Source organism: Streptomyces sp. NPDC060031, from assembly GCF_042736805.1.
Classification (GTDB): Bacteria; Actinomycetota; Actinomycetes; order Streptomycetales; family Streptomycetaceae; genus Streptomyces.
In genome coordinates this window covers 1-55,812 of sequence record NZ_JBHWVM010000022.1, presented here as the reverse complement: position 1 = coordinate 55,812, position 55,812 = coordinate 1, and the positions used below count along the sequence as shown (strand labels likewise).

Below are 55,812 nucleotides of genomic sequence, written 5' to 3'. Positions count from 1 at the left end.
GCCGAGTCCCGCCGAGTCGAGGTTGAAGGTGATGGCGCCGGGCGTGGTCGTGGCGTCGGCGAAGGAGACGGCGATGATGTCGTACTGCGCGGAGACGTCGGAGATCCTCTGGACCGTCGCGCCGTTGTTGAAGTTCTGCCAGTAGCCCGTCAGGGCGTGCGGGGGGACGGACGGGTTCGGATTGCCGCCGCCGCCCGTCGTGGTGCCGGTCACCGCCGCGGACTTCGGTCCCTCGCCCGCCGCGTTGTACGCGCTCACCTGGAAGGAGTACGAGGTCGAGGCGGCGAGTCCGGTGACCTGGGTGGAGGTCGCGGACACGGTCTGGACGCGGACGCCGTTCTGGTACACGTGATAGCCGGTGGCCCCGCTGACCGCGTTCCACGAAAGGGTGAGCGCATTGGCGCTCTGGCCGGAAACGGCGGTCCCGGCCGGCGCGCCGGGCACGGACGGGCCGGGGTCGGTGCCGCCGCCCCCGTCGGGGCCGAAGACGCTGAACTCGTCGATCACGTAGGCCGGTTGGCCGTACCAGCCGTGCGTCCAGACGGTCACCTGGGTGGTGTTCGGGCCGGTGCTGAATGTGGTGGACAGCTTCTGCCAGCCGCCGCCCGAGCCGGGGGTCCAGGTGGAGACGTCCTGGGTGCCGGTGCCGGTCGCGCCGAGGTAGACGTAGCTGCCCTGGACCTGCGTGCTCAGCGTGTACGCCGAGTTCGGCTTGACCGTGACGGTCTGGCTGCACTGCGCGTTGTCCTGGCCCGCCGGGGTGCCCTTGAGGGCGCCTGCGCCGGTGTGGACCGGCGAGGAGACGGCGGCGCCGCTGCCGCCGGTACAGGACCAGTTGGCGAGGCCGGACTCGAAGCCTCCGTTGCGGACGACGTTGACGTCCGCGGCCTGCGCGGCCGTGGCGGTGAGGGCGGCCAGGCCCCCGGCGGTGAGGGTGGCGGCGCCCAGCAGGGCGAGGGAGCGTATGCGGTTCACGAGGGCTCCGGTGGGGGGAGGAAAGGGGATGAGGAGGAGCGGGGGGTGGGCGGGGGCGAGTGGGGTCGCCCGGAAAACGTTGCAGCGCAGCCAAGTTGGTCCAGACCAATCTCCCTGTCAAGAGTGTTTGCAATGTGGCTTGAAATGATCGGACTGCCGATCCCGGTTGTCCGGGTTTCCCGCCACCTGTGACATGTGCTCGCGGCACGGGAATCCTCAAGCCCCTGCCCTGCCAGGGACGACGCGGATATGGTGCTGGAGCAAGGGGCTCCGGCGGGGGAAGAGCGTTGATCGTTTGCGGTCGCGCAGGGTCTGTGCGGGCGCGGGACGGGGCGACGCCGGTGCGAGCCGGGAGAGAACGTCCGCGGTGTACGGGGTGAACAGGGGGATTCGCGTGCCGACCGCCATTGCTGTCACCAGCGCCGATCTGGTGCTGCCGGCCCCGGACCGGCACACCCCGGCGGCCGCCGTGCTGCCCCCGCCCGACCAGATCGACCTGGAGGGCTCCCTGGCCCACACGGCCGGCCTGCTCGAACGCCACGGGCACCTCGTGGTCGTCGTACCGCCCTGGCTGCCCACCGCCGCCGTCCGCCGGCTGCACACCGTACGGGCCATCCTGGAGAGCGACCGGATCGCGTTCCTCGACATCGATCTGCCGCCGCTGGGAACCGCCCTGCTGGTACGTCAGCTGCGCCAGCTCAGTGTCTGCGACTTCAGCCCCGGCGTGCTCGCCTCCGCGGCCCGGCTGCTCTCCCACTACGTCTACGCGGGCGCGCTGCTCGGTTCCGTGGCCAAGCTCGACCGGGTCCCCGTCGGGCTGAAGGCGCACGCCAAGTCCTGGGCGCCGAGCGCGCAGTTCGGCGTACTGGCCAACCCGGCACCGCACCTGGTCAAGCTCGGCGCCCCCGGGGCGCACGGGGCGCACGGGGGCGGCGGGTTGCCGCCCGGCCCCGAGTTCGCCACCCACCTCACCTTCGCCCGCGGCCAGCTCGCCTCCGACTGGGTCGCGGCCGAACTGGCCCCCGCCTGGCGGGTCCAGGGCGTCATGGAGAACCCGCTGCCGGCCGACTCGCCCGCCTGGTGGGGCACGCCGAAGCTGGTCGAGTTCGCCGCCGCCATCCCGGACCCCGCCGTCCTCTACCAGCTCGTCGCCTCGGTCCGCCGCGAGGAGTGCCGCTGGTGCGGCTACGAGCTCATCGGCGACCGCTGCGGCTTCTGCGCCGCGCCGCTGACGGCCCCGCCGCCGGGCCGCCCCGGGGCGGCCACGGCCGACCCGTACGCCGGCCAGTACTCCAGATCCAGATCCTGACCGTCCCGAAGACACGAAGAACGGCGAGGTAGTCCGGCAAATGAACTCACGCCAGCGCCGCGGCGTCATCCTGCTGCTCCTGTCCGTCCTGTGCGCCCTCGCGGCGTTCGGCGGGGTGCTCGTGGTGATCGGCGACGTCAACTCCAAGGTCGGGGCCGAGGTGGTCGCGTACCGCGTGAAGGGCGACATAGCGCCGTACAGCCCGCTGACGGCGGGCCAGTTCGAGGAGGTCACGGTCCCCGAGCGCTGGCTGTCCGAGACCGCCGTCACCGACCTCGGCGGACTCAAGGACAAGATCGCGCTCACCACCCTGAAGAAGGGCTCGCTGCTCCAGTCGGACATGTTCGTCGACAAGCCGCAGCTCCAGCCCGGGGAGCAGGAGATCGCCATCATGATCGACGCGGCGACCGGCGTGGCCGGCAAGATCACCTCCGGCGCCAAGGTCAACATCATCGCCACCTTCAAGGGCGCCAAGGACACCGAACCGTCCCGCTCGGTGATCATCGTCGCCAACGCCCGGGTCCTGGGCGTCGGCAAGCTCACCGCCCTCGACAAGGACAGCGGCAAGGGCCCGGCCGAAGCCGTCCCGATCACCTTCGCCCTGAACACCAAGGACACCCAGCGCGTCGCCTACGCCGAGTCCTTCGCGGAACACGTACGCCTGGCCCTGGTGGCCCCCGGCACCGACTCCGCGCCCGGCCCGAGCGACCGCACGTACACCCTCGACGGGGACAAGTGAGGCCCGGATGACGACCCGAATCCTCCCCGCGGTCGGCGACCCGGACGCCGCCCGCGCCATCGTGACCCTCATCGGCCAGCTCCCGGCCGCCGAACCGGCCGTCCCCGTCCCCGACTCCACGGCGCTGCTCGACACCCTCGCCCGGCTGGCCTCCGAATCCATCGACGACCTGCCCGAGGTGGTCCTGGTCCACGAGCGGATCGGCCCGGTCCCCGCCCTGGAGGTCATCCGCGAGGTCGCCCTGCGCTTCCCGGCGGTGGGCGTGGTGCTGGTCTCCTCCGACGCCGGACCCGGGCTCTTCTCCGCCGCGATGGACTCGGGCGCGCGCGGCCTGGTCAGCCTCCCCCTCGTGTACGAGGAGCTCGCCTCCCGCGTCCAGGCCGCCGCCCAGTGGTCCGTGGGCGTACGCCGCCACCTGGGCCGGGGGCCGGACCCGCGCACCGGGCCGGGCGGCCGGGTGGTGACGGTGACCGGGGCCAAGGGGGGCGTGGGCACCACCTTCGCGGCGGTGCAGTTCGCGCTGGCCGCGGCCGCCGCCGGACGGCGTACGGCCCTGGTGGACATGGACCTCCAGGCGGGCGACGTGGGCTCGTACCTCGACGTGCAGTTCCGGCGCTCCATCGCCGACCTCGCCGGCATCCAGGACATCTCGCCGCGCGTGCTCCAGGACGCGGTGTACGACGACCGCACGGGCCTCGCGCTGCTGCTGGCACCGGCGGACGGGGAGCGGGGCGAGGAGGTCGACGACCGGGCCACCCGGCACATCGTCGGCGCCCTGCGCGGCCGCTACGAGCTGGTCGTCATCGACTGCGGAACCCAGGTGACCGGCGCGAACGCCGCCGCCGTGGAGATGGCCGACGTGGCGGTGCTGGTCACCACGCCGGACGTGGTCGCGGTGCGGGCCGCGAAGCGGATGGTCCGGATGTGGGAGCGGCTCCAGGTGCGCAAGGCCGAGGACACCTCGATGGTCGTCAACCGCTGGACCAAGCACACCGAGATCCAGCCCGCCCTGATCGAGAAGATCACCAAGACCCGGGCCACCCGCACCCCCGTCCCGGCCGCCTTCAAGGAACTCCAGGCGGTCGTGGACGCGGGCCGGGTGCAGGACCTGGACAACCGCTCGACGGTGAAACAGGCCCTGTGGGCCCTCGCGGGCGAACTGGGCCTGCTGGCCCCGCCGCAGGACCCGGCGGCCGCCGCCGCGCCCGAACCGCCCGGCGGCGGCTCCGCCCTGGCGGTCCGCCCCTCCGGGCCGGTGGCCCGCCTGCGCGGCGGCGACCGGGGCGCGCTGGGCCCCCTCGGCGCCTGGTCGCGCCGCGGCCGGGAGGGCTGACGGATGCCGGGGCCGAGACGGCTGCGCTCCGACCGGGGGCAGGTGGCGGTGGAGTTCGTCGGCACCGTGCCGCTGATCCTGCTGCTCGTGACGGCGGTGTGGGAGTGCGTCCTGATCGGCTACGCCTTCTCCCTGGCGGGCAACGCGGCCGACGAGGCCGCGCGGGCGGGGGCCGTGAAGGGACCCGGTGCGTGCGCGGCGGCGGCCGGGGAGCACATCTCGGCCGCGTGGGCCCTCACGGTGCGGTGCGAGGAGTCCGGCGACGTCTACCGGGCCACGGTCAGCCTCAACATCCCCGTCCTGTTCCCCGGGCTGGGCTTCGGCGCGATCGACGGCACGGCCGGCGCGGCGATGGAGAGGGAGCGGCCTTGAACCGGAACCCGATGCACCGTGGCCACGCCCCCGTGTGGCGCTCCGACCGCGGCCAGGTCGCCCTCGAATACATCGGCTTCGTGCCGATCCTGCTCTTCGTCGCGCTGTGCGGGATCCAGCTCGGCTGGGTGGCGTACGTCCACGAGCAGGCGGACACGGCCGCCCGTACCGCCGCGCGCGTGGAGGCCCGTAACGGCGACGGCGGTGAGGCGGCGGGCGCCGCCTCGGTGAAGGGCGGCCTGGACATCCGGGTCGTCGTGACCAAGAGCGCCGACGCGGTGACCGCCACCGCGACGATCCGCGTCAACTCCATCGTGCCCGGCCTCGACATCTCGGACGCCGTGGCCACCGCGGTCATGCCCAACGACGACCCGAAGGGACCCTGACGATGAGCCTGCGTTCCCGGGTCAACACCCCCGACGACCGCCACGGCCCCCGCGAGGACGGCCGCCTGGTCTCCTCGTACCGCGCCAAGCTGCTGGAGGAGATCGACCTCGCCGAGATGTCCGCGCTCGCGCCCGCCGAGCGCCGGGCGCGCCTGGAGCGCGTACTCGGCCACATCATCAGCCGCGAGGGGCCCGTCCTCTCCACCGCCGAGCGCGCGCAGCTGATCCGCCGGGTCGTCGACGAGGCCCTCGGGCTCGGCGTGCTCGAACCGCTCCTCGAAGACCCGTCCATCTCCGAGATCATGGTCAACGGCCCCGACCAGATCTTCGTCGAGCGCGGCGGCCGGGTCGAGCAGCTCCCCCTGCGCTTCGCCTCGCACGACCAGCTGATGCAGACCATCGAGCGCATCGTCTCCACCGTCAACCGCCGTGTCGACGAGGCGAATCCGATGGTCGACGCGCGGCTGCCGAGCGGCGAGCGCGTCAACGTCATCATCCCGCCGCTCTCCCTGACCGGCGCCACGCTCACCATCCGCCGCTTCCCGCGCGCCTTCACCCTGCACGAGATGATCGGCCTCGGCTCGCTCGACGAGCAGATGCTGCTCCTGCTGTCCGGCCTGGTCCAGGCGAAGATGAACGTGATCGTCTCCGGCGCCACCGGCACCGGCAAGACCACGCTGCTCAACGCCCTCTCCGGTCTGATCCCCGAGGGTGAGCGGATCATCACCATCGAGGACTCGGCCGAACTCCAGCTCCAGCAGGCCCACGTCATCCGCCTCGAATCCCGGCCGGCGAACGTCGAGGGCAAGGGGCGGATCACCATCCGCGACCTCGTACGCAACTCCCTGCGCATGCGCCCCGACCGCATCATCGTCGGCGAGGTCCGGGGCGGCGAGACGCTCGACATGCTCCAGGCGATGTCCACCGGCCACGACGGCTCCCTGGCCACCGTCCACGCCAACAGCTCGCAGGACGCCCTGATGCGCCTGCAGACGCTCGCCTCCATGTCGGAGGTGGAGATCCCCTTCGAGGCGCTCCAGGACCAGATCAACAGCGCCGTGAACATCGTCGTCCAGCTCACCCGCTTCGGCGACGGCTCGCGCCGCATCACGGAGATCTCCGTCCTCGACTCACACGGCCGCGAGCCCTTCCGCATCATCCCGATCTGCCGGTTCGTGGTCCAGCCGATCGGACCCGACAACCGCGTGCGGGGCTACTTCCAGTACTACCCGCTGCCGCGGCGCGTCGCCGACCGCCTGTACATGAACAACCAGCCGATCCCGCAGGGGTTCGGGGTCGCCGCCCCCCAGTCGGACGACCCCCTCGATCCCCACAACCCCCTTGATCCCCACAACCCCCTCGGCCCCCTGCCCGGCCCCCGCACCACCCGGACCGCCCTGTGAATCCACTGATCCTCCTCACCCTCGGCGCCACGCTGCTGACCTGCGTACTCGTGGTGCTGGGCGTGCACGCGTACGCCGCCGGCCACGCCCAGCGCGCCGCCCTCATCGAACGCCTCTCCGCGAGCGGCGCCCCCGAGCCGATCGGCCGCGGGCGCCGCTTCCGCGGGCTGGACCGGCGGCTGCGCCGCACCCGGCTGGGCCGCCGGATCGAGCTCAAGCTCGCCACGACCGGGCTGGACCTCACGCCGGGGGAGTTCTTCGTCTACATGCTGGGCTCGGTGGCGGGCATCTGGCTGATCGCGGCGTCCCTGCTGGCCCCGTTCTTCGGGCCGGTCGCGGGCCTGATCGGCCTCTGGGCGGCGAACGCGTTCCTCAACTGGCAGCGCACCCGCCGCACGGAACGGTTCATCAACCAGCTCCCCGAACTCGCCCGCATCCTGGCCAACGCCACCCAGGCCGGGCTGGCCCTGCGTACGGCCATCGGCATAGCGGCCGAGGAACTGGAGGCCCCCGCGGGCGAGGAGCTCTCCCGGGTGGCGGACCGCCTCGCGGTGGGCCACTCCATCGAGGAGTCCCTGGGGGAGCTGACGCAGCGCCTCCCGTCGCGCGAACTGGTCGTCCTGGTCTCCACCCTCGTCCTGTCGGCCCGCGCGGGAGGCGCGATCGTGGGCAGCCTGCGCAACCTCACGGTGACCCTGGAGCAGCGCAAGGAGACCCGGCGCGAGATCCGTACGCAGCTGTCCCAGGTGACGGTGACGGCGTACCTGGTCCCGGCGATCGGACTCGGGTCGCTGCTGCTGGTGAACCAGATGATGCCGGGCGCGCTGGACCGCATGACCGGGGCCTTCCTCGGTCAGACGGCGGTGCTGGTCTCCCTGGGCCTGTTCACGCTGGGGTTCGTGCTCATCCGCCGGCTGTCCAAGATCGACGTGTGAGGGGGACAGGGACACCGTGATCGCTCTTCTCCTCGCCCTGGCCGTGGCGGTGTCCGTCTTCGGCGCCTTCCACGGCCTGCGCCTCTACCGGGCGGACGTCAAACTCCCCACCGACCTCGCGCTCGCCCTCGAAGTCGGCGCCACGCGTACGACGGCGGTCGGCTCGGCCGTGGACCGGCTCGGCATCCGGTACGCCCCGCTGGTGCTGCGCCTGATGGGCCGCGGCCGAGTGGCCCGCAAGCGCCGCCAGATCGACATGGCCGGAAACCCGGCCGGTCTCACCATCGACCGGTACGCGGCGCGGCGCGCGGTGTACGGGTTCCTCGGCGCGCTCGGCGCGGTCTCGATGCTGCTCAACGACCAGCTGGTGCCGGCGCTGCTGATGGTCGCCTTCGGGTTCTTCTGGATCGAGGCCGGCCTGTGGTCGGCGATCCGCATGCGCCGCGACCACATCGAGCGGACACTGCCGGACTTCCTGGACGTGCTGGCCGTCGTGGTGAGCGCCGGTCTCGGCTTCCGGCAGGCGCTGGACCGGGTGGCGGCCAAGTACGAGGGCCCGTGGGCCGACGAGATCCGCATCACCCTGCAGCAGATGGACATGGGAGTCAGCCGTCGCCAGGCCTTCGACGACCTGCGGCGGCGCAACGACTCCGAGCAGGTCGCGCAGTTCGTCACCGCCCTGCAGCAGGGCGAGGAGCTGGGCTCCCCGATCGTGGACACCCTCATCGCCATCGCCGAGGACATGCGGCGTACGGACGCGCAGAACGCCCGGCGGCGCGCCGCCCGGGCCGTGCCCAAGGCCACCTTCGCCGTCACCGTGTTCATGCTGCCGGGGACCCTGATCCTGCTCGTCTGCGGCTTCGTCTACGGGGCGAACGTGGACTTCGGCGCGATGCTCGGGGGCGGGTGAGCCATGGCGGCCATCGACCTCTCGTCGGCGGGCCGGGCCGGGGTGCGCGCGGCCTCGGCGGCTCGTTCGCCTTCGCCTCCGCCTCCGCCTCCGCCCGCGTCTCCCTCCCCGGCACTCCAGGTGAACGCGCTCCAGGCCCTGTGCCGCCGGGTCTTCGCGTTCCGGCTGGTGATGATCGGCCTGGGGGCGCCGCTGGCCCTGGGGCGCACCGCGCGCGGGGGGCCGACGTACCTCGTGGCCGGCGCGATCCTCCTCACCTTCATGCTCTCGTACGCGCTCTTCCGCGACTGGGAGCGCTTCGGGCCGCTGCTGCTGCGCCACCGCTGGCTGCTGGCGGCGGACATGGCCTTCAGCGCCCTGCTCCTGGTCACCGCCACCCCCTCGTCGCCGCTCGCCTTCGTGTCGGTCTGCACTCCGCTGCTGGCCGGGCTGCTCTACGGCTGGCGCGGCTCGGCGCTGTACGCGGCCGTCCAGGCGGTCGTGGTGGCCGCGGTGGCGGGCGGGCCGGTGCTGGCCGCCCTGTGCGTACTGGCCGGCGCGGCGGGGGTGTGCCTGCGGGACCTGCTCTTCCGCTTCGGGGCGGCGGGGCGGGCCCTGACCGAGACCCGGGCCCGCCTGGCGGTGGCCGAGGCGGTCCGGGCCGAACGGGACCACCTCGCGCGCGAGATGCACGACTCGGTGTCGAAGACCCTGCACGGCCTGGCACTGGCCGCGGACGCCCTCGCCCGCACCACGGACCCGGCGGCGGTCCGCCGCCAGGCCGAATCGGTGGCGCACGCGGCCCGTCGCGCGGCGGCGGAGTCCCGCGAGCTCCTGACGGACCTGCGGCGGGATCTGGACGCGCCGGGGGTCTCGTTGCTGGGCGAACTGCGCGGGCTCGCGCAGGGAGCGGAGCTGCGGGCCGTGGGCGTCCTGCCGGTGGTCCCGGGCGCGGTGGCACGCCACTTGCTGTCGATGGCCGCGGAGGCCCTGGAGAACGCCCGCCGGCACGCGGGGGCTTCGCGCATCGACATCGAGGCGGCCGTCTGCGCCACGCACCTGACCCTGACGATCGAGGACGACGGCCGCGGCCTGCCGGACGGCGGAGCGGATCTGCCCTCCTTGCCGGGCCGGGGGCACTTCGGCCTGCTGGGCATGGCGGAACGCGCGGCGGCGATCGGGGCCCGCCTCGACATCGGCGCCCGCCCGTCCGGCCCGGGCACCCGGGTCCGCGTGGCCCTCCCGCTGGCGGCCCTGACCCGGGAAGGGGGCCGGTGATGATCCCGCTCAGCGTCCTGATCGCCGACGACAACCCGGTCGTACGGGCGGGCCTGGCTGCCCTGCTGGCCACGGTCGACGACCTGGAGGTCGTCGCCCAGGCGGTGGACGGCCGCGAGGCCCTGCACCTCACCCGGCTGCACGCCCCGGACGTGATCCTGCTCGACGTCCGCATGCCGGGCGTCGACGGCATCTCGGCACTCCCGCACCTGGTCCGCCTCGCCCCGGTGCTGATGCTGACGTACAGCCGGGAAGCGGAGATCGTCCGCGAGGCGCTCCTGCTGGGCGCGGGCGGGTACCTGGTCCACGGCGAGTTCACGCCGGACCACCTGGTCACGGCGGTCCGCGACGTCTGCGCGGGCCGCGCCCACTTCAGCCCGACGGCGGCGAGCGCGGTGCTCGCGGAACTCAGGACCTCTTCGCATCCGCAACGGACTGTGGCACAGTCTTCTGAGCGCCTGCACAACTCGCTTGCCTTCGGGCTGAGTTCCAGGGAGGTGGAGATCATGGACCTGATCGCGTCCGGGATGAGCAACCAGCAGATCGCCGCCACCTGCTTCATCAGCGAGAAGACGGTCAAGAACCACATCAACCGCATCTTCGCCAAACTCCACAGCACGACCCGCAGCGAGGCAATAGCCCGCTGGCTGGGAACAGCCCATCCGGGGGTGGCTGGACATGGGTAGACGCCATGCGCAGTGGGTCCGTATTTGGGCCCCGGGACCCTTGGTAACGACCCGTGACTCGCCGTACCGTCCGCAAATCGACGGCGGTACCGGACCGGGAGGGAACCCCCATGTCACAGCATGTGGTGCTGAAAGCAACGGTCGACGCGAAGATCCGTCTGACCGACTGGACGGACACGGCGGTCGCAAGGATCCGCAGGCGCTACGCGAATCAGGACCGGGGGCAGACCGCGTTCGAGTACCTGGGGATCATCCTGGTGGTCGTCGTGATCATCGGAGCGATCGTCGGTTCGGGCGTGGGCTCGGAGATCACCAAGCGCATCAAGGAAGCGGTGAAGAACATCAAGGCCGGCTAGTGGCCGCGTGGGTGAAGCGCGGGTGCGACCGGGGGCAGGCCTTTCCCGTCTACGTGGTGGTGGTGGCGGGCCTGCTCTTCGCCGCGCTCGCCTTCTTCGTCATCGGCCAGGCGGCGGTCACGCGCAGCGATGCGCAGGGGGCCGCCGACGCAGCGGCCCTGGCGGCGGCGCGCAGCGCCAGGGACCACCTGGTTCCCGGGGTGACTCTTGCCGATCTCCAGCCCAAGGACTGGGAGGACGTCGTCAACGGGAAGCTCTTCGACATGACCGGGGCCTGCGGGCAGGCGAAGGCGTTCGCGGGGAAGAACGAGGCCAAGGCGACCTGCAGCCGCGCGGCCCTGAGCTTCACGGTCAAGGTGGAGACGAACGGCACGGTGGGGGATTCGGTGATTCCGGGAACGGGCGCCATGCACGGAACGGCCGACGCCACCGCGGTGATCGAGCCTCGCTGTCATCTTGAGCGGCCGTCCGGCGATGCGGGTGGGCAGCCCTCGCCTGCCGATGGCGGGGAGCCGAAGCCCGGGCCCATCAAGATCGCGTGCAAGGGCGGAGAGGGAATCACCTTCGATCCTTCGAAGCCTGATCCTTGGCGCACGTTGGGGAGAAAGCTCTTCGAGGTGCGCCTGACCGCTTGACCCGCCTGACTGCCTCATCGACCGACCGGCAGCCGAACGAACGACAAGGAAGCAGTGCAGATGAGCATGCGGCACACGGTGAAAGCCCGCGGGGGAGCGGCCGTTGCGGTTGCGGCGGTCTTGGCCCTCACGTTGGCCGGATGCGGTGACGATGGCGGTGGTGACGACAAGTCGAAGGACCCGCAGAAGTCCGCGGCGCCTCAGCCCCAAGGGGCAGGATCGCAGGCGCCTGTTCCGAGCAAGGGCCAGAGCTCGGAACCGACCGAGGTCATCGCCACCCTGACCGGTGAGGCCGGTGTGACCCTGGCGGTCAACTCGGTACGGCGGGAGGCCGGTGGCTTCGTCACCATCAACGGACAGATCAAGAACACGGGCAGCCAGTCGTACCAGAACACCGCCGCCTGGCGCGGGGTTGAGCTGAACGGCACCGGGGAATCGGTGGCGGGGGCAACCCTGGTCGACAAGGCGGGCAAGAAGCGCTACTACGTACTTCGGGACACCGAGTCCCGCTGTCTCTGCACCACGGGGATCTCCAGCGTCGACCCGGGTCAGGTGGTCCCCTTCTTCGCTCAGTTCCCGGCGCCGCCGACCACCACCACCGAGGTCGAGTTCACGCTTCCCACCTTCGCCACGGCCACCGTCAAGATTTCAGGGTGACGCCATGACCGATCTGACCGGACGCCCTCGAGCAGCCGCCGCCACGGCCATCGTCGGGCTCGTCATCGCCGGGGGGCACCTCATCGGTGCGACCGGTGCGTACGCCGACGGCGTTCAGCCTTCCGTGCCGCCCGGGACGGAGCCTTCGGCGGCCGCGCCCGTGGCCATCGACTCCAATTCGCCCGGGTTGAAGATCCCCCAGGGCGGGACCCTCGCGCCGGTCAAGGTGCTCGACATCGCAGAGGTCGTCGAAGACCTCGGCGGGGAGCAGCGGCGGCAGGAGACCAATCAGACCGTCATGATGGCGCTGCAGTCCGAGGTGCTCTTCCCCGAGAACAGTGCAGTCTTCAACGCGCAGGCGGCCGCCCGGATACAGGCCATCGGCAACGAGATCAACCAGCAGAAGGCGACCCGCGTCCGGGTCTTCGGGTTCACCGACGACCAGGGGAGTTACGAGCACGGGCAGGAGCTCTCCAAGCAGCGCGCCGACGCCGTGCAGGCCGAGCTGGCCAAGACCGTCACCAATCCGGGCGTGGTCTTCGACGTGCGCGGCTACAGCGAGGACTACCCGATCGCCGACAACGGCACCGAGGAAGGCCGCAAGAAGAACCGCCGGGTCGAGATCACCTTCCCCCGCAGCGTCCCCTAGCGCGCGTCAGTGCGCCCGGCCGCCGATCAGGGCGGCGGCGGCCTCGCCCGCGCGTCTGGCCGGGGCGGGGCCGGGGTCGAGGGCGGCGACCGCCGTCGCGCCCTCGACCAGGATCAGCAGCTGGTCGGCCAGTTCGTCCCGCCCGGAGCCGGCCAGTTCGGCCAGCAGGGCCCGCAGTTCCGCCTTGTGGCGGCGTACGAGGTCCAGGATTCCGGAGGGGCCCGCGCCCAGTTCCCCGTACGCGTTCAGGAAGGCGCAGCCCCGGAAGTCCGGCTCCGAGAACCACTGGGCCAGCCAGTCGAAGACGGCCGCGACGGGGTCGGGGGCCCCGGCCGCCGCGTCGCGCAGGCTGGTCATCCAGCGGCGGTCGCGGCGTTCCAGGTATGCGGTGACCAGGGCTTCCTTCGCGGGGAAGACCCGGTAGAGCCGCTTGAGCGGTACTCCGGACTCGGCGCGGATGCGGTCCATGCCGACGGCCTGGATGCCGTCGGCGTAGAACAGCGCCTCCGCCGCGTCCAGCAGGCGGGTCCGGGCCTCTTCGTCGTCCATGAGGGCAGCGTAGTCCAGTTTCGCTTGCGGTGAGAACGTGCGTTCTCTACGGTGGGAACGCACGTTCTCGCCGCCGTGTCACGAGAGGTGACCACCATGACCGCTGCCGCCGTACGCCCGCCCCTGCCGCCCTTCACCGAAGAGAGCGCCCGCGCCAAGGTCCAGGCGGCCGAGGACGCCTGGAACAGCCGCGACCCCGAACGCGTCGCCCTCGCCTATAGCGAGGACTCGGTCTGGCGCAATCGCGACCGCTTCCTCACCGGCCGCGCCGAGATCCGGGCCTTCCTCGCCGACAAGTGGGAGCGCGAGCTCGACTACCGGCTGCGCAAGGAGCTGTGGGCGTACACCGGCAACCGCATCTCGGTCCGCTTCGAGTACGAGTGGCACGACGCCGCCGGCCAGTGGTGGCGCAGCCACGGCAACGAGCAGTGGGAGTTCGACGAGGCCGGCCTGATGCGCCGCCGCGAGGCCAGCATCAACGACATCCCGATCGCCGGGCAGGACCGCCGCATCGGGTGATGATGACCTTCCGAACCCCTTCGCGGACGAGCTGGCCGACCCGGCCCGGGCCTCCCTCGACCTCGCCGGACTCTCCCGCTACGCGGGCCCCGCCCTGCTGACCACGGGTAGCGGGAGCCCGGCGTGGTTCCCCGTGATCCTCGCCGAACTCGCCCCCGCGCTCGGCCGGGTACGGGTGCGGACGCTGGAGGGGGAAGGCCACGCCCCCACGTCGCCCACCCGGACCGCTACGCCGACACCCTCGCCGCCCTCATCGGCGCGACCGCCTGAGCACGTACACGGGTCATCTCCTGACCGCCCCCATCGCGGTCAGCGCCCGGGTGACGAGGTCGGCCTGGTGGGTGGCGCCGCGCAGGTTGGGGTGCAGGACGGTGCAGGCCTCGCCCCTGCCCGGGATGGAGCGACAGGTCTGCGAGGGCGGGTCGCTCTGGCCGCCAGGGCCGGTCAGGCTGTCCTTGATCCCGTACATCCAGCGCTGGCCGGCCGCCGCGCAGACCCCGTGCCCGGTACTGGAGGCGTACGTGTCGACGTACACCGCGCCGCCCCGCCGCGCCTGCTCGCGCAGGACGGTGTTGAGCCGCCGCTCCAGGGTGTCGAGCCAGGGCATGTCCCCCTTGGCGACCGTGCCCAGTTGGTGCCAGGCGCCGAAGTCGCAGCCGGCACGGTCGTCCACGACGGCCGGGTACCCCACGACCGCGACCTTGGCGTGCGGGGCGCGCGAGCGGATGTCCTTCAGCGCGGTCGCGAAATCGGCCTCCAGGGCGGTGAACCGTGCGTCGAGGCGGGAGGCGGCCTCGCCGCGCGTGTAGTGGCTGGCGCAGGGGCGGCCCATGCCGAAGGCGACCAGGCCCCGTTTCACGCAGGTCTCGACGATGTCGGCGAAGCCGATGGAATTGCCGCCGATCCCGAGCGTGACGAGGTCCGTGCCGGCGGAAAGCGCCGTGACCTGCGCCGGCTTGGCGGCCCACCCGCCCGGCGGTGGCACGGACGGCGGCCCCTTCAGCTCGGACTGGGGCGCCAGGACCCCGGCTCTGATCTCGGCGGCGGAACAGGTGGCATCGGTGAGCCGCAGCTTGAGCCGCCGGGCCGTCTGGCGCGGGTAGTTCTGCTCGGAGCGCCCGCACCCGTCGTCGGTCCACGGCCGTACGAAGGAGCCGGCGCTGTAGGAGTCGCCCAGGGCGACGTAGTCGAGATCGGCGACCGGGGCGGCGTGAGCAGGCGCCGAGGCCGTGGCCGGCGCGGTGGCGGTGGCGGTGGTGATGGCGGCGACGAGCGCGGCGGTGGCGAGGGCAGCGGCGGCGAGGGCGGAGCGGAGCATCATGGCGGGTCCTTCGGCTCAGGCGCCGGGCGGCCCGTCCGGCCAGCGCACCTCACCAAAAGTAGCCGACATGATTACGGAGAGTAGCGGTCCTTGCCTCAAACTCCCGGATCGAGTGAACCGACCCCCGACGGCTACACCTCCTGGTGCGCCTGCGTGATGAGGTCCGTCGCGACCTCCAGGGCCGCCTGCCGGGTCTCCTCCGGGTCGCCCTCCACGTGCTGGAGGAACATCATCCCCGCGTGCAGAGTGAACAGCGCGCTCACGCACCGCACTTGGTTCGTCAGCGGCCCGTCCTCCGTGCGGAGCAGCTCCACCAGGGCGAAGAGCCGCTTCTTGACCGTCTCCCCGATGCTCAGCTCCCGCATCGTCGCCTGGTTCTCCTGCATGAAGCGGTACAGCGACGCACCGCCCGCCATCGCCTCGCTGTAGCGGCGCAGGACCTCGCGCTTCATCTCCAGCGTGCGCGGCTGCTGCTCCGCCCACTCGATCAGCTCGTCGATCGGCCGCGTGACGTCGTCGAAGATGCTGATGATGATGTCTTCCTTGGTCTTGAAGTGGTAGTACAGCGCCGCCTTCGTGACCTCCAGCCGCTCCGCGATCTCGCGCAGCGACGTCTTCTCGTAACCCTGCTCGGCGAAGAGCTCCAGCGCGACGTCCTGGATGCGCTGGCCCGTGTTGCCACGGCGCTGCTGCGGACTGCTGCTGGACATGGCTCTCCCAAAGAATTACTTACTTGACGCCCGGCTAGTTACGGGTCTACCTTCCCCAGTGTAGTGAACTAGCCGGGCGGCAAGTAAGTGCCGGGTGCGGGTGCGTGCGGTACAGGGGAGTGGAACATGGTCGAGATGACGAAGACGGCGGAGACCTCGGAGGAGGTGAAGCCGCGCAGCGTACGGGTCGTCCTGATGGCGCTCATGATCGCAATGTTGCTGGCCATGCTGGACAACATGATCATCGGTACCGCGATGCCCACGATCGTCGGCGAGCTCGGCGGCCTGGAGCACCTGTCCTGGGTGGTCACCGCCTACACGCTGGCCACGGCCGCCTCGACCCCCATCTGGGGCAAGATCGGCGACATGTACGGGCGGAAGGGCTCCTTCCTCACCTCGATCGTGATCTTCCTGATCGGCTCCGCGCTCAGCGGCATGGCCCAGGACATGGGTCAGCTCATCGGCTTCCGCGCCATCCAGGGCCTCGGCGCCGGTGGCCTGATGGTCGGCGTGATGGCGATCATCGGCGACCTGATCCCGCCCCGTGAGCGCGGCAAGTACCAGGGCATGATGGCCGGCGTGATGGCCCTCGCGATGATCGGCGGACCGCTGGTCGGCGGCACGATCACCGACCACATGGGCTGGCGCTGGTCCTTCTACATCAACCTCCCGCTCGGTGCCGTGGCCCTCGCCATGGTGACCGCGGTGCTGCACCTGCCCAAGAAGAAGGCCCAGGGGCAGATCGACTACCTCGGAGCGGCGCTCCTGACCGTCGCGATCACCTCCACCGTGCTGGTCACCACTTGGGGCGGGACCGAGTACGCCTGGGGTTCGGTCGAGATCATCGGCCTGATCATCGTCGGCATCGTGTCCATCGCCGCGTTCATCTACGCCGAGACCAAGGCCGCCGAGCCGGTCATGCCGCTGCACATCTTCCGCAGCCGCAACTTCACCCTCATGTCCGTGATCGGCTTCCTGGTCGGTTTCGCGATGTTCGGCGGCGTGCTCTACCTGCCGCTCTTCCAGCAGTCGGTGCAGGGCGCCTCCGCCACCAACTCCGGCCTGCTGCTCCTGCCGATGCTGCTCTCGATGATGGTCGTCTCGCTGATCGCGGGCCGCATCACCACCAACAGCGGCAAGTACAAGATCTTCCCGATAGTCGGTGGCGCGCTCATGGTCGTCGGGCTCTTCCTGCTCGCGACGATGGACACCGGCACCAGCCGCCTGATGTCCGGCGTGTACATGGCCGTCCTCGGCGCCGGCCTCGGCTTCCTGATGCAGATCACCATGCTGGTCGCGCAGAACAGCGTCGAGATGAAGGACATGGGTGTCGCGTCCTCCTCGGCCACCCTGTTCCGTACGCTCGGCGGCTCCTTCGGCGTCGCGCTGATGGGCTCCCTCTTCACCAGTCAGGTCACGGACACCATGTCCGACCGCCTCGGGCCGCAGGCCGCGCAGGCCGCCGGGTCCGCCCAGCTGGACGCGGCGAGCCTGGCGAAGCTGCCGGAGGCCGTACGCGACGCCTACCAGCACGCGGTCGCCGCGGGTACGCACTCGGCGTTCCTGCTCGGCGCGGGCATCGCCGTACTGGGCTTCCTGGCGGCCTGGTTCGTCAAGGAGGTCCCGCTGCGGGGCGCCGGCCCGGCCCAGGGCGACAGCGCCCCGGGCGAGGCCCAGGCGGCCCAGGCTCCGCAGGCGATCGCCCACTGAGCCCTCGCCGCACCGCCCGGCACGCGACAGACCGGCCCGGCCCCGACGGATGGACACATCCGCGGGGACCGGGCCGGTCTGTCGTGCGTGGAGGGGGATGCACAGGCGTCGGGCTCGGTGTCAGCGGCAGCCGTCCCCCGGACTGGAATTCAGGACAATGAAGGACCAAAGTCCCATTACCTGGAATTTATGGGGGAATTAGCTGGAACTCCTCCGCGCCGCGAAGCGTCCTGACCAGGGAGACGCTCACAAAGGCGGATGGGAGTGGACATCTGATGACCCGTACGGACAAGCCCGGCGCGGTGCGGAGCCTCACGCAGGGCGCCAAGGCCCGAATAGCCATCGCGGCAGCGGCCGTGGCCCTGGCGGCTACCGTGTGGGGAGTGGCGACCGTCGTCGAGCCGGGCCGTCACCCACGCGACGGGAACGCCTCCCGGCAGTCGGACGACCCGGCGAATCCCGGCTCTCCCGGGTCACCGCAGCAGGTGCCCGACGGGCTGACCCACGACTCGGAGAGCGGCAGGGACGCCGTCAACATCACCATCGACGACGGGCCCGACCCCCAGTGGACCCCGAAGGTCCTCCAGGTACTGAAGAAGTACGACGTGAAGGCGACCTTCTGCATGATCGGCCCGCAGGCCAGGGACCACCCGGACCTGGTCAAGGAGGTCGTCGCGGGAGGTCACCGGCTGTGCGACCACACCATGGACCACGACGTGAGGATGGACAAGAAGCCCCTGGAGTACCAGGAGAAGCAGATCCTCGACGCGAAGAAGCTGATCGAGCAGGCCGCGGGCGACGGGGTCAAGGTGGAGTACTACCGCGCCCCCGGCGGCGCGTTCACCCCCGACAGCCGGCGCATCGCCGCGGCGCACGGCATGCGCCCGCTGGGCTGGAACGTCGACAGCAAGGACTTCAGCAAACCGGGCGCCGCGGCCATCGTCAACACCGTCAAGAACGAGATCAGGAACGGTCAGACCGTCCTCTTCCACGACGGCGGAGGCAACCGCTCCCAGACCGTCGACGCCCTCGACCAGGTGCTGTCCTGGCTCAAGGCGGAGGGCCGGCCGACCGGCTTCCCGGTCCGCACCGGCCCCTCGTCCTGACCGCGTCCCGGCCCGTCCGGACCGCGTCCTGACACGCCGTCCGGTGCCGAACGGGTGAGGGTCGGCGCCCCGGCCCGGCCGGGGGTGTTCCCTGGTCGCGCACGCAGCACCGTACGAGCACGCCTGCCCAGGAGGCCCCCGTGATCGAGCCGAGCCAGCTGTCCGACCCCGCCGTCCGCGCCTTCGTCGCCGCCGTCAACGCGGGGGACCAGGGCGCCTTCCAGGCGCTCCTCACCCCGGACGCCACGATGTCCGACGACGGCTCCGACCGGGACCTCGCCCAGTGGGCCGAGAAGGAGGTCTTCTCCTCCGGCGGCCACATGGCGGTCGCCTCCGAGTCCGACGGCGGCCGCGCCCTGGTCGTGGACTACCGCAACGACACCTGGGGCGAGATGCGCACCGCCTGGCGGTTCGACGTCACCGCGGACGACCGCATCAGCCGCTTCGAGACCGGCCAGGCCTGAGCCGGGGCGGGGCCGGGGCCGGGGCGGGGGCGGGGCGGGGCCCGGGGCCCTACAGGCCCCGCGCCACCTCCAGCACCGCCGCCGTCAGGCCCGCGTTCTCCGGAGCCAGCCCGCCCGGGAAGCCGAAGCGGCGGCGCGTGTACCCGTACGCGATCCCCGTCGCCGGGTCGGCGAAACCCTGCCCGCCCGCCGCGCCGGAGTGCCCGAAGGCCCGCGGGCCCACGGCCGGCTGCCGCTCGAAGCCCAGCCCGAAGTGGTCCGGCTCGCCCGTCACCCGGTCCGCGCCCGCCGACTGGAGCCGCGCGACCTCGGCCGCCGTCCCCGGCTCCAGCAGCGGCGCCCGGTCGCCCAGCCCGCTGATGGCCGCCGCGTACAGCGCGGCCACGCCCCGCGCCGAGCCGATGCCGCCCGCCGAGGCCGGGCCCAGAGCCCGTACCCGCGGGTGGTTGGCGTACGCCACCAGGTCCATCGGCGGCTCCCGGTGCAGATTGAAGGCCACCGGCAGCAGCTCCGGCGGCGCGGCCGCGTCCGCTTGTGCGGCGAGCTGCGCGGGAGTCGGCAGCATCTCCAGCACCGGTTCCCAGCGGCATTGGACGGCGTAGTCCTGCGGCATGCCGAGGTACAGGTCCAGCCCGTACGGGGCACGGATCCGCTCCTCGTACACCTCCTGGAGCGAGCGCCCGGTCGCCCGCCGGACCACCTCGCCGGTCAGCGCGCCGATCACGAAGGCGTGGTAGCCGTAGGCGGTCCCGGGCTCCCAGTACGGCTTCTGCCGCGCGAGCCGCGCCGCGATCACCGCGTCGTCCGCGAGCTCGTCGTAGTCGAAGCCCTCGTCGGCGTTGATCAGCCCGGACTGGTGGGCGGCCAGCTGCCGTACGGTCAGCCGCTCCTTGCCGTCGCCGGTGAACTCGGGCCAGTACGCCCACACCGGCCGGTCCAGATCCAGTACGCCGTCCTGCGCGAGCAGCGCCACCACGAGGTGGGAGGCGCCCTTGGTGAGGGAGAAGACCCCGCTGAGGGTGTCGGCCCCGGTGCTCTCGCCCGCGTACAGGTCGACCACGCGCCGGTCGTGGTGGTACACCGTCAACTGGGCCTCGGGCGAGACCTCTTCGGCCGCCACGAAGGCCTCGAACTCCTCGCGTACGGGCTCCCAGCCCGGCTCCACGGTGCCGTTCACGCTCGCGCCGTCCCCCACGCCGTCCCCCTGACGATCTTGTCGTTGTCCCGGTGCTCACCAACGAGCGGGCCCGGGCCGGTATTCCGAATCCCAGGGGATTCCACGTGTTTCCCGTACGGGTGAAAGGGCGCCCGGTGTCGTTCCGGCCCGCCGGAGCGTCCCGTTGGACCCCGCATGAAGCGCACCCGCATCGCCGCTCTCGCCCTCGCCACCGCAGCGACGGCCCTCGCCCCGGCCATCGTCCGGAGCGCCGCCACCGCCGCGGAGGGCGCGGCGTACCTCCAGGACCCGGGCGGCGACGAGAAGAAGATGAAGTCGATGTGGACCAAGGACGAGATGCACAAGGTGGAGGCGCAGTTCCGCCTCCGGCCGTCCATCCAGTACGAGACGGTCACCGGCCCGGGGCCCAAGGGCGCCGAGGACTACAAGCGCGAGATCCCCGACCCCAAGACCCTGGCCTGGCAGCCGGTGTTCGAGTTCGCCTGGTCGGTGTCGGACTCGACGGTGGTGAAGAAGGCGCTGACCACCAAGGACGGCAGGCACCCGATCGTCGTGCACGCCGTGCTGCGCACCCACGGCCGGGCGAAGGCGGCGGAGGTGCGCCAGGAACTGGCCGACCGGCCGGCGACGGGGCGCGTGAAGGTTCCGGGCGGCAGGCGCATCGCATGTGACACCGGTGTGTACACGGTGGAATGGGAGGTCACCCGCACGGGCTACGGGACCCTCACCGGCTCCCTGCCCTGGAACTCCAGCTGCGAGGAGTACCGCACGGCGTTCTCCCAGGACACCGGCAAGCAGTCCTAGGGGCCGCGGGTACGGGGGCGGGGCGGGGGCGGGGCGGGCTGCGAGGGTGGGTGCGCCGGCCGCCCCGCGCACCTTGTGGGTGCTCGGCGGGCGACTGGGCCGCGGCCTTGGATCAAGGGCCGTAGCAGCCATGATGCCGCAAGGGATGGTGTGCGGCAGGGGTCGAAAGTCCCGGGTTCGCGGGGCCGTTCAGCGCTTCTTGCCCGCGTCGTTCGCCTTGGAGGCGATGTCCTCCAGGACGGCCTTGGGGTCGCCGGACGGTTCCACGGCCCGCCCGATGTTGCGCTTGATGGTGTCGCTGACGGTCACCCAGTCCGGGTCGTTCACCGGGTAGAGCTGCGCGCCGCGCAGGGCGGTCAGGAACTGCTGGTCGTTGTTGTCGATCCCGCCGCCGGACGGGGTGCGGGAGGCGGAGACGGTGGACGGCAGCAGGTGGTAGCGGTCCGCGAACTCCGACAGGTTCTCGTCCTGGTAGACGAAGTCCAGGAACGCGCCGATCTCCGCGCGGTGGCCGTGCTGCTTGAACGCCATCATCCAGTCGGCCACGCCCACGGTCGGCGTGACCTCGCCGGAGCCGAGGGTGTCCGAGACCGGCATGGCGACCGTGCCGACGCTGATGCCCTTGGCGCGCGCCTCGTGGGCCAGCGAGGGGTAGCCGTTGAGCATGCCGACCTCGCCGCGCGTGAAGGCGGCGAAGGCGTCGGCGCGGTTGAGCTGGGCCGGCGGGGTGGGGCCGACCAGGCCGGGGGTGACCAGGTTGTCCTTGATCCAGCGGAAGGTCTGGATGTTCTGGTCGGATGCCAGGCTGTAGTTGCCGCTGCTGTCGGCGTAGCCGCCGCCGTTGCTGAGCTCCCAGATCATCGCCTCGGCGTGCGCCTCCTCCGGGCCCAGGGGCATGGCGTACGGGAACTTCACGCCCTTGTCCTTGAGGGCCTTGGCGGCGCTCTTGAGCTCCGACCAGGTCCTGGGGGCGCTGACGCCGGCCTTGGAGAACAGGCCCTCGTTGTAGAAGAGGAGGCGGCTGCTCGCCACGAAGGGCAGGCCGTAGAGGGTGCTGCCGACGGATCCGGCCTCGGCGAGCGGCTGGAGGAAGTTCGCCTCCGCGGTGAGCGAGAGGAGTTCGTCCGCGGAATAGAGCTTGCCCTGCGCCGCGAAGTCCGAATAGGCGCCCATGAGGGCCATGTCCGGCGCTTTGCCGGCCTTGACCATACGGGAGACCTCGCGGTCGATGTCGGTCCAGGGGAGGAGCTGCACCTCGACCTTGATACCGGGGTGGGCGGCGGTGAAATCGGCGGTCACCTTGTCCCAGAAGGATGCTGAACCGGTGGCCGCGCTGTCGCCGTATTCGGCGGCGACAAGGCGGAGCGTCCCGCCGTCACCTGCGCCGCCGTCCGTGGAAATGCCGCAACCGGCCAGAGGTGTCAGCAGGCCCAGCGCGACCGCGGTGGCGGCCGAGCCGAAGATTCTTCGTCGCACGGGTGTATTCCCCTGATTTTCTTTTGAGTCCCGTTATTACTTATGAGTTGCTCCGGGCTGCGGTGTCCTTCCTGGCCCGTTGGCCGGAATTCTCTCCTGAAGGTGGGCGGTTGATTCCATTGGGTCGGCACTTGTGGTCAATGCTCCAAGTGCGGCTTTTCCGGCTGGTGTTTTCCGATATGTGATCCAGAATTCTGACGCGCGTAGACATACCGAAAAGCCAGTTTCCGGTCGCGGAAACGGGCTGAGAGGTGCGGTGGGGATGGAGCGCGGTCCTCAGTCGGTGAAGTCGCCGGCGTACGGGTCCGGCTCGCCGGTCTCGGGGTTGCGGCCCTCCTGCCAGCGCCGCTGGGCCTTGCGCCAGTGCACGAAGCTGAGGTGCCCACCGTCCCAGAAGGTGATGCTGACGGGGCTCATGTCGAACTCGTCCGAGCACAGGCGGTAGAGGAATTCGGCCATGCCGTACGGGTACACCGCGAAGGAGTCGGCGGTGTGCCGCCCGACGACCAGCACCGGCCAGCGGTCCGGGTCCGGGTCGGTGGTGAGCCAGCACAGGATGTCGGAGCCGCCGGTCACGCCCCAGGCGATGATCGACTCCGGGTCCACGTCGAAGGCGGCCCGCCCGCCGTCCGCGCCCCAGGCCTGACGGGCGCTGTCCGTCTCCTCCGCCATCTCGGCGGGGACCCACTGGAGCCCGGGCTTGGGCAGCGGAAGCAGGATGCTGGCCTCGCCGTTGATGGAACCCGCACCGAAGCGGCCCATGAACGCGACGAAGTCGGCGGGGAAACGGGTGCCCCATGCGGCCTCCGCCGCGCGCCAGTCGATGTCCTCGTCGGCGCCGTGCGTCGCCGGCATGATCTGCTCCAGCGCCTTGATCCGCGCGTTCTCCGTCATGCCGCTCCCCTGCCACCCCAGCTCAACCGCCCCAACCTACCGCCCGCGGCCCTCCAGGACCTAGGGGGCGTCTCGCCCGTTGGCCGTTCGTATCTCCAGGCGGCTCCCCACGCGCAGGCCCCAGGCGGCCATCGCGCCGGCCTGCGACTCCAGAACGTGCCGGGAGCGCGGGCGCGGGAGGCCCAGGCGGCCGGGGGGCATGGTGACCACGGCGCGGACGCGCAGGTTCCGGTCCAGGTAGGCCACGTCGATGGGGAAGCGCATCCGGAAGGTGTGCACGCTGCCCGCCGGGGTCAGCAGCAGCGCCCCCTCGATCCCGTCCCGCCCGAGCAGCCCGCGGGTCCGGGCCCGGTATGAGGCGGCGATCTCGAGCGGGACCTCCACCGCCCCGACCCGGAGGGTGCCGTCGCCGTCCTGCCAGTTCGCCATGCGGGCCACCCTAGGGCGGCCGCGCGCTCCCCGGCAGGGGCGTCAAGCCGACGCTCCCGGCCGGGGTCGCTCTTGGGGGGTACGGGAGGGGGGTATGGATCGCCCGGGGGTGTTCCCGGACTGCCGCCGCGGCCCCCGCACCGGCTCTCCCCAGTGCTGCGGGGCCCCGGGGAGGCCGGAAGGGGGTCCCGGTCGGCCCTTCCGGGCCGCCGGAACAAGCACCTCAGTGCGGCTGGGTGATTTCGGAGCGTAATCATCGCGCGGCAATGCACGCATCACGCTTTACGAAGGGTTATGGTGGAACCCCCCCCTCGGGCCGGTCCGTATCCCCCCCACGGACCGGCCCGTTTTTTGTCTCCTGGCCTCTTTGCCGACCGACTCGCGAAAAGCGCAGGTCAGCCGCGCTGGGCCCAGATGTTGGCGCCGGGGGTGGACACGGCGAAGGAGTCGATCTCCTTCAGTTCCTGCTCCGACAGCGCAGCGCCCGCCAGCGCGGCCACGTTTTCCTCCAGCTGCTTCACGCTCGACGCGCCGATCAGCGCCGACGTCATCCGCTCGTCGCGGAGCACCCAGTTCAGCGCCAGCTGCGCCAGGCTCTGCCCGCGCCGCGCCGCGATGTCGTTCAGCCCGTTCAGGCGGCGGACCACCTCGTCCGAGAGCAGGTCCGGGTTCAGGGACTTGCCCTGGGTGGCCCGGGAGCCCTCCGGGATCCCCTTCAGGTACTTGCCGGTCAGCAGCCCCTGCGCGAGCGGCACGAAGGAGATGCAGCCCATGCCGGCCTCCTCCAGGGTGTCCAGCAGGCCGTCCTCCTCCGTCCAGCGGTTGATCATGGAGTACGAGGGCTGGTGGATCAGCGGCCGCACCCCCATCTCGCGCAGGATCCCGGCCGCCTCGGCCGTCTGCTCGGCGGTGTAGGAGGAGACGCCCACGTACAGCGCCTTGCCCTGCCGGACCGCGGACGCGAGCGCGCCCATGGTCTCCTCCAGCGGGGTGTCCGGGTCGAAGCGGTGCGAGTAGAAGATGTCGACGTAGTCCACGCCCATCCGCTTCAGGGAGGCGTCGAGCGAGCCGAGCAGGTACTTGCGGCTGCCCCACTCGCCGTACGGCCCGGGGTGCATCAGGTAGCCGGCCTTGGTGGACAGCACCAGCTCCTCGCGGTGGGACGCGAAGTCCTGCGCGAAGATCTTGCCGAAGTTGAGCTCGGCCGAGCCGGGGGGCGGGCCGTAGTTGTTGGCGAGGTCGAAGTGGGTGACGCCGAGGTCGAAGGCCCGGCGAAGGATCTCCCGCTGGGACTCCAGGGACTTGTCGTCGCCGAAGTTGTGCCAGAGGCCGAGGGAGATGGCGGGGAGCTTGAGGCCGCTGCGGCCGGTGCGGCGGTACTCCATGGAGTCGTAGCGCGAGGGCTCTGCCCGATAGGGATTGGTATCAGTCACGATGTCCTCCCTATCACGGACTTGTGACAGACCGAGTTGGGTACCGGATCCCGCCGCGCAGTAATGTGGCGGACTCGGGGGAGGGACCGCAATTCGCACGGGGGCATTGCTCGGAGGGGCTGGAAGATCGTGAAGCTGCGCGACCTGGTGTACAAGCTCTACGCACGCCGGGTGGAAGGCCGCCTCGACCATGACGCGGCACCCAAGCACATCGGCGTCATCCTGGACGGGAACAGGCGCTGGGCCAAGGCGTCCGGAGGCACGACGGAGCAGGGCCACCAGGCCGGGGCCGACAAGATCTCCGAGATGCTGGGCTGGTGCACCGAGACGGACGTCGAGGTCGTCACCCTGTGGATGCTCTCCACGGACAACCTCGACCGGCCCGAGGTCGAGCTCCGTCCCCTGCTCAACATCATCGAGAACACCGTGCGGGGCCTCGCCGCGGACGGCCGCTGGCGCGTGCACCACGTCGGCAACCTCGACATCCTCCCTGCCGGGACCCAGAACGTCCTGAAGGAGGCCGAGGAGGCCACCCACGGCGTCGACGGGATACTGGTCAACGTCGCCGTCGGCTACGGCGGCCGCCAGGAGATCGCCGACGCGGTCCGCTCGCTGCTCCTGGAGCACGCGGAGAAGGGCACCTCCTTCGAGGAGCTCGCCGAGATCCTGGACATCGACCACATCGCGGAGCACCTCTACACGCGCGGCCAGCCCGACCCGGACCTCGTGATCCGCACCAGCGGCGAGCAGCGCCTGTCCGGATTCATGCTGTGGCAGAGCGCGCACTCCGAGTACTACTTCTGCGAGGTCTTCTGGCCGGCCTTCCGCAAGGTCGACTTCCTGCGCGCCCTGCGCGACTACGCGGCCCGCCACCGGCGCTACGGGACCTGACGTCCCGGTCTGACGCCCTTTCGGCGCTTATCACACCCTCTCGCTCCTCTCGTCCCCCGGCGCGCCCTCCTCCCGAGGCCTTCACCAGGGATTCACCGAGCGTCCGTCATATGCCATGGCATGGCCTGGCCTGTTCGGGGAATATCCCTTGCAGGTCGACGTCCGATCCACGGGTGTCGAATCTCAGCGGACGGCATGGGGTCGTCCGCCCGGGAGGCCCTTTGCACCAGGACGCACGTGCGGTTCGCACGGACGGAGTGGAGGGCCGGAAATCGGCCCTGGCATGGGTGCCGATGACCGGTCCGGTCTTCATGGCCCGACCTCTTCCGAGGGGGTACGTCCTTCCGTGGTGACCAGCACAAAGAGCCGCCTGCCCGACAGGCGGACCTACGTCCTCGACACCAGCGTCCTGCTGGCAGACCCCAACGCGATCTCCCGCTTCGACGAGCACGAGGTCGTGCTCCCGATCGTGGTGATCACCGAGCTGGAGGCAAAGAGGCACCATCCCGAACTCGGCTACTTCGCGCGGCAGGCCCTGCGCCTGCTCGACGACTTCCGGGTCCGGTACGGACGCCTCGACGCCCCCATCCCGTTGGGCGATCTGGGCGGCACCCTGCGTGTCGAGCTCAACCACTCGGACCCGAGCGTCCTGCCCGCCGGCTTCCGATTGGGGGACAACGACTCGCGGATCCTCGCGGTCGCCCGCAATCTCCAGGCCGAGGGCTTCGACGTCACGGTCGTCTCGAAGGATCTCCCGCTGCGCATCAAGGCCTCCTCCGTGGGGCTGATCGCCGAGGAGTACCGCGCCGAACTGGCGATCACCGATGCCGGCTGGACCGGCATGAGCGAGCTCGCCCTCTCCGGGGAGCAGGTGGACCTCCTCTTCTCGGAGGAGCGCCTGTACGTTCCCGAGGCCGCGGAACTGCCCGTGCACACGGGGCTGGTCCTGCAGTCCGAGCGTGGCAAGGCGCTGGGCCGGGTCACCTCCGACGGCAACGTGAAGCTCGTACGGGGCGACCGTGAGGCCTTCGGGCTGCACGGGCGCAGCGCCGAGCAGCGCATCGCGCTCGATCTGCTGCTCGACCCCGAGATCGGGATCCTCTCGATGGGCGGCCGGGCCGGTACGGGCAAGTCGGCGCTGGCCCTCTGCGCGGGCCTGGAGGCGGTGCTGGAGCGGAGGCAGCATCAGAAGGTGATGGTCTTCCGGCCGCTGTACGCGGTGGGCGGACAGGAGCTCGGCTACCTGCCCGGGGACCAGTCCGAGAAGATGAGCCCCTGGGCGCAGGCGGTCTTCGACACCCTCTCGGCGGTCGCCGGGCGGGAGGTCATCGAGGAGGTGCTGAACCGCGGGATGCTGGAGGTCCTGCCGCTCACGCACATCCGGGGCCGTTCGCTGCACGACGCCTTCGTGATCGTGGACGAGGCGCAGTCGCTGGAGCGCAATGTCCTGCTGACCGTTCTGTCCCGGATCGGGGCCAATTCGCGGGTCGTTCTGACCCACGACGTCGCCCAGCGGGACAACCTGCGGGTCGGCCGGTACGACGGAGTCGTGGCCGTGGTCGAGAAGCTGAAGGGGCATCCGCTCTTCGCGCACGTCACGCTGACGCGTTCCGAGCGCTCCCCGATCGCCGCGCTGGTCACCGAGATGCTGGAGACCCTATAGGGACCAAAACACCCATAACGGGAAGGTGAGTTGGCGCCGCCCGGCAAAGGCCCAGGAGCCTAGCCGGGCGGCGTCGCGCTGCACAGGCCTTTGGTGAAAACAACGGCGCCACGGCAGGTGTGACCTTTCACACGCAACATAGAATTGCCCTGTGGCGTCGCGGTCCGGCAGAGTCTGTTTTCCGTCAGGCCCCGCATACGGCACCCCTGTACCTTCCGTAGGTACGCAGCACCACAACTCCACAGTCGTTCGCCGTATGTCGCCCGGAGCATCACGCGGCACTCCCGCAAGGGAGTTGCCCACGGGTCCGAGCCTCCAGTGACCGCAGAACCATGGAGGCCAGTGTCAAGGGGCACTCTTGCGCCGCGCGGTCACTGCGGACGCTGCTGGAAGGACACCGTGTGAGCCGGATCTCGGTCCGGGGATTCGCAGTGGCTTCGGCCACGGCGGTCACCACCGTTGGCGCAGTCGTGGGCGTTGCCACTGGCGACCCCGCCTCGAACGATCTTGAGACGACCGCGTCCGGGACGACTCTCCTCACTGACATCCCGGTCGGCGACCAGGCTCAGGTCCAGAACGCGTCCCTGACGCAGCAGGCCGACGCCATCGCCCACGCCGCCGACGTCGACGCCAAGCGCTCGGCCGAGGAGGCAGCCCGCATCCAGGCCGCCCAGGACGCCAAGGCGAAGAAGGCCGAGGCGCAGAAGGCGGCCGACGACAAGGCGAAGAAGGAGCGTGACGAGAAGGAGCAGGCCGCGAGCCGCTCCGCCTCCCGCGACAGCTCCGACTTCGAGGTCCAGGGCTCGTACACGGTCGCCCAGGTCAAGGCCATCGCCCAGCAGATGGTCCCGGCGGGGCAGTTCCAGTGCTTCTCCAACATCATCAACCAGGAATCCACCTGGAACTACAAGGCCGTGAACTCGTCCTCGGGCGCCTACGGTCTCGTCCAGGCGCTGCCCGGTTCGAAGATGGCCTCGGCCGGTGCCGACTGGCGCACCAACCCCGCCACCCAGATCGAGTGGGGTCTGAACTACATGAACGGGCGCTACGGCAGCCCGTGCGGAGCCTGGAGCTTCCACCAGGCCAACGGCTGGTACTGACCGGCCGCCGCCACCGCTCAACCTCCAGGAGCCCCGCACCGTCCTACGGTGCGGGGCTCCTCGCGTGTACGGTCTTTCGAGGTGTGTGTCCACGCGCGGGGGGAAAGGGATCGTGATGGCGAAGAGGTCAGGCTGGCTCGGCCGGCTCGGGAGCAGGCTGAGCCGTATGGAGGCCCGCCTCGACGAACGGCGCGCGGAGGTGGAGGCCGGGGCCTCCGGGGACCTGGACCCGCCGCGCCCGCCCGGGGCCGTACCGCCCGGGCCCGTACCGGCCGCCCCCGCGGCGGCCCCGGGCGCACAGGCGGCGGCGCCCGCCGAACACGCCCTCGTTCCCGAGCGGCCCGACCCGGCGAGCGTGGTCCCGTGGGGCCTGCGGGTCGCGGCCGAGGCCAGCTGGCGGCTGCTGCTGCTCGCCGGGATGCTCTGGGTGCTGATGAAGATGATCAGCGAAGTCCGCCTGGTCGTCCTCGCCTTCGCGGCCGCCATGCTCGTCACCGCCCTGCTCCAGCCCTTCGTGGTCCGGCTGCGCAGGCTCGGCCTGCCGCGCGGGCTCGCCACCGCCGTCACCGCGATCCTCGGCTTCGTGGTCATCGGGCTGGTCGGCTGGTTCGTGGTCTGGCAGGTCATGGAGAACCTCGACGACCTCTCCGACCGCGTCCGCGACGGCATCAACGAGCTCAAACTCTGGGCACTGGACAGTCCGTTCCACGTGACCGAGAAGCAGATCAACGACATCGCGAAGAACCTCAGCGAGACCATCGGCACCAACACCGAGCAGATCACCTCCGCCGGCCTGCAAGGCGTGACGGTCCTCGTCGAGGTGCTGACGGGCATCCTGCTCGCGATGTTCTCCACGCTCTTCCTGCTCTACGACGGCAAGCGCATCTGGACCTGGGTGCTCGGCCTGGTCCCGGCGGCGGCCCGGCCCGGAGTCGCCGGCGCCGGACCGCGCGCCTGGCGCACCCTGACGGCGTACGTGCGCGGCACGGTCCTCGTCGCGCTCATCGACGCCATCTTCATCGGACTCGGCCTGTACTTCCTGGACGTGACGATGGCGGTGCCGCTCGCCGTCTTCATCTTCCTGTTCGCCTTCATCCCGCTCGTCGGCGCGGTGGTCTCCGGCGCGCTCGCGGTGGTCGTGGCCCTGGTGACCCAGGGGCCGTTCACCGCGCTGATGGTGCTGCTCGTGGTCCTGGCCGTGCAGCAGATCGAGGGGCACGTGCTCCAGCCCTTCATCCTGGGCCGGGCCGTACGGGTCCACCCGCTCGCGGTGGTGCTCTCGGTGGCGGCCGGCGGCATGATCGCGGGCATCGGCGGAGCGGTGGTGGCCGTCCCGCTGGTCGCCGTCACCAACACGGTGGTGGGCTACCTGAGGGCGTACTCGCGCGAGCAGGCGCACCACGGGGCCGGAGTGGTGGGACCCGCGCCGCACGGCGCGACCGCCCTCGACGTGGCGGTGCGGGAGGCCGGGCATGATCAGCGAGCCTGAGCTGGCGGAGGACTGGCCCGAGGACGGCCCGGCCGGCCCGGCCCGGCCCGCCCCGGCCGGCGAGGCCGGCGAGGCCGTACGGGGGCCCGCCCGGCCCTGGTTATGGGCCCTGGGCGGGGCGGTGCTGGCGTCCGCGGTGTGGGCGGGCGCGTGGGCCGTGCAGGATCGTTTCGTCGATGCCGGGCCGCCGATCGCGTACCGGCACTCCGAGGACCTGTGCAAGGACGCGTCGCCGAGGGCCGTCGGCGCGCTGGCCGGCGGCTTCGAGGCGGGCGTGCCGTACCACGCCGAGACACCGGCGCTGGACTGGTCGTACTGCTCGTCCGGCGTGCGGTGGGTCGAGGGTCACGTCACCTTGCAAGCCCAGACGGTCGTCGAGTCGCACCACACGACCGACCCCGGGCCGGAGTTCGGTGAGGGTCCCGGTTTCGATCCGGACCTGCACAGTGCGGCCGCCGAGGCGGAGCGGGTGCCCGGGCTCGGTGAGCGGGCGCTGATCTCCGAGTACGGGATGGCGTGCCGGATCCAGGTGCTCGACGGCGGGGTGGTCTTCTCGATCACCGTGCGGTGGTACGGGAGGGAGGGCGATCCCGAGCCCGACAGGGACGCCCTCAAGGCGGCGATGATCGAGGACGCCCGCGAGCTGATGGACGCGCTCAGGAAGTGAGCGCGGGACGACGAAGGACCCCGCGGCCGGGAACGGCCACGGGGTCCTTCGTCGTCCTACGGGCGTACGGGCGCCCGAACGCGGTACTACTCGGCGGCGAGCGCGGCCTCCGCGTCGAGCGTGACGGCGACGGCCTGGATCACCGAGGCGATCTTGAAGGCCTCCTGGACCGTCTCGCGGTCCACGCCGGCCTTGCGCAGGACCTGCTCGTGCGAGTCCAGGCACTGGCCGCAGCCGTTGATCGCGGAGACGGCGAGCGACCACAGCTCGAAGTCGACCTTCTCCACGCCCGGGTTGCCGATGACGTTCATCCGCAGACCCGCCCGCAGGGTGCCGTACTCCGGGTCGGACAGGAGGTGGCGGGTGCGGTAGAAGACGTTGTTCATCGCCATGATCGCGGCAGCGGACTTGGCGGCGGTGTACGCCTCGGGGGAGAGGTTCGCCTTCGCCTCCGGCTCCAGCTCACGCAGGACGCGCGGGGAGCGGGCGGCGATCGCGCAGGACAGGACCGTGCCCCACAGCTGCTGCTGCGAGAGGGTGTCCTGGTTGCCGATGACCGAACCGAGGTTCAGCTTCAGGTCCTTGGCGAAGTCCGGTATGGCCGACTTCAGGGTGTCGAGGGACATCCGTCACTCACCGGCCAGCAGCGCGCCGGCGTCGAGGGTGCCCTCGCCCTTGGTCCAGTTGCAGGGGCACAGCTCGTCGGTCTGCAGGGCGTCGAGGACCCGCAGGACCTCCTTGGGGTTACGGCCCACGGAACCGGCGGTCACCATCGTGAACTGGATCTCGTTGTTCTGGTCGACGATGAAGACGGCGCGCTGGGCGAAGCCGTCCTCGCCCTGCACGCCACAGGCCTGCATGAGCTCGTGCTTGGAGTCGGCCAGCATCGGGAAGGGCAGGTCACGCAGGTCGGCGTGGTCCTTGCGCCAGGCGTGGTGGACGAACTCGGAGTCGCCGGAGACGCCGAGGATCTGCGTGTCGCGGTCCTGGAACTCCTCGTCCAGCTTGCCGAAGGCGGCGATCTCGGTCGGGCAGACGAAGGTGAAGTCCTTCGGCCAGAAGAACACCACGCGCCACTTGCCCTCATAGGTCTTGTGGTCGATCTGGGCGAACTCGCTGCCGGCTTCGAGCGAAACGCAGGCGGTCAGATCGTAGGTGGGGAACTTGTCACCGACAGTGAGCACGTGCTCTCCTTGCGAGACGGGAAAGTGGCCCTTTTGGGGACTTTCCCTGAGGGGGTGGACGGTCTCACATGCTGGCACAGGCAGCATTGATCGCGGAAATCGCAAAGGGCGGTCGCGCTGATCAGGCTTCCCTATCAATGTGCCGGTGCGAGCAAAGAGCGACGCGAAGTGATCGGTTCGGCGACACCTACTTGCAGAACTCTGCCGCGGCCTTCGCGGCGCCCTCGGTGTAGCCGAGGAGCCAGCCGGGGTCGGGTGCCGCGGTGGTCTTCGGCGGAGCGGTGTTGCAGGTGGCCTTGGTGGAGTCGTAGCCGAGCTTGTGGCCCTTGTCGTACTCGGAGGTGCCCGCCTGCCCGTCCGCCTTGCCGCCGCAGAACGTCTTGGCGGCCAGTGCCGCGCCGGCGTCGTAGCCCTTCTGCCAGTTGGGGTCGACCTCACCCAGGGTCTTCGGCGGGTCGGCGCTGCAGCTCGCCCTGACCGCCTGGAAGCCCTTCTGGAAGCCCTTGTCGTACTGGACCTTCGCGTCCGCACCCGCGTCCGTGCCCGGATCCTTCTTGACGGGGTCCGATCCGCCCGTGCACGCGATACCCGCGACCGTGTAGTGGCCCGGGGCCAGGCCGGAGACCCGGACGCTGTCCGCGGTGACCTTGGTGGAACCCGCGTAGCCGTTGTCACCCGCGACCGGGACGCTGTCCGCCCCGGCGAATCCAGTGCCGTTGATCGCCCAGTTGTTCGGCGGCGGGTCGTAACCCTGCAGGACCTTGCAGGTGCCGGCCGCGGGTGCCGCTGCCGCGGGGTGGGCCAGCACCGTCGGGCCCAGGACCAGCGGTGAGGCCGCCAGCGGGGCCAGGACGGCGATTCGAACGAGCTTGTTCATCATGGATGCCTCCCGGACGAGGTCGTGGCCGGGCCTTTCCCGCCCTACGTCCACTCTCGCGCGGGGCAGGGCAGCCCGCAGCGCAGGGACCCGGCAAGCCTTCCCGGCCACAGCACTAGTCTGGTGGCGGGCGATCGGAGGTACCTGTCAGTGGCTATCGGCAACAGGGGGGCGAAGCAGGCGACGCTCGCACAGCTGCGCGCCTTCGCCGCCGTCGCCGAGCACCTGCACTTCCGGGACGCGGCCGCCGCGATCGGGATGAGCCAGCCGGCGCTGTCCGGCGCCGTCTCCGCGCTGGAGGAGGCCCTCGGCGTGCAGTTGCTGGAGCGCACCACCCGCAAGGTGCTGCTCTCCCCGGCGGGCGAGCGGATCGCGGCCCGCGCGCGGGCGGTGCTGGACGCGATGGGCGGGCTGCTGGAGGAGGCCGAGGCGGTACGGGCCCCCTTCACCGGGATCCTGCGGCTCGGGGTGATCCCGACCGTGGCCCCGTACCTGCTGCCGACCGTGCTCGGGCTCTTCCACCGGCGCTACCCGCGCATGGACCTCCAGGTGCACGAGGAGCAGACGTCCTCGCTGCTGGAGGGGCTGGCCGCGGGGCGGCTCGACCTGCTGCTGCTCGCGGTGCCGCTCGGCGTCCCCGGGGTCACCGAACTGCCGCTCTTCGACGAGGACTTCGTGCTCCTCGCGCCCCGGGAGCACCCCCTCGCCGGGCGCAAGGACATCCCGCGCGAGGAACTGCGCGGCCTGCAACTGCTGTTGCTCGACGAGGGCCACTGCCTGCGCGACCAGGCCCTCGACATCTGCCGCGACGCCGGGCGCACGACCGGCGCGGACGTCACCACGACCGCCGCCGGGCTGTCCACCCTCGTACAGCTGGTCGCCGGGGGGCTGGGGGTGACGCTGTTGCCGCGGACCGCGCTGCGGCTGGAGACCGCCCGCAACGAACACCTGTCCACCGGGTACTTCGCCGAGCCCGCGCCCTCGCGGCGGATCGCGCTGGCCATGCGTACGGGGACGGCCCGGCAGGAGGAGTTCCGGGCCGTCGCGGGCGCCCTGCGCGAGGCGGTGCGCCCCCTGCCGGTGTGGCCCACCGACTGACGGGGCGGGGGCCGCACCGGGCCGCACCGGGCGCGGGTCACTCCGTACGCAGCCCGTCCGGGCGCATCAGCCGCACCAGCGGCGGCAGGCTGAGCAGCGTCACCAGGACGACCACGCCCGCGCCGGCGCCCGCCAGGGCCAGCACCGAACCCCAGTCGACGGTCACGGGCAGCCCGGTCATGCGCAGCAGCACCGAACCGAGGGTCAGGCCCACCGCGCCCGCCAGGACCATGGCCACCGCGATCGGCAGGGCCGTCTGCCACAGGACCGACAGGGCCAGGGTGGTGCGCGGGGTGCCGAAGGCGACCAGGGCCGACAGCAGCCGGCGGCGCTCGCGCAGCTGCTCCAGCTGACCGACCAGCAGGCTCACGCCGATCAGGACGAGCACCAGGGTCGCGCCGAAGAACAGGCCGCTGCGGATCGCACCGTACTGGGAGTCCTGCCGGGTCACGGCGAGCGTGGCCACGAGGGACGACGGATCCGCCCGGTAGGCCGCGCCCCGCGCGTACTCGATCGCGTCCGGTACGTCCGGGCTCAGTTGTACGAACACGTTCTGGTACGTGTCCTTGGTGAGCACCTGCGCCGCGGCGGAAGGGGTGGCCAGCAGGCCGGTGCGCAGGTGGCCGGCCGGGTCCACGCGGCTGGGCACGGTCCGGGCCTGAGCCGGAACGGTCCATTCCACAGGGGCCGACTGGAAGTCGGAGCCGCCGACCCCGCCGACGAGGAGCTTCTCGCCGGGCCGGGCCGTGGGTTCGGGCATCCCCTTGCCGGCGCTCGGGGAGCCGGCCAGTACGAAGGCCTCTCCGTCCGTGCAGGACTCCAGGTGCGCGACCTCCCGCAGGGCCTCGCAGGTGCCGACGGTGAGGTGGATGGTGTCCTCGGGCGAGGCTGGCACCTTGGCGGCCGCGTTGAAGTTGGTCAGGGCGATGGCCTTGGCGACGCCGCGGGCCCGTGCCAACTGCCTGCTCAGCTCCTCGAACTCCCCGGTGCCGCTCGACGCGTGGTGGTACACCGACAGCGAGGCCCGCTGAGGGTATGCGGTGACCTCCTCCGTGTAGGAGGTCTCGTGGGCCGCGAAGAGCATCTGCAGGGCGATGGCACCCGCCACCGCCACCGCGATCCCGTTGACCAGCCGGGCGGCGGTGCCGCTGCCGACTTGCAGCCGGCGTACCGCGAGCCGCCAGGACACCGGACCGCCCGACATCACACCGGCCGTACGCTCCAGCAGCCAGGGCAGCAGGGACGTGACGCCGATGAGCAGCAGGACGACGCCCGCGCTGACCTGGATCTGGTTGAACTCGTCGCGGTCGTCGACCCGGCTGATCGGTGCGAGCAGGGCGAGTCCGGCCACCGGGGGCAGCAGCCGCCACCAGAACCGGCGCTCCACCGGCGCGGCCTTGCGGACCACGCCCAGCGGTTCGATGAGCACTCCGCGCAGGGTGAAGAGGGTGACGGCCACGGCGGCGGCCAGTACGGCGGCCGCGACGAGCGCCGCCAGCCACCATGACGGGTTGAGGTCGGCGGGGAAGACACCGCGCCGGGACAGTGCGACGCTGCCGACGAGCCGGCGGGAGACCAGGAAGAAGACCGTGCCCAGGCCGAGCCCGAGCAGGGCCCCGGCCAGCGCCTCGCCCGCCGCGATACGGCGGACCATCCGGCCGTCGGCGCCGACCAGGCGCAGGGCGGCGAGCCGGCGGTCGCGGCGGTCGCCCCCGAAGCGGACGGCCGCCGCGATGAACACGCACACGGGCATGAGCAGGGCGACGAAGGTGAGGACGACCAGCAGGGTCAGCACGGGGTCGAGCTCTTCGGGCTCGGCGCCGGTCCCGAAGGCGTTGGACCGGCGGACGCCGTTGTCGTTGTCGCCGGGCAGCTTCTGGAGTTGGGGGTTGCCCGTGTAGAAGTAGAGCTCGCCCGGCCCGGTCAGACCCGCGGCGCCGATCAGTTCGGTGACCTCGCCCCGGAAGCGTTCGCGCAGCAGCGCGCCCTCGTCGGACTCCAGCAGCTTCTCCAGGGCGGGGGAGACCGCCAGTTGGCCCGGGCCGGGGATCTTCGTCAGTCCGGGCGGCACGGGTGCGTCGGCGCCCTCGGCCCTGATGAGGTAGCCGTCGACGAGCTTGCCGCGGTACTCCTGGTACGCCCTGGCCATGAGCAGGGTGTCGGGGCCCGGGCGGTCGAGGGGGCCGCGCAGGCTGAGCGCGCTGCGCGCGTCGTCGCGGTCGGTGCGGGCGGTCAGCGCGCTCGGCAGGGCGGTGGTGACGAGCAGCAGGGCGACGCCCAGGCCGACACCGACACCGGTGAACAGGGTGCGGATCCAGCTCTCGCGGCCGCCGCCGAAGGCGAAGCGGAAGCCCATGGCGAGGTCGCGGCACCAGGTCCGGCTGATCCGCGTCAGTTCCATGTCGCGTGTTCCATGTCGCGGGCCTTGCCGTCGCGTACGAGGATCTCGCGGTCGGAGTACGCCGCCACGCGGGTCTCGTGCGTCACGAGGACGACGGCGGCGCTCGCGGCGCGGGCCGTCTCGGTCAGCAGCCGCATCACCAGCTCGCCGTTGAGGGAGTCCAGGGCGCCGGTGGGCTCGTCCGCGAAGACGATCCGGGGCCGGGTGACGAGCGCGCGGGCGATGGCCACGCGCTGGCCCTGGCCGCCGGAGACCTCGCCGGGGCGCTGGCCGCCGACGTGCTCCACCTCCAGTTGGGCCATCCACTCCAGGGCGGCCGCCTCGGCCCGCTTGCGCTTCATGCCGTTCAGCCGGAGCGGGAGGGAGACGTTCTCCAGGCAGGTCAGTTCCGGTACGAGCTGGCCGAACTGGAAGACGAAGCCGAACTCGCTGCGGCGCAGGGCGCTGCGCCGGGCATCGCTCATGCCCACGAGCTCACGGCCCGCGTACGTGACGGAGCCGGAGTCGGGCGGCACGATCCCGGCGAGGCAGTGCAGCAGGGTCGACTTGCCGGAGCCGGAGGGACCCATGACGGCGACGATCTCGCCGGGGTGGATGGAGAAGTCGACGCGGTCGAGCGCCTGGGTCATCCCGTACGCCTTGGACAGGCCCTGTGCGGCGAGCAGGGTGCCGGGTGGGATCCTCATCGGCGTATCTCCTGGGCGAGCTGTTCGAGACGGGCGGCGGTGAGTTCCAGCCAGCGCAGGTCGGCCTCCAGGTGGAACAGGGCGTGGTCGCAGATCAGCTGGTCCGCGAGGTCGCCCTTGCGCTTGCGGGAGGTCAGGGTGCGCATGAGGCGCAGGTGTTCGGAGCGCTGGCCGTCCAGCAGCTCGTGGGCGCTGCGGCCGGTGAGCAGTGCGAGGACGACCTTGGTGTAGAGCGTCGAGTGGAGGTACGGCTCGGGCTTTTCAGGAGTGGCGAGCCAGGCCGCGACGTCGGTGATGCCGGCGTCGGTGATGGCGTAACGCTTGCGCTCGGGACCGGCGCCGCTCTCGGTCCCGTCGACCTCGACGAGACCGTTCCTCAGGAGGCGGGACATGGTCGAGTAGACCTGTCCGTAGGCGAGTGGGCGGTCGTGGCCGAATTTCTCGTCGAAGGTGCGCTTGAGGTCGTAACCGTGCCGCGGGCCGGCCTCAAGGAGCGCGAGGAGCGTGTGACCGATGGACATGGCAGCGACTATACACACAGTGTATACACCCGGTGTAGAGGGGAGTTGGGGCCATTCGTAGGGACTCGGGCGCTGTGGGCGGCAGCTCGGCGCGGGGGCCGGGGGCGGCTGGCAGGTTGAGGGAGTCGGCCCAGCTTTCCGAAAGGCGCGCCATGCAAGCACCCCCCTCCGACGTCGCCGCCACCCTCCCCCCGCAGCAGTCCGCACCCGCCGGGCGGACGGATCCGGAGCTCGACGGAAACGGGCATCCAGCGAAGGCCTGGTGGATCTGGGCCCTGGCGGGGGCGCTGTTCCTCGCCTACGCGCTCTTGTCCGTCGGGATCCACGACCGCCTGCTCTCCCACAGCTTCGACCTGGGGATCTTCGTGCAGGTCGTGAGCTCGTACGCCGAGGGGCACCTGCCCGTCTCCGAGATCAAGGGGCCCGGCTTCCCGGTCCTGGGGGACCACTTCTCACCGGTCCTGGCTCTGGTGGCGCCCCTGTACTGGCTGTGGCCCTCGGTGAAGGTGCTGCTCGTCGTGCAGGCCGCGCTCGTCGCCGCGAGCGTGCCGCCGCTCGCCTTCTGGGCCCGCCGGACGCTGGGCTCTGCGGCCGCCGTCGTGATCAGCGCCTGCTACGGCCTTTCGTGGGGCATCGCGAGCGCGGTCGGCTTCGACTTCCACGAATGGGCCTTCGCCGTCCCCCTCCTCACCTGCTCCCTGTCCGCCCTCGGCAGTGGCCGGATGCGCGCGGCCGCGTGCTGGGCGTTCCCCCTCGTGCTGGTCAAGGAGGACCTCGGCCTCACGGTGGCCGTGGTCGGCCTGGTCATCGCGTGGCGCGGCGGACGCGAAGCGCGCCGGCTGGGGTTCGCCACCGCCGCGGCCGGCCTGGCCGCCGCCGCGCTGTCCGTACTGGTGTTGGTGCCCGCCTTCCATCCGGGCGGGCTCCACGGCTATTTCGCCTCCCACAACCCCGGAGGCGTGGGGCAGGGCGGGCCGGGGGGCGGCGCCCTGGAGCTCCTCCACCAGGTGACGCTCGGGCTCGTCACCCCGCAGGAGAAGGTCACGACCCTGCTGCTCGTGCTGGCCCCGACCCTGTTCCTGGCGCTGCGCTCCCCGCTCGCGCTCATCGCGCTGCCGACGCTGCTGTGGCGCTTCGGATCGAGCTATCCGCCGCACTGGGGCACGGGCTACCACTACTCGATGCTGGTCATGCCGGTGGTCTTCGTGGCGTTCGTCGACGCCCTGCACCGGCGGGGTGCGAGCGGGCGGAGCCTGTACCGCTACCTGGCGGGCTGTGCGGCGGTCACCCTGCTGCTGCTCCCGCACTACCCCTTGTGGCAGCTGGTCCAGCCGGGGACCTGGCGGACGGATCCCAGGCTCGCGGTGGCCGAGGACGTGATGGCTCAGATCCCCGACGGCGCCACCGTGCAGGCGTCGGACGGCCTGGTGCCGCACCTCGCGGACCGCACCAGCGTCAGCCTGTACGGGTGGGCGGACAGTCGTCCCGATCCCGCATGGATCATGGTCGACACCCGGGTGGCACCGCAGTACCGGTGGCCGCTGTCGCCCATCGCCGAGCAGATCGCGCTGGCCGAGGCCCGTGCCAAGGGATACCGCACGGCAGCCCAGCGGGACGGTTTCGTCCTGCTGAAACGCGGGTCCTAGAGGCACGGCGCCAGGGATCAGACTCAGGACTCAGGGCTCAGGACTCAGGGCTCAGGACGCAGGGCTCAGGAATCCGGCGAGGCGCGGGGGCGGCCGCGGGGCGGGATCGGGCCCGCCCCGCCGGGGAGCCGGCCGGCCTCGGCCAGGGCCCGCCGGAGCAGGAACTCGATCTGCGCGTTGGCGCTGCGCAGCTCCTCGCCCGCCCAGCGCGCGAGCGCGTCGTGCACCTGCGGGTCGAGCCGCAGGAGCACCTGCTTGCGTGCCTGCCGCTTCGCCCCGGGGGCCGAGGCGGCATCGTCCTGGGCGGGACTCACTGGTAGAGGGTGCCCGTGTTCACGACCGGCTGGGCCGCGCGATCGCCGCACAGCACCACCATCAGGTTGGAGACCATTGCTGCCTTCCGCTCCGGGTCCAGGTCCACGATTTCCTGCTCGGCCAGACGGGTGAGCGCCAGTTCGACCATGCCCACCGCGCCCTCGACGATCTGCTTGCGGGCCGCCACGACCGCACCGGCCTGCTGGCGCTGGAGCATCGCGGAGGCGATCTCCGGAGCGTACGCGAGATGCGTGAAGCGGGACTCGATGATGTGCACACCGGCCGCCTCGACGCGGGCGTGCAGCTCGACGGCCAGCTTCTCGGTGATCTCCTCGGCGTTCCCGCGCAGCGACAGGCCGCCCTCGTCGTGGGAGTCGTAGGGGTACTCGATCGCGATGTGGCGGACCGCCGCCTCGGTCTGGGTCTCGACGAACTCGGTGAAGTCGTCCACCTCGAAGACGGCGCGCGCGGTGTCCTCGACCCGCCACACCACGACCGCGGCCAGCTCGATCGGGTTGCCGTAGGCGTCGTTGACCTTCATGACGGCGGTCTCGTGGTTGCGGACCCGGGTGGAGATCTTCTCCCGCGAGGTCAGCGGGTTGACCCAGCGCAGCCCGTCGGTGCGCAGCGTCCCCCGGTAGCGGCCGAACAGCTGGACCACGCGGGCCTCGCCGGGGGCCACCGTGTTCAGTCCGCTCATCGCCGTGATGGCGGCGAGGATCAGCAGGACGCCCCCGAATATCAGGGAGGTCTTGACGGCGGCGGCCGTGGCCGCGGCGCCGAAGGCGATCAGGCCGCCGCCGGCCACCAGGCCCGCCAGTCCGAGCAGCAGCGCCAGTCCGCCGCCCACGCTGCGCGCCGCGAACTCCCGTACGCCCGCGCCGGTCTCCGCGTCGGCTCCCGCCCCGGACGCCCTCACCGTTGCCGTGCTTGTCATCGTCTGCCCCGTTTCGCTTGGTGACGGCCGGTCGGACCGTCTAGCAAAGTGATATCACTTTTTCGGCCAGCCGCAACCCTTCCGGCTTTGTGTGCGTCGGTTCCATTGGTGTGGGTGCTGATTCTCACGTCCGAATTGCCCGTTATTGGGCAGGGTTAGTCAACCTTTGTCACAGCCTGCGGTGTTAGCTTTCGGAGCTGACGTCGGGGGGGTAATCGAGCGGAGCGGGAGCGATGGGCCGAGCAGAAGCGCGAAGGGCGCAGCAGCAGCGCGGTGCGCGGCGGGCGCCGCGCGAGCGCGCCAAGGGCAAGGGCAGCGGGGGCAAGCCGACCGGCATACGCCGCTTCTTCACCTGGAAGAAGATCCTCGGCACGTTCCTCGGGACGATCCTGCTCGGCATGGGCGCACTGCTCGCCCTCTACTTCTGGGTGGACGAGCCCGACCCCAACGCCGACGCGCTCAAGCAGAGCAACGTCTACAAGTACGCCGACGGCGCGATCATGACCCGCGACACCGGCCAGGGCACGCTCAACCGGCAGATCGTGCCGATCGACAAGATCCCGATGGACGTGCAGACGGCCTTCATCGCGATCGAGAACAAGTCCTTCCGCAAGGACAGCGGAATCGACCTCAAGGGCATCGCCCGAGGCCTGTGGAACACCGCCAGCGGCAGGGGCAAGGCGGGCGGTTCGACGATCACCCAGCAGTACGTCAAGAACTTCTACCTGACCCAGGACCAGACCGCCACGCGCAAGCTCAAGGAACTGGTGATCTCCCTCAAGGTCGACCAGCGCATGAAGAAGCCCGAGATCCTCGCGGGCTACCTGAACACCAACTTCTACGGGCGCGGCGCCTACGGCATCCAGGCCGCGGCCCAGGCGTACTACGGCGTGGACGCCGAGAAGCTCACCCTGGAACAGGGCGCCTACCTCGCGGCCGTCCTGCAGGCCCCCAGCCAGTACGACTGGGCGACCGCCGGCCCGAACGGCAAGAAGCTGGTCATGGTCCGTTTCAACGCCGTGCTCGACAACATGGTCGAGATGGGCGAGCTGGACGCGGCCAAGCGCAAGGAGATGCACTTCCAGGAGCCGATCAAGCCCAAGGCGGCTCCCGGCATGGAGGGCCAGAAGGGCTACCTGGTCCAGGCCGCCGACGAGGAGCTCAAGCGGCAGACCGGCATGAACGACGCCCAGCTCAAGGCCGGTGGCTGGGAGATCACCCTCACCATCGACCCGAAGAAGCAGGCCGCGCTGGAGAAGGCGGTCCAGGACGAGCTGGAGTCCAAGCTCGACCGCAAGGGCCGCGCCGTCGACGGCGGCGTCCAGGCGGGCGCCACCTCCGTGGACCCGAAGACCGGCGCGGTCGTGGCGATGTACGGCGGCACCGGCCTGGCCGACCAGTGGTCCAGCAACGCCCTGCGCACCGACTACCAGCCGGGCTCGACCTTCAAGCCGGTCGTGCTCGCCTCCGCCCTGGAGAACAAGGCCACCACCCAGGACGGCAAGCCGATCACCCCGAACACGCTGTACGACGGCACCAGCAAGCGCAAGGTGGTCGGCAGCAAGGTGCCCTTCGCACCGCAGAACCAGGACGACCAGAACTACGGCGACCCGATGATGACGGTCCAGGCCGCCACCAACTCCTCGGTGAACTCGGTCTACGCCCAGATGACCGTGGACACCAAGCCGCAGAACGTGAAGACGACCGGTCTCGCCCTGGGCATGAAGGACCGTCCCGGCTGGCCCGAGGACCAGCCGGCCATGGCGCTGGGCACCATGAGCGCCAACACCCTGGAGATGGCGGGGGTCTACGCCACCCTCGACAGCCACGGCAAGAAGGTCACCCCGACCGTCATCAAGTCCGCCGTCCACAAGGACCGGGAGTACAAGCCGGTCCGCTCCGTCGGCGACCAGGCCGTCAGCCGCGAGACCGCCGACACCGTCACCAAGGTGCTCACCGGGGTCGTCGACAACGGCTCGGGCAAGGCGGTGAAGAGCTCCGCGTACGAGGCCGCCGGCAAGACCGGTACCACCGAGAAGAACGTGGCCGCCTGGTTCACCGGGTACACGCCGGAACTGGTCACCGTCGTCGCCATGTTCGGCACCGACCCCGCCACGCACGAGCAGGTCAGCCTGACCGGTACCGCGGGCGGCGGCCGTGCGGGCGGCTCCAGCTTCCCCGCCGCCATCTGGAAGGAATACACCCTCGCCGCGCTCAAGGGCGAGGACACCGGCTCCTTCGACCTGGACGAGGCGGACATGGGGCCGATCCAGACCCCGTCGCGCGTCAACTCCCCGTCGACCACGCCGACCCAGACCCCCAGCCTGCCGACGAACACCCCGCAGCAGCACAGCCCGGACCCGATCCGGAGCTCGACGAAGAGCCCGGACCCGACGAAGACCCCGGACCCGACGAAGACCCCGACGAAGGGTCCGACCAAGACGCCGGAACCGCCGGTCACCCCGCCGATCCTGGTGCCGCAGCCCTAGGTACCCGGGCACGCACCGGCCCCGTACGCCGCCGCCCCGCAGCCTTCACGCTGCGGGGCGGCGGCGTTCGTCAACGCTCGGCGGCGTTCGTCAACGCCCCTCGTTCGCCCCGGGCAGCTGGAGCTCGAACCAGACCACCTTGCCGCTGCTCAGCCGGGTGGCACCCCAGCGGCGGGCCATCCGGTTGACCAGGAACAGGCCGCGGCCGCCCTCGTCGGTGTCGCGGGCCCGGCGCTGGCGGGGCAGCTGCGGGGAGTCGTCGCCGACCTCGCAGCGCAGTACGTCCGTACGCAGCAGGCGCAGGGTCACCGGCCGCTCGGCGTACCGCACGGCATTGGTGACCACCTCGCTCACCAGCAGTTCCAGGGAGTCCTGGAGCTCCTCCAGGCCCCACCGGGCCAGGGCGCGGCGGGCGAAGCGGCGGGCCCGGCCCGGCGCGGTCTCCTCCGGGTCCAGGAACCAGTACGCGACGTCACTGGGCGCGATCCCGTCGAAGCGGGCGGCGAGCAGCGCGATGTCGTCGTCCCGGTCGCCCGGGCCGAGCATGTCCAGCACGTCGTCGCACAGGGCCTCAAGCGGCGGCGGGTGGTCCAGGCCGGTCAGCTGGGCGGTGGTGGCCAGGCGCTCGCGGAGCTGCTCGATGCCGGTCCACACGTCCCGCAGCCGGGACTCCACCAGGCCGTCGGTGTACAGCAGCAGGGTGGCCCCGGCGGGCGCGTCCAGCTCCACCGCCTCGAAGTCCACGCCGCCGACGCCGATGGGCGCGCCGGGCGGTACGCGCAGCACCTCGGCGCGGCCGCCCAGGTGCAGCAGCACCGGCGGGGGGTGGCCGGCGTTGGCGATGGTGATCCGGTGCGAGACCGGGTCGTAGACCGCGTAGAGGCAGGTCGCCATCCGGTCGGAGCCCAGGCGCTGGGCCTGCTCGTCCAAGTGGTGCAGGACTTCGGCGGGCGGCAGGTCGAGCTGGGCCAGCGTCTGCGCGGTGGTGCGCAGCTGGCCCATGATCGCGGCGGAGGTCATGGAGTGGCCCATGACGTCGCCCACGACGAGCGCGACCCGGCTGCCGGGCAGCGGGATCGCGTCGTACCAGTCCCCGCCGACCCGGGCCGTCTCGGCGGCCGGCAGGTAGCGCGAGGCGAGCCGCACGCCGGTGGGCTGGGGGAGGCTGTCGGGGAGCATGGTCCGCTGGAGCTCGTCGGCGATGTACGCCTCGCGGCCGTACAGCACCGCCTTGTCGATGCCGAGCGCGGTGTGGGTGGCCAGCTGCGCGGCGACCAGCAGGTCGTTCTGCTCGAAGGCGGGCCGGTCCGGGGTGCGCAGGAACACCGCCGCGCCGATCACGCGCCGACGGCCGCGCAGCGGCGCCAGGATGGCCCGCTGGCCGCGCGGTACGGGGTGCTCCGCCCCCAGCAGCTCCGGCAGCGCGGCCCGGGCGGCGGCGGACGACCCGAAGACGGGCCGTACGCCGCGCAGCACCTCGGCGAGCGCCCCGCCGGGGCGGATCTCGCACAGCTCGGCGGCCGGCAGGTCACCCTGCGGACCGACCAGCGGCAACTGGCTGAAGTCGAGCTCGCCGCCCGAGGCGACGGCCACACCGGCGGCGGTGTCGGCGCCGGCCATGGTGCCGGTCACGCCGCCCGTGAGGTCGTCGATCGGACGGAGCCTGTCGGTGCGCCGCAGCCTTAAAACGACCGGGCCGACGGGGCGCTCGTCCCCGACGGGGAGCGGGTCGCGCAGGTAGACCAGGATGGCGTCCGAGAAGGTCGGCACGGTGGCCCGGCACAGGCCGAGCACGATCTCGTCGAGGTCGATGCCGCGCGCGATCCGGCGGGTGGCGGCGCCGACGAAGCGCAGCCGGTCGCCCTCGCGGCGCGCGGCCGTGGCCTCCCCGGTCCCGCCGCCCGGTATCCCGCTGCCGCCGTCGTGACGGGCCACGGCGCCCGCCGCGGCGATATCGCCTGCCGCGCCCCCGGAGGGGGAGTCCCCGGACCGCGCCGCCGCCGGCCGGCCCGTCGCCGGTCCCGCGGTGGCGGCCCGGGCGGGGTCCTGGCCGGGGCCCTGGGCAGTATCACCGGGGGCGTCGCCGCCGGTGTCCGCGCCGACGCCCCGGGAGGACTCGGCGCCGCGTGCGTGGGGCAGGCGACCGTCGGGCGTGCCCGTGCCGCGGACGGCTTCGGCGGCCGGCACCGGGGCCTTGCCGTGGCCCGGTTCGTCGGTTCCTCCGCCGGAGGCGACGGCGACCTGGCCCAGCCCGCCGCGGGCCGTGCCGGAGGAGGGCGCGCCGGAGCTGCCCGGGGCCGGTGTCGCGGCGGCCGTGGCGGGCTGCGGGCCCTCCTGCGAGGTGGGGTACTCCGTCACGCGTGGAATTCCGTCCGTTTGCGCTCGATGTGCGCTGCACTCAACTCGGTCAGTCGCGGTATACCCGCTCAGCGGCCGGGACACCACCACCCCGCGGTTCCGCGTCCCGCTCGTTACCTCTCGTCTTGCGTTGACCTCCGGTCAAGTCCCGCTCACGGCACGACATTTACGGATGTGCGACCTCGCGGCGGCGCCGCGGGGAACCCGGCGCGGGACGATCCTATGATTGCCCACCGGGGGCGCATCAAGGGTCTCATGAGGTCATATGCGCCGGAGTGCGGTCCCAGTCCCGGGGCAGAACCGGAACGCCCCAGGCCGGGTCCGGCCGCCAATCCTGCCAGCCGTCGCGGAACGGCGTACCCCAGGCCTTGATCACGTCCACCGCCGCGCGCCCGGCGGCCTGTACCCGCAGCGCCTGCCCCCGGTCCATCAGTCCGGACCGCTGGGCCTGCGCGAACTCGTCCTCGTCCCGCCACTTCCACGTCCGGTCCGGGTAGACGGAGATGTCCAGGAAGTGGTCCTCCGAGTCCACCCCGCCCGACCATCGCGAACGGGGCTCCTCGAGGTTCACGTACCAGCTCTTGAACTGCCAGCCGTGCTCCCAGAACAGCCACACCGACCACGGGTCCCCGGGCCGGGCCAGCTTCAGCACGCCCGCCCCGAACCAGCGCGACCGTACGGTGGTCCGCGGCGCGGTGTAGCGGGTGGCGAGCGGCTCCGCGTGGACCGGGGTCCCGTCGGCGAGCACCGGCTTGACGCACTCGGTGCCGGGAGCCATCCACACGGCGAGCAGGTCGTCGGTGTCCTGCACCACGGTCACCGGGCGGCAGATGTGCACCCGGCCCTTCAGGCCCGGGGCGTGGTCGCGGTAGCGCCAGAGGATCTGCTCCCCTGGCGACCAGTGCGTGCCCCGCGCCCCGTCGTGCGCCACGCCGCCCCCGCGGCCTCCGGTACCTGTCATGCGCAGATCTTAGGGCTGGGGTCGGCGGCCCCGCTGCGGTGCAGGTCACGGAGGTGAACGGGGACGGGAAACGTCCGGATCCGGCCCCCGCTCAGGGCCGGGTCATGCGCAGCACGTCAAGGGCCTGATCCAGTTCCTCGACGGTCAGATCGCCGCGCTCGATGTAGCCCGACTCCAGTACGACCTCCCTGATCGTCTTGCGTTCCGCGAGCGACTTCTTGGCGACCTTGGCGGCCTCCTCATAGCCGATGTACCGGTTCAGCGGGGTCACCACGGAGGGCGAGGACTCGGCGTACTCCCTGGCCCGGGCGGTGTTGGCGGTGATCCCGTCGACCGTACGGTCCGCCAGCAGGCGGCTCACGTTGCCCAGCAGCCTGATCGATTCGAGCAGGTTGCGCGCCATCACCGGGAGCATCACGTTGAGTTCGAAGTTGCCGGCGGCGCCCGCCATCGCCACCGCGGCGTCGTTCCCCATCACCTGCGCGGCGACCATCAGGACGGCCTCCGGGACGACCGGATTGACCTTTCCGGGCATGATCGAGGACCCCGGCTGGAGATCCGGGAGATTGATTTCGGCCAATCCCGTGCGCGGCCCGGAGGCCATCCAGCGCAGATCGTTGGAGATCTTGGTGAGCGAGACGGCGACGGTGCGCAGCATCCCCGAGGTCTCCACCAGCGCGTCCCGCGCCCCCTGGGCCTCGAAGTGGTTGCGGGCCTCGGTGAGCGGCAGCCCGGTGGCCCCGGCCACCTCGGCGATCACGGCGGCCGAGAATCCGGGCGGGGTGTTGATCCCGGTGCCGACGGCGGTCCCGCCGAGCGGCAGCTCGGCCAGCCGGGGGAGTGCGGCGCGCAGCCGCTCCACGCCGTAGCGGAGCTGGACGGCGTACCCGCCGAACTCCTGGCCCAGGGTGACCGGGGTGGCGTCCATCAGGTGGGTGCGGCCGGCCTTGACCACGTCGGTGAACTCGGCGGACTTGCGCTCCAGCGCGGTCGCGAGGTGCTCCAGCGCGGGGATCAGCGCGCGTGTGACGGCGGCGGTCGCGGCGATGTGGATGGAGGACGGGAACACGTCATTGGAGCTCTGCGAGGCGTTGACGTGGTCGTTGGGGTGCACGTCGCGGCCGAGCCGCTCGGTGGCCAGGGTGGCGATGACCTCGTTGGCGTTCATGTTGGACGAGGTGCCGGACCCGGTCTGGAACACGTCGACGGGGAAGTGCTCGTCCCAGCGGCCCTCGGCGACCTCGGCCGCGGCGGAGCGGATCGCCTCGGCGATGTCCTCGTCCACCACGCCGAGCTTGGCGTTGACCGTGGCGGCCGCGGCCTTGATGCGGGCGAGCGCCTCGATGTGGGCGCGCTCCAGGCGCTGCCCGGAGATGGGGAAGTTCTCCACCGCGCGCTGGGTCTGAGCTCGCCATTTGGCGTGCGCGGGGACCCGTACGTCGCCCATGGAGTCGTGCTCGATCCGGAACTCTTCGTCCTCGCGACCGGCCTGCTGATCGTCTGTCATGTTCGTGGCCTCCTAAAAAAGTTGAGCAATTGTCGTGTTCGAAGTGTTCCCAACTCCCCTACTGACCAGTAAATACCGTGGGTAACACCAATCTCGGGGAGGCGTTCATGGCTCGTACGCACACGAAACCCAGGTTCAGATCTACCTTCGCCGCCGCCGCGGCGATCGCGGCCGCCCTCGGGGGCGTCACCGCCATCACCCCCATGGCCCAGGCGGCCACCCCGGCCACGGCGGCCGCGACCGTCACCCCGCTCCCGCCCGAGCTGGAGGCGATCCGCGCCGCCGAGGCCGTGAAGATCTACGGCGACGCGGCCGTCCGCCCGCTCGGCGAGCGCAAGACCGGACTGATCTCCCTCGGCGACAGCGAGATCTCGGGCGAGGGCGTCGGCAACTACGACCCCGCGACCAATACGCCGAGCAACCAGTGCCACCGCTCGCCCGACTCGGCGATCCACCGCACCGGCATCCCGGCCGACCTCACCTTCAACGTGGCCTGTTCCGGCGGGTACACCGGCAACATCAAGATCGGCGGCGGCAAGCAGTACGCCGACGAGCTGGTGCAGAGCGACAGCCTCGCCATCAAGGCCCGCAACACCCGGATCAAGATGGTGCTGCTGGTCGCCGGAGCCAACGACGACCTGCAGTTCGGTCCGGTCATGACCGACTGCGTGACCCGCTGGGTGCTCAGCCAGGGCACCTGCGAGCCCAAGTACGGCCCCGGGTGGCAGGCGCGCGTCGACGGCCTGAAGCCCAAGGTGGAGTCCACCATCGCAGACCTCAAGACGGTCATGCGCGGCGCGGGCTACGCCGACTCGGACTACAAGCTGGTCGTGATGGGCTACCCCAGCCCCATCGGACCCGACTTCTACGACAACCCGAGCTTCCCCGGCAAGCTGCCCGGCGGCTGCGCCGGATACGACTCCGACGCCGCCTGGGGCCGCAACTACGCGGTGCCCACCTTCGAGAAGGGCATGCGCGCGGCGGCCCTCGCGGCCGGCGCCGCCTACCTGGACAACTCGCGGCTCTTCAACGGCCACGAGGTCTGCATGGAGGACACCTGGGCCCGCGGCCTCTACCTGGACCTCGGGGACCACTTCCCGTGGGACGAGAACACCGCCCGCCAGTCCTTCCACCCCAACTACCGGGGCCACGGCGCGTTCGCGTCCTGCCTGACCCAGCTCTACGACTCGGGCCTGCGCGAGGCCTCCTGCGCGGACCCGGCGAGCACCGGAACCCCCGTCCTGCAGGCCGGGGCCTGGGACGAGCTGTACAAGCCGCTGAAGAACGAGGCGACCGGCAACTGCCTCGACTCCTTCGGCGGCGCCAGCGCCAATGACACCAAGGTCGTCGGCTGGGACTGCCACGGCGGCCGCAACCAGGACTGGTGGTACGACACGGCCCGCAAGTCGGTCCACGTCGGACTCACCCACGACCGCTGCCTCGACGTCCCCGGCGCCAACTACGGCGCCGGCACCGGCCTGATCATCTGGAACTGCCACGGCGGCGCGAACCAGCAGTTCGTCCGTGACGGCGCCACCCTCCGCCCCGCGGCCTCCCCGGGCATGTGCCTGACGGTGGCCGCGGCGCACGAGCCGCTGCGCCTGCAGACCTGCAACGGCGCGTCGAACCAGCGCTTCGTGTAGATCCGCCACGCACTCCCGCTCCCGCTCCCACTCCCTGCACCCGGCCGGCGCACCCCGGCCGGGTGTCACATGTCGTCGATCAGCTTGCGCACGTCGCGCGGCCGGTTGGTGATGACGGTGTCCACGCCGAGGCGCACGCACAGCTCCACGTCCTCGGGCTCGTCCACGGTCCACACCCGTACGGCCAGCCCCTTCGCCTTGAGCCGGCCCACCAGCCCCGGATCGCGCCGCACCAGGTCGATCCCCGGGCCCGCGTGGGTGGCGTACGGCGGCCGGACCGGCCGGACCCGGCGCTCGATGAGGTACACGGCGGGCAGCCCGGGCGCGAGCCGGTGCATGCGGGTCAGCGCGGCGCGGGAAAAGCTCATCACCTCGATCCGGCCCGTCGCGCCGTCGGCCAGCCCGTACTCCCGCAGCATCCGCACCAGTTCGCCCTCCAGGCGGCCGCCGGCGCGGGTCGGGTGCTTGGTCTCGACGGCGAGCCCGACGGGGCGGGGCGCGGCCAGCGCCTCCCGGAGCAGGTCCTCGAAGAGCAACACCCGGGCCCCGGCGTGGCCGGCCCCCTTCCACGCCCCGAAGTCGAGGGCGCGCAGCTCCTCGTACGTCATCTCGGACACGACCCCGCGCCCGTCGGAGGTCCGCTCCACGCGCCGGTCGTGCACGCAGACGAGCTTGCGGTCGGCGGTGAGCCGCACATCGCACTCGAGCGCATCGGCCCCGTCGTCGATGGCTTGCCGATAGGCGGCGAGGGTGTGCTCGGGGTGCTCATGGGAAGCCCCACGATGGGCGACCACCCGTACGGTGCGGGCCGTGCGGAGGGAGGACGTCACTGTCATACGGAAAACCTCGCAAACCGGGGTGAACGGGAAGCTGCCTCCCTGTAACCCCGACGTTAACCCGCCGCGCCCCGCCTCCCGCCACCGACTCCGGTTCAGCGCCTCGACGCGCGTCCCTTGTGTGCTCTGCGGGCCGGGGAGGGGCGGACACGGCAAGAGCCCCCGGCGAGGGCGCCAGGGGCTCTGTGGTGGGGCCTGGGCGTTGGGCTACGCCAGACCGGGACCGCGGACCGGGATGTGGGTGAACGTCGGTTCCGGGGCCGGGTTCTGGAAGAAGTCGTTGCCCTTGTCGTCCACGACGATGAAGGCCGGGAAGTCCTCGACCTCGATCTTCCAGACGGCCTCCATGCCGAGCTCCTCGTACTCCAGGACCTCGACCTTCTTGATGCAGTCCTGGGCCAGGCGCGCCGCCGGGCCGCCGATCGAGCCGAGGTAGAAGCCGCCGTGCGAGCCGCACGCGTCGGTCACCTGCTGGGAGCGGTTGCCCTTGGCCAGCATGACCTTCGAGCCGCCGGCCGCCTGGAACTGCTCGACGTACGAGTCCATGCGCCCGGCCGTGGTGGGGCCGAAGGAGCCCGAGGCGTAGCCCGCGGGGGTCTTGGCGGGGCCGGCGTAGTAGACCGGGTGGTCCTTCAGGTACTGCGGCATGTCCTCGCCCGCGTCCAGCCGCTCCTTGATCTTCGCGTGCGCGATGTCGCGCGCCACGACCAGCGGGCCGGTCAGGGAGAGCCTCGTCTTCACCGGGTGCTGCGTGAGCGTGGCGAGGATGTCGGGCATCGGCTGGGTCAGGTCGATCTTGACCACGTCCGCCGACTCGTCCAGGTGCGCGTCCGTCGTCTCCGGCAGGAAGCGCGCCGGGTCCCGCTCCAGCTGCTCCAGGAAGACGCCCTCGGCGGTGATCTTCGCCGTCGCCTGGCGGTCCGCCGAGCAGGAGACCGCGATGGCCACCGGCAGGGACGCGCCGTGGCGCGGCAGGCGCACGACGCGGACGTCATGGCAGAAGTACTTGCCGCCGAACTGCGCGCCGATGCCGATCTTCTGGGTCAGCTCGAAGACCTGCTGCTCGAGGTCGAGGTCGCGGAAGCCGTGGCCCAGCGCCGAGCCCTCGGTCGGCAGCTCGTCCAGGTAGTGCGCGGAGGCGTACTTCGCGGTCTTCAGGGCGTGCTCCGCCGAGGTGCCGCCGACCACGATCGCCAGGTGGTACGGCGGGCAGGCCGCGGTGCCGAGCGAACGGATCTTCTCCTCCAGGAACTTCATCATGGAGGTCTCGTTGAGGACCGCCTTCGTCTCCTGGTAGAGGAAGGACTTGTTGGCCGAGCCGCCGCCCTTGGCCATGAAGAGGAACTTGTACGCGCCGCCGTCGGTCGCGTACAGCTCGATCTGCGCGGGCAGGTTCGAGCCGGTGTTCTTCTCCTCCCACATCGTGAGCGGGGCCATCTGCGAGTAGCGCAGGTTCAGCCGCGTGTACGCGTCGTAGATGCCGCGGGACAGCGCCGCCTCGTCACCGCCCTCGGTCAGGACGTTCTGGCCGCGCTTGCCCATCACGATCGCCGTGCCGGTGTCCTGGCACATCGGGAGCACGCCGGCCGCCGCGATGTTCGCGTTCTTGAGCAGGTCGAGGGCGACGAACTTGTCGTTCGCCGAGGCCTCGGGGTCGTCGATGATGCGGCGCAGCTGCGCGAGGTGCGCGGGGCGCAGGAAGTGCTGGATGTCGTGAATGGCCTCTTCGGCGAGCTTGCGCAGCGCCTCGGGCTCGACCTTGAGGAACGTACGGCCGTCGGCCTCGACGGTGGAGACGCCTTCGGAGGTCACCAGTCGGTAGGGGGTGGCGTCCTCGCCCAGGGGCAGCAGGTCGGTGTACGCAAACTCTGGCATGACGGCAGTCATTCCTCACTCGGCAGACGGCGCTGACGGCCAATTGGCAGCGCGGCTATCCAGCGTAGGACCTCGGCCGCGGGCTGTGGCTGTGAGGTAAGGCTCACCGGGCGCCACGCGGGTAGTATCGCGATCTATCGTGTCTCGCTATGCTGGGTGCCGTGGACCTGGAAAAGCACCCCGCCGCCCCCGCCGCGCCGGCCCCTGCCGAGCTGCGCGCCTCAGACGCCGACCGGGACCGGATCGCGCAGATCCTCGCCGACGCCCTCGCCGAGGGCCGGCTCGACGCCGAGGAGCACTCCGAGCGCCTGGACTCGCTGTACGCCCTCAAGACCGTCGGCGAACTGGAGGTGCTGGTACGGGACCTGCCCGCGCCCGGCGGCGCCCCCCTGCCGCCCAGGTACGCGGGCGCCGCTCCGGCGGCGGCCGGTGATCCCGCGGTCGGGCCGACGGAGACCGTCGTCGCCGTGTGCAGCAGCTCCGCCCGCAAGGGCCGCTGGCGCCCCGGCGCGCACACCCGCGCGGTATCGGTCATGGGTGACATCACCATCGACCTCACCGAGGCCGTCTTCGAGCAGCAGGTCACCGAGATCAACGTGACCTCCGTGCTGGGCAACGTCGAGATCCTGGTCCCGGAGAACGTCACCCTCCGGGGCTACGGCAACGGGGTCCTCGGCAACTTCGAGGTGCACGGCGTGGGCCGCGCCGTGACCGACCCGCAGGCCCCGGTCGTGATCATCCGCGGCTTCGCGCTGCTGGGCAACATCGAGGCCCGCCCCAAGCTCGGCGCCCGCCTGGTCGACCTGTCGCTGAAGCTCCGCAAGCGCCAGGAGGGCTGAGCCCCTCGCGCTCCGGGGCGCGGGCGCGCGCGGGGGTGTCGCGGGGATGCACACGGGCGTCGGATTTCGGTCGAACCTCCCTCGCCCCACGGCACGCAGTGCTTAGGGGGGCGTACAGCGGGTAGGGACTGGTGCATCGTCTCTCGCTCGCGTATACGTCGTCAGGAGTAGACCGTGCCGCATCCGCCGCATCAGTCCCTGCAGGTAGCCGCCCTCCAGACTGTTCAGGGGCGTCCGGCCGCCGTGCCGAAGCCGCGGGTGCCGGCCAGGGAAGAGGACGGCCCATGGCATGCGGAGGCGGTTTGCCGCAGGGACGAGGCGGGACTCTTCTTCGCCCCCTCCAAGGAGCCGACCGCGGCCCGGCTGTCGCGCGAGGAGGCCGCCAAGCGGGTCTGCGCCCGCTGCCCCGTGATGGTCGCCTGCCGGGAGCACGCGCTGCTCCAGCCGGAGCCGTACGGGGTGTGGGGCGGGCTCACCGCCGCCGAGCGGCGGGTGGTGCTGGCGCGCCGGCGCCGCCGGGCGGCGGAAATGCGCCAGGGGCAGGCGTCGGGACCGATCGCCGCCGCGGGCTGAGGCGCCGCGCCGCAGGCGCGCAGGCGCGCGGGCCGCGCCCGCGAAGCCCCGTACGCGCCCGGAATCGTACGCAGACACGCCGAAGGGGCGCTTCCCCCGCACAGGGAAGCGCCCCTTCGGTTCGGGCGGGCTCTACACGGCTCCGCAGGGCTCCGCAGCGCTCCGCAGGCCCTACAGGGCGCGGTCGAAGTCGATCGCGCTGTAGGCCCGGAGCTTGGAGAGCCGGTGGGTCGAGTCGATCTGCCGGATCGTGCCGGACTTCGAGCGCATGACCAGCGAGGACGTGGTCGCGGTCTCGGAGCGGTAGTGGACGCCGCGCAGCAGCTCGCCGTCCGTGATGCCGGTGGCGACGAAGAAGACGTTCTCGCCGGAGACCAGGTCGTTGGTGTGCAGGACCCGGTCCAGGTCGTGACCCGCGTCGATGGCCTTCTGGCGCTCGGCCTCGTCCTTCGGCCAGAGCTTGCCCTGGATGGTGCCGCCGAGGCACTTGATGGCGCAGGCCGAGATGATGCCCTCGGGGGTGCCGCCGATGCCCAGGAGCAGGTCCACGCCGGTGCCCTCGCGCACCGCCATGACCGAGCCCGCGACGTCGCCGTCCGAGATGAACTTGATGCGGGCGCCGGTCTCGCGGATCTCCTTGACGATGCCCTCGTGGCGGGGGCGGTCCAGGATGACCACGGTGACGTCCTCGACGGCCATCCGCTTGGCCTTGGCCACCCGGCGGATGTTCACCGAGACGGGGGCGTTGATGTCGACGAAGTCGGCGGCCTCGGGGCCGGTGACCAGCTTCTCCATGTAGAAGACCGCGGACGGGTCGAACATGGTGCCGCGGTCGGCGGCGGCCAGGACGGCGATGGCGTTCGGCATGCCCTTGGCGTTCAGGGTGGTGCCGTCGATCGGGTCGACGGCGATGTCGACCTCGGCACCGGTGCCGTCGCCGACGCGCTCGCCGTTGAACAGCATGGGGGCTTCGTCCTTCTCCCCCTCGCCGATGACGACGACGCCGTTCATCGAGACGGTGGAGATCAGGGTCCGCATCGCGTTGACCGCGGCGCCGTCGGCGCCGAGCTTGTCGCCGCGCCCGACCCATCGGCCCGCGGCCATGGCGGCGGCCTCGGTGACCCGGACGAGTTCCAGGGCGAGGTTGCGGTCGGGGGCCTCCGGAGAGACTTCGAGCTGGGGCGGCAGGTTGTGCTCGGTCATCGGAGCGCACCTTTCTGTACGGCGACGGCCGGGAAGTGAGGGTGCTTGAACTCTATCGGTACGTCGACAAAATGAGCAGAGCGGGTCACGAATGAGCGGCATATCGGTCAGGTGATTGTCCGGAGCGGACAGAAGGCGGTGCTGTTCGGTCCGCCGTGCCGACCCCGGCGGTGATCGCCACCGCCGATGCGGGACGATGGTGCGATGGCAGGCATGAAGGGCAAGCAGACGGTCTGGGACATGGTCCGGTCCCTGGTGGTGATCAGCCTCGTCGTCGGGGGGATCTACCTGTTCATCCCGCACGACGAGAAGGCCGACCCGACCCGCGTCGTCGACTACCGGGTGGAGACGATCACCGCCCGGCGCGCGGCCCCGTACCCGGTGGCCGCACCCGTGGGGCTGGATCAGTGGCGGGCGACCTCGGTGAACTACACGCGCAAGGAAGCCAACGGCTGGCACCTGGGCTTCCTGGACCCGCAGAAGCAGTACGTGGCGGTCGAGCAGTCCACGGACGCCTCGGACAAGTACCTCGCCAGGGTCACCCGGCATGCCCAGGCCACCGGTCGGACGCAGCAGGTCGGGGACATGGCCTGGGAGCGCTGGGAGGGCGAGAAGTACGACGCCCTCGTGCGCCGGGAGCAGGGCTACGTCACGGTGGTGACCGGCACGGCCTCGTTCGAGCAGCTCGGCACGATGGCGGCGGCGCTGGAGTTCAAGCAGGGCGACAAGGAGCAGGGCGGCAGGTAGTCGCGGCGGTGCCACGGCGGTACCACGCAGAAGGCCGCGCGCCCCGGAATCCCGCCGGGGGGCGCCGCGGGGGGGGGGGGGGTGTAAACAAAAAAAAAGCCCCCCCACACCA

Annotated in this window: 54 protein-coding genes (1 of these 54 only partly in view); 31 read left to right on the top strand and 23 right to left on the bottom strand. The window is 71.4% G+C overall.

Annotation, left to right across the window (positions count from 1 at the left end):
- Positions 1-975: the 5' portion of a chitinase gene (locus ACFWB8_RS12820; protein ID WP_385225192.1), read on the bottom strand. 717 nt of this gene lie to the left of the window's left edge; only the first 975 of its 1,692 coding nucleotides appear in the window; its start codon is at positions 973-975; its stop codon lies off the left edge, out of view.
- A 394-nt stretch (positions 976-1,369) separates the two neighbouring features.
- Here ACFWB8_RS12820 and ACFWB8_RS12815 point away from each other — a divergent pair, with 394 nt between their 5' ends.
- The 14 genes from ACFWB8_RS12815 to ACFWB8_RS12750 all read left to right on the top strand — a co-directional run bounded on the left by ACFWB8_RS12815 (position 1,370) and on the right by ACFWB8_RS12750 (position 12,602).
- Positions 1,370-2,284 carry a hypothetical protein gene (locus ACFWB8_RS12815; RefSeq protein WP_385225190.1) on the top strand — a complete coding sequence of 305 codons (915 nt, stop codon included), beginning with the start codon at positions 1,370-1,372 and terminating at the stop codon, positions 2,282-2,284.
- Positions 2,285-2,324: 40 nt separating this feature from the next.
- A complete protein-coding gene (gene cpaB, locus ACFWB8_RS12810; RefSeq protein ID WP_385225188.1) occupies positions 2,325-3,023 on the top strand; it encodes a Flp pilus assembly protein CpaB in 699 nt (232 codons plus the stop codon).
- Positions 3,024-3,030: 7 nt separating this feature from the next.
- On the top strand, positions 3,031-4,356 hold the full coding sequence (locus tag ACFWB8_RS12805) for a CpaE family protein (protein WP_385225186.1): 1,326 nt from the start codon (positions 3,031-3,033) through the stop codon (positions 4,354-4,356).
- Positions 4,357-4,359: 3 nt separating this feature from the next.
- A complete protein-coding gene (locus tag ACFWB8_RS12800) occupies positions 4,360-4,728 on the top strand; it encodes a TadE/TadG family type IV pilus assembly protein (RefSeq protein ID WP_385225184.1) in 369 nt (122 codons plus the stop codon).
- A complete protein-coding gene (locus ACFWB8_RS12795; RefSeq protein ID WP_385225182.1) occupies positions 4,725-5,114 on the top strand; it encodes a TadE/TadG family type IV pilus assembly protein in 390 nt (129 codons plus the stop codon). Before ACFWB8_RS12800 ends, ACFWB8_RS12795 begins: the two co-directional genes overlap by 4 nt.
- A 2-nt stretch (positions 5,115-5,116) precedes the next feature.
- Positions 5,117-6,517, top strand: coding sequence for a CpaF family protein (locus ACFWB8_RS12790; RefSeq protein WP_385225180.1), 1,401 nt, complete (start codon positions 5,117-5,119; stop codon positions 6,515-6,517).
- Positions 6,514-7,452: a type II secretion system F family protein gene (locus ACFWB8_RS12785; protein WP_385225178.1), complete on the top strand. Its 939-nt coding sequence runs from the start codon at positions 6,514-6,516 to the stop codon at positions 7,450-7,452. The genes ACFWB8_RS12790 and ACFWB8_RS12785 overlap by 4 nt, the downstream gene beginning before the upstream one ends.
- 19 nt (positions 7,453-7,471) lie before the next feature.
- Positions 7,472-8,362: a DUF5936 domain-containing protein gene (locus ACFWB8_RS12780; protein ID WP_385225274.1), complete on the top strand. Its 891-nt coding sequence runs from the start codon at positions 7,472-7,474 to the stop codon at positions 8,360-8,362.
- A gap of 120 nt (positions 8,363-8,482) precedes the next feature.
- On the top strand, positions 8,483-9,619 hold the full coding sequence (locus ACFWB8_RS12775; RefSeq protein ID WP_385225176.1) for a sensor histidine kinase: 1,137 nt from the start codon (positions 8,483-8,485) through the stop codon (positions 9,617-9,619).
- The gene (locus ACFWB8_RS12770; protein WP_385225174.1) at positions 9,619-10,305 is read left to right on the top strand and encodes a response regulator; all 687 of its coding nucleotides are present in this window, start codon (positions 9,619-9,621) and stop codon (positions 10,303-10,305) included. Before ACFWB8_RS12775 ends, ACFWB8_RS12770 begins: the two co-directional genes overlap by 1 nt.
- Before the next feature lie 110 nt (positions 10,306-10,415).
- Positions 10,416-10,661 (top strand): hypothetical protein, encoded by a 246-nt coding sequence (locus tag ACFWB8_RS12765; protein ID WP_385225172.1) that lies wholly within the window; start codon positions 10,416-10,418, stop codon positions 10,659-10,661.
- Complete coding sequence (locus tag ACFWB8_RS12760; RefSeq protein ID WP_385225170.1) at positions 10,661-11,296, top strand: pilus assembly protein TadG-related protein; 636 nt, start codon at positions 10,661-10,663, stop codon at positions 11,294-11,296. Before ACFWB8_RS12765 ends, ACFWB8_RS12760 begins: the two co-directional genes overlap by 1 nt.
- Positions 11,297-11,356: 60 nt before the next feature.
- The gene (locus ACFWB8_RS12755) at positions 11,357-11,953 is read left to right on the top strand and encodes a hypothetical protein (protein WP_385225168.1); all 597 of its coding nucleotides are present in this window, start codon (positions 11,357-11,359) and stop codon (positions 11,951-11,953) included.
- Between the two features lie 4 nt (positions 11,954-11,957).
- Positions 11,958-12,602, top strand: coding sequence for an OmpA family protein (locus ACFWB8_RS12750; protein WP_385225166.1), 645 nt, complete (start codon positions 11,958-11,960; stop codon positions 12,600-12,602).
- Positions 12,603-12,608: 6 nt separating this feature from the next.
- Here the strand turns inward: ACFWB8_RS12750 and ACFWB8_RS12745 are convergent, their stop codons facing one another.
- The gene (locus tag ACFWB8_RS12745) at positions 12,609-13,151 is read right to left on the bottom strand and encodes a TetR/AcrR family transcriptional regulator (protein ID WP_385225164.1); all 543 of its coding nucleotides are present in this window, start codon (positions 13,149-13,151) and stop codon (positions 12,609-12,611) included.
- 96 nt (positions 13,152-13,247) lie between these two features.
- Here ACFWB8_RS12745 and ACFWB8_RS12740 point away from each other — a divergent pair, with 96 nt between their 5' ends.
- On the top strand, positions 13,248-13,670 hold the full coding sequence (locus ACFWB8_RS12740; RefSeq protein WP_385225162.1) for a nuclear transport factor 2 family protein: 423 nt from the start codon (positions 13,248-13,250) through the stop codon (positions 13,668-13,670).
- Positions 13,671-13,953: 283 nt separating this feature from the next.
- Here the strand turns inward: ACFWB8_RS12740 and ACFWB8_RS12735 are convergent, their stop codons facing one another.
- Both ACFWB8_RS12735 and ACFWB8_RS12730 read right to left on the bottom strand, forming a co-directional pair.
- On the bottom strand, positions 13,954-14,991 hold the full coding sequence (locus tag ACFWB8_RS12735) for an SGNH/GDSL hydrolase family protein (protein ID WP_385225160.1): 1,038 nt from the start codon (positions 14,989-14,991) through the stop codon (positions 13,954-13,956).
- A gap of 131 nt (positions 14,992-15,122) precedes the next feature.
- Positions 15,123-15,701 (bottom strand): TetR/AcrR family transcriptional regulator, encoded by a 579-nt coding sequence (locus ACFWB8_RS12730; protein ID WP_385225158.1) that lies wholly within the window; start codon positions 15,699-15,701, stop codon positions 15,123-15,125.
- Between the two features lie 126 nt (positions 15,702-15,827).
- On the opposite strand from ACFWB8_RS12730, the gene ACFWB8_RS12725 reads away from it, so the two are divergent.
- From ACFWB8_RS12725 to ACFWB8_RS12715, 3 genes are all read left to right on the top strand, one after another.
- The gene (locus ACFWB8_RS12725) at positions 15,828-17,411 is read left to right on the top strand and encodes an MDR family MFS transporter (RefSeq protein ID WP_385225156.1); all 1,584 of its coding nucleotides are present in this window, start codon (positions 15,828-15,830) and stop codon (positions 17,409-17,411) included.
- Between the two features lie 275 nt (positions 17,412-17,686).
- Positions 17,687-18,517, top strand: coding sequence for a polysaccharide deacetylase family protein (locus tag ACFWB8_RS12720; RefSeq protein WP_385225154.1), 831 nt, complete (start codon positions 17,687-17,689; stop codon positions 18,515-18,517).
- Positions 18,518-18,657: 140 nt separating this feature from the next.
- Positions 18,658-18,981 carry a nuclear transport factor 2 family protein gene (locus tag ACFWB8_RS12715; RefSeq protein WP_385225153.1) on the top strand — a complete coding sequence of 108 codons (324 nt, stop codon included), beginning with the start codon at positions 18,658-18,660 and terminating at the stop codon, positions 18,979-18,981.
- A 49-nt stretch (positions 18,982-19,030) separates the two neighbouring features.
- Here ACFWB8_RS12715 and ACFWB8_RS12710 read toward each other — a convergent pair whose 3' ends face one another.
- The gene (locus ACFWB8_RS12710; protein WP_385225151.1) at positions 19,031-20,158 is read right to left on the bottom strand and encodes a serine hydrolase domain-containing protein; all 1,128 of its coding nucleotides are present in this window, start codon (positions 20,156-20,158) and stop codon (positions 19,031-19,033) included.
- 174 nt (positions 20,159-20,332) lie between these two features.
- Here ACFWB8_RS12710 and ACFWB8_RS12705 point away from each other — a divergent pair, with 174 nt between their 5' ends.
- Complete coding sequence (locus tag ACFWB8_RS12705) at positions 20,333-20,962, top strand: hypothetical protein (protein ID WP_385225149.1); 630 nt, start codon at positions 20,333-20,335, stop codon at positions 20,960-20,962.
- A 189-nt stretch (positions 20,963-21,151) separates the two neighbouring features.
- Here ACFWB8_RS12705 and ACFWB8_RS12700 read toward each other — a convergent pair whose 3' ends face one another.
- From ACFWB8_RS12700 to mgrA, 4 genes are all read right to left on the bottom strand, one after another.
- Positions 21,152-22,438 (bottom strand): extracellular solute-binding protein, encoded by a 1,287-nt coding sequence (locus ACFWB8_RS12700; RefSeq protein ID WP_385225147.1) that lies wholly within the window; start codon positions 22,436-22,438, stop codon positions 21,152-21,154.
- A 276-nt stretch (positions 22,439-22,714) separates the two neighbouring features.
- The gene (locus ACFWB8_RS12695) at positions 22,715-23,332 is read right to left on the bottom strand and encodes an SMI1/KNR4 family protein (protein WP_385225145.1); all 618 of its coding nucleotides are present in this window, start codon (positions 23,330-23,332) and stop codon (positions 22,715-22,717) included.
- 60 nt (positions 23,333-23,392) lie between these two features.
- The gene (locus tag ACFWB8_RS12690; protein WP_385225143.1) at positions 23,393-23,761 is read right to left on the bottom strand and encodes a DUF192 domain-containing protein; all 369 of its coding nucleotides are present in this window, start codon (positions 23,759-23,761) and stop codon (positions 23,393-23,395) included.
- Positions 23,762-24,156: 395 nt separating this feature from the next.
- Positions 24,157-25,194: an L-glyceraldehyde 3-phosphate reductase gene (gene mgrA, locus ACFWB8_RS12685; RefSeq protein WP_385225141.1), complete on the bottom strand. Its 1,038-nt coding sequence runs from the start codon at positions 25,192-25,194 to the stop codon at positions 24,157-24,159.
- A gap of 129 nt (positions 25,195-25,323) precedes the next feature.
- On the opposite strand from mgrA, the gene ACFWB8_RS12680 reads away from it, so the two are divergent.
- The 5 genes from ACFWB8_RS12680 (at position 25,324) to ACFWB8_RS12660 (ending at position 31,004) form a co-directional block, all read left to right on the top strand.
- Positions 25,324-26,085 carry an isoprenyl transferase gene (locus ACFWB8_RS12680; RefSeq protein WP_385225139.1) on the top strand — a complete coding sequence of 254 codons (762 nt, stop codon included), beginning with the start codon at positions 25,324-25,326 and terminating at the stop codon, positions 26,083-26,085.
- A gap of 346 nt (positions 26,086-26,431) precedes the next feature.
- On the top strand, positions 26,432-27,748 hold the full coding sequence (locus tag ACFWB8_RS12675; protein WP_385225137.1) for a PhoH family protein: 1,317 nt from the start codon (positions 26,432-26,434) through the stop codon (positions 27,746-27,748).
- A gap of 383 nt (positions 27,749-28,131) precedes the next feature.
- Positions 28,132-28,848, top strand: a complete 717-nt coding sequence (locus ACFWB8_RS12670) for a transglycosylase SLT domain-containing protein (protein WP_385225272.1) — start codon at positions 28,132-28,134, stop codon at positions 28,846-28,848.
- A 115-nt stretch (positions 28,849-28,963) separates the two neighbouring features.
- Positions 28,964-30,337 carry an AI-2E family transporter gene (locus tag ACFWB8_RS12665; protein ID WP_385225135.1) on the top strand — a complete coding sequence of 458 codons (1,374 nt, stop codon included), beginning with the start codon at positions 28,964-28,966 and terminating at the stop codon, positions 30,335-30,337.
- Positions 30,321-31,004 carry a hypothetical protein gene (locus ACFWB8_RS12660; RefSeq protein ID WP_385225133.1) on the top strand — a complete coding sequence of 228 codons (684 nt, stop codon included), beginning with the start codon at positions 30,321-30,323 and terminating at the stop codon, positions 31,002-31,004. Before ACFWB8_RS12665 ends, ACFWB8_RS12660 begins: the two co-directional genes overlap by 17 nt.
- A gap of 86 nt (positions 31,005-31,090) precedes the next feature.
- Here the strand turns inward: ACFWB8_RS12660 and ACFWB8_RS12655 are convergent, their stop codons facing one another.
- The 3 genes from ACFWB8_RS12655 to ACFWB8_RS12645 all read right to left on the bottom strand — a co-directional run bounded on the left by ACFWB8_RS12655 (position 31,091) and on the right by ACFWB8_RS12645 (position 33,068).
- Entirely contained in the window at positions 31,091-31,630 is a 540-nt protein-coding gene (locus ACFWB8_RS12655; protein ID WP_385225131.1) for an alkyl hydroperoxide reductase, read from the bottom strand.
- Between the two features lie 3 nt (positions 31,631-31,633).
- Positions 31,634-32,188, bottom strand: a complete 555-nt coding sequence (locus ACFWB8_RS12650) for a peroxiredoxin (protein WP_385225129.1) — start codon at positions 32,186-32,188, stop codon at positions 31,634-31,636.
- Between the two features lie 187 nt (positions 32,189-32,375).
- Complete coding sequence (locus ACFWB8_RS12645; protein WP_385225127.1) at positions 32,376-33,068, bottom strand: hypothetical protein; 693 nt, start codon at positions 33,066-33,068, stop codon at positions 32,376-32,378.
- Positions 33,069-33,215: 147 nt separating this feature from the next.
- On the opposite strand from ACFWB8_RS12645, the gene ACFWB8_RS12640 reads away from it, so the two are divergent.
- A complete protein-coding gene (locus ACFWB8_RS12640; RefSeq protein WP_385225125.1) occupies positions 33,216-34,163 on the top strand; it encodes a hydrogen peroxide-inducible genes activator in 948 nt (315 codons plus the stop codon).
- Positions 34,164-34,200: 37 nt separating this feature from the next.
- Here ACFWB8_RS12640 and ACFWB8_RS12635 read toward each other — a convergent pair whose 3' ends face one another.
- Genes ACFWB8_RS12635 through ACFWB8_RS12625 form a run of 3 tightly spaced genes read right to left on the bottom strand, consistent with a single transcriptional unit; the run spans position 34,201 to position 37,771 of the window.
- Entirely contained in the window at positions 34,201-36,564 is a 2,364-nt protein-coding gene (locus ACFWB8_RS12635; protein WP_385225123.1) for an ABC transporter permease, read from the bottom strand.
- The gene (locus ACFWB8_RS12630; protein ID WP_385225121.1) at positions 36,555-37,250 is read right to left on the bottom strand and encodes an ABC transporter ATP-binding protein; all 696 of its coding nucleotides are present in this window, start codon (positions 37,248-37,250) and stop codon (positions 36,555-36,557) included. Before ACFWB8_RS12630 ends, ACFWB8_RS12635 begins: the two co-directional genes overlap by 10 nt.
- Complete coding sequence (locus tag ACFWB8_RS12625; RefSeq protein ID WP_385225119.1) at positions 37,247-37,771, bottom strand: PadR family transcriptional regulator; 525 nt, start codon at positions 37,769-37,771, stop codon at positions 37,247-37,249. Before ACFWB8_RS12625 ends, ACFWB8_RS12630 begins: the two co-directional genes overlap by 4 nt.
- Before the next feature lie 152 nt (positions 37,772-37,923).
- On the opposite strand from ACFWB8_RS12625, the gene ACFWB8_RS12620 reads away from it, so the two are divergent.
- Positions 37,924-39,417 carry a DUF2079 domain-containing protein gene (locus tag ACFWB8_RS12620; protein WP_385225117.1) on the top strand — a complete coding sequence of 498 codons (1,494 nt, stop codon included), beginning with the start codon at positions 37,924-37,926 and terminating at the stop codon, positions 39,415-39,417.
- Positions 39,418-39,482: 65 nt separating this feature from the next.
- Here ACFWB8_RS12620 and ACFWB8_RS12615 read toward each other — a convergent pair whose 3' ends face one another.
- A complete protein-coding gene (locus ACFWB8_RS12615) occupies positions 39,483-39,731 on the bottom strand; it encodes a hypothetical protein (protein ID WP_385225115.1) in 249 nt (82 codons plus the stop codon).
- A complete protein-coding gene (locus tag ACFWB8_RS12610) occupies positions 39,728-40,669 on the bottom strand; it encodes an SPFH domain-containing protein (RefSeq protein WP_385225113.1) in 942 nt (313 codons plus the stop codon). The genes ACFWB8_RS12615 and ACFWB8_RS12610 overlap by 4 nt, the downstream gene beginning before the upstream one ends.
- 233 nt (positions 40,670-40,902) lie before the next feature.
- Here ACFWB8_RS12610 and ACFWB8_RS12605 point away from each other — a divergent pair, with 233 nt between their 5' ends.
- Positions 40,903-43,158, top strand: coding sequence for a transglycosylase domain-containing protein (locus ACFWB8_RS12605; RefSeq protein WP_385225111.1), 2,256 nt, complete (start codon positions 40,903-40,905; stop codon positions 43,156-43,158).
- Between the two features lie 90 nt (positions 43,159-43,248).
- Here ACFWB8_RS12605 and ACFWB8_RS12600 read toward each other — a convergent pair whose 3' ends face one another.
- The 3 genes from ACFWB8_RS12600 to ACFWB8_RS12590 all read right to left on the bottom strand — a co-directional run bounded on the left by ACFWB8_RS12600 (position 43,249) and on the right by ACFWB8_RS12590 (position 47,984).
- Positions 43,249-45,516, bottom strand: a complete 2,268-nt coding sequence (locus ACFWB8_RS12600; RefSeq protein WP_385225109.1) for a SpoIIE family protein phosphatase — start codon at positions 45,514-45,516, stop codon at positions 43,249-43,251.
- Positions 45,517-45,769: 253 nt separating this feature from the next.
- Positions 45,770-46,477 (bottom strand): DUF402 domain-containing protein, encoded by a 708-nt coding sequence (locus tag ACFWB8_RS12595; protein WP_385225107.1) that lies wholly within the window; start codon positions 46,475-46,477, stop codon positions 45,770-45,772.
- Between the two features lie 91 nt (positions 46,478-46,568).
- Positions 46,569-47,984 (bottom strand): class II fumarate hydratase, encoded by a 1,416-nt coding sequence (locus ACFWB8_RS12590; RefSeq protein WP_385225105.1) that lies wholly within the window; start codon positions 47,982-47,984, stop codon positions 46,569-46,571.
- A 107-nt stretch (positions 47,985-48,091) separates the two neighbouring features.
- On the opposite strand from ACFWB8_RS12590, the gene ACFWB8_RS12585 reads away from it, so the two are divergent.
- Positions 48,092-49,627 carry a ricin-type beta-trefoil lectin domain protein gene (locus tag ACFWB8_RS12585; protein WP_385225103.1) on the top strand — a complete coding sequence of 512 codons (1,536 nt, stop codon included), beginning with the start codon at positions 48,092-48,094 and terminating at the stop codon, positions 49,625-49,627.
- A gap of 65 nt (positions 49,628-49,692) precedes the next feature.
- Here the strand turns inward: ACFWB8_RS12585 and ACFWB8_RS12580 are convergent, their stop codons facing one another.
- Complete coding sequence (locus ACFWB8_RS12580) at positions 49,693-50,463, bottom strand: glycerophosphodiester phosphodiesterase (RefSeq protein ID WP_385225101.1); 771 nt, start codon at positions 50,461-50,463, stop codon at positions 49,693-49,695.
- Positions 50,464-50,670: 207 nt separating this feature from the next.
- Complete coding sequence (locus ACFWB8_RS12575; RefSeq protein WP_385225099.1) at positions 50,671-52,338, bottom strand: fumarate hydratase; 1,668 nt, start codon at positions 52,336-52,338, stop codon at positions 50,671-50,673.
- A gap of 161 nt (positions 52,339-52,499) precedes the next feature.
- Between ACFWB8_RS12575 and ACFWB8_RS12570 the strand changes: the two genes are divergently transcribed.
- A complete protein-coding gene (locus tag ACFWB8_RS12570; RefSeq protein ID WP_385225097.1) occupies positions 52,500-53,177 on the top strand; it encodes a DUF1707 domain-containing protein in 678 nt (225 codons plus the stop codon).
- A 174-nt stretch (positions 53,178-53,351) separates the two neighbouring features.
- Positions 53,352-53,750, top strand: coding sequence for a WhiB family transcriptional regulator (locus ACFWB8_RS12565; RefSeq protein ID WP_385225095.1), 399 nt, complete (start codon positions 53,352-53,354; stop codon positions 53,748-53,750).
- A gap of 171 nt (positions 53,751-53,921) precedes the next feature.
- Here the strand turns inward: ACFWB8_RS12565 and glpX are convergent, their stop codons facing one another.
- Positions 53,922-54,953, bottom strand: a complete 1,032-nt coding sequence (gene glpX / locus ACFWB8_RS12560; RefSeq protein WP_385225093.1) for a class II fructose-bisphosphatase — start codon at positions 54,951-54,953, stop codon at positions 53,922-53,924.
- 204 nt (positions 54,954-55,157) lie between these two features.
- Here glpX and ACFWB8_RS12555 point away from each other — a divergent pair, with 204 nt between their 5' ends.
- Positions 55,158-55,700, top strand: coding sequence for a DUF4245 domain-containing protein (locus tag ACFWB8_RS12555; RefSeq protein ID WP_385225092.1), 543 nt, complete (start codon positions 55,158-55,160; stop codon positions 55,698-55,700).
- Positions 55,701-55,812 lie beyond the last annotated feature (112 nt).

Excerpts from the sequence above, each read along its gene's own strand:
- cpaB (WP_385225188.1), top strand. The coding sequence starts at position 2,325 with ATGAACTCACGCCAGCGCCGCGGCGTCATCCTGCTGCTCCTGTCCGTC.
- ACFWB8_RS12805 (WP_385225186.1), top strand. The coding sequence starts at position 3,031 with ATGACGACCCGAATCCTCCCCGCGGTCGGCGACCCGGACGCCGCCCGC.
- ACFWB8_RS12800 (WP_385225184.1), top strand. The coding sequence starts at position 4,360 with ATGCCGGGGCCGAGACGGCTGCGCTCCGACCGGGGGCAGGTGGCGGTG.
- ACFWB8_RS12790 (WP_385225180.1), top strand. The coding sequence starts at position 5,117 with ATGAGCCTGCGTTCCCGGGTCAACACCCCCGACGACCGCCACGGCCCC.
- ACFWB8_RS12770 (WP_385225174.1), top strand. The coding sequence starts at position 9,619 with ATGATCCCGCTCAGCGTCCTGATCGCCGACGACAACCCGGTCGTACGG.
- ACFWB8_RS12765 (WP_385225172.1), top strand. The coding sequence starts at position 10,416 with ATGTCACAGCATGTGGTGCTGAAAGCAACGGTCGACGCGAAGATCCGT.
- ACFWB8_RS12755 (WP_385225168.1), top strand. The coding sequence starts at position 11,357 with ATGAGCATGCGGCACACGGTGAAAGCCCGCGGGGGAGCGGCCGTTGCG.
- ACFWB8_RS12750 (WP_385225166.1), top strand. The coding sequence starts at position 11,958 with ATGACCGATCTGACCGGACGCCCTCGAGCAGCCGCCGCCACGGCCATC.
- ACFWB8_RS12745 (WP_385225164.1), bottom strand. The coding sequence starts at position 13,151 with ATGGACGACGAAGAGGCCCGGACCCGCCTGCTGGACGCGGCGGAGGCG.
- ACFWB8_RS12740 (WP_385225162.1), top strand. The coding sequence starts at position 13,248 with ATGACCGCTGCCGCCGTACGCCCGCCCCTGCCGCCCTTCACCGAAGAG.
- ACFWB8_RS12735 (WP_385225160.1), bottom strand. The coding sequence starts at position 14,991 with ATGATGCTCCGCTCCGCCCTCGCCGCCGCTGCCCTCGCCACCGCCGCG.
- ACFWB8_RS12730 (WP_385225158.1), bottom strand. The coding sequence starts at position 15,701 with ATGTCCAGCAGCAGTCCGCAGCAGCGCCGTGGCAACACGGGCCAGCGC.
- ACFWB8_RS12725 (WP_385225156.1), top strand. The coding sequence starts at position 15,828 with ATGGTCGAGATGACGAAGACGGCGGAGACCTCGGAGGAGGTGAAGCCG.
- ACFWB8_RS12720 (WP_385225154.1), top strand. The coding sequence starts at position 17,687 with ATGACCCGTACGGACAAGCCCGGCGCGGTGCGGAGCCTCACGCAGGGC.
- ACFWB8_RS12705 (WP_385225149.1), top strand. The coding sequence starts at position 20,333 with ATGAAGCGCACCCGCATCGCCGCTCTCGCCCTCGCCACCGCAGCGACG.
- ACFWB8_RS12695 (WP_385225145.1), bottom strand. The coding sequence starts at position 23,332 with ATGACGGAGAACGCGCGGATCAAGGCGCTGGAGCAGATCATGCCGGCG.
- ACFWB8_RS12690 (WP_385225143.1), bottom strand. The coding sequence starts at position 23,761 with ATGGCGAACTGGCAGGACGGCGACGGCACCCTCCGGGTCGGGGCGGTG.
- ACFWB8_RS12665 (WP_385225135.1), top strand. The coding sequence starts at position 28,964 with ATGGCGAAGAGGTCAGGCTGGCTCGGCCGGCTCGGGAGCAGGCTGAGC.
- ACFWB8_RS12660 (WP_385225133.1), top strand. The coding sequence starts at position 30,321 with ATGATCAGCGAGCCTGAGCTGGCGGAGGACTGGCCCGAGGACGGCCCG.
- ACFWB8_RS12655 (WP_385225131.1), bottom strand. The coding sequence starts at position 31,630 with ATGTCCCTCGACACCCTGAAGTCGGCCATACCGGACTTCGCCAAGGAC.
- ACFWB8_RS12645 (WP_385225127.1), bottom strand. The coding sequence starts at position 33,068 with ATGATGAACAAGCTCGTTCGAATCGCCGTCCTGGCCCCGCTGGCGGCC.
- ACFWB8_RS12635 (WP_385225123.1), bottom strand. The coding sequence starts at position 36,564 with ATGGAACTGACGCGGATCAGCCGGACCTGGTGCCGCGACCTCGCCATG.
- ACFWB8_RS12630 (WP_385225121.1), bottom strand. The coding sequence starts at position 37,250 with ATGAGGATCCCACCCGGCACCCTGCTCGCCGCACAGGGCCTGTCCAAG.
- ACFWB8_RS12625 (WP_385225119.1), bottom strand. The coding sequence starts at position 37,771 with ATGTCCATCGGTCACACGCTCCTCGCGCTCCTTGAGGCCGGCCCGCGG.
- ACFWB8_RS12620 (WP_385225117.1), top strand. The coding sequence starts at position 37,924 with ATGCAAGCACCCCCCTCCGACGTCGCCGCCACCCTCCCCCCGCAGCAG.
- ACFWB8_RS12610 (WP_385225113.1), bottom strand. The coding sequence starts at position 40,669 with ATGACAAGCACGGCAACGGTGAGGGCGTCCGGGGCGGGAGCCGACGCG.
- ACFWB8_RS12605 (WP_385225111.1), top strand. The coding sequence starts at position 40,903 with ATGGGCCGAGCAGAAGCGCGAAGGGCGCAGCAGCAGCGCGGTGCGCGG.
- ACFWB8_RS12595 (WP_385225107.1), bottom strand. The coding sequence starts at position 46,477 with ATGACAGGTACCGGAGGCCGCGGGGGCGGCGTGGCGCACGACGGGGCG.
- ACFWB8_RS12590 (WP_385225105.1), bottom strand. The coding sequence starts at position 47,984 with ATGACAGACGATCAGCAGGCCGGTCGCGAGGACGAAGAGTTCCGGATC.
- ACFWB8_RS12585 (WP_385225103.1), top strand. The coding sequence starts at position 48,092 with ATGGCTCGTACGCACACGAAACCCAGGTTCAGATCTACCTTCGCCGCC.
- ACFWB8_RS12580 (WP_385225101.1), bottom strand. The coding sequence starts at position 50,463 with ATGACAGTGACGTCCTCCCTCCGCACGGCCCGCACCGTACGGGTGGTC.
- ACFWB8_RS12575 (WP_385225099.1), bottom strand. The coding sequence starts at position 52,338 with ATGCCAGAGTTTGCGTACACCGACCTGCTGCCCCTGGGCGAGGACGCC.
- glpX (WP_385225093.1), bottom strand. The coding sequence starts at position 54,953 with ATGACCGAGCACAACCTGCCGCCCCAGCTCGAAGTCTCTCCGGAGGCC.
- ACFWB8_RS12555 (WP_385225092.1), top strand. The coding sequence starts at position 55,158 with ATGGCAGGCATGAAGGGCAAGCAGACGGTCTGGGACATGGTCCGGTCC.